Source organism: Pseudomonas sp. MWU15-20650, from assembly GCF_023242475.1.
Taxonomy (GTDB): domain Bacteria; phylum Pseudomonadota; class Gammaproteobacteria; order Pseudomonadales; family Pseudomonadaceae; genus Aquipseudomonas.
The window spans coordinates 1-54,664 of the sequence record NZ_JALJFG010000040.1; the positions used below are offsets into that span (position 1 = coordinate 1).

Below are 54,664 nucleotides of genomic sequence, written 5' to 3' on the forward strand. Positions count from 1 at the left end.
GGTTGGCAGGTAAAAGAAGTCGGCGTTATCCGCCGGGAAACCTAGGAGGTTTCGTCAAAGCTTTGGCTAATTGGAGGGGCGATCGTAGGAGTCGGATTACAGGTTGAACAGCCCTACAGCTTCAACTGCCCAATCGCCTTGCTCAACTCCCCGGCCAAGGTCGCCAGTTCATTGCTGGTCGTTGCTGAAGCAACGGTTTGTTGCACGGTGTTTTCGGTCACATCGCGAATACTCACCACTGCGCGGTTCATCTCTTCGGCCACATGGCTTTGCTGCTCGGCGGCCACGGCGATCTGAGTGTTGCTCTCGCGCATCTGCGCCACCGCGCCGGTGATTTGCGCGAGTGCGGCGCCGGCCTCCTGGGCCTGTTGTACGCAGTCATCGGCCTTGAACGAGCTTTCCTGCATGAAGTCCACCGCGTCGCGCGTGCCGGCTTGCAGCGCCGAGACCATGCGGGTGATTTCGTCGGTGGAGCTTTGTACGCGTTTGGCCAGGTTGCGCACTTCATCGGCGACCACGGCAAAACCACGGCCCATTTCGCCTGCGCGTGCGGCTTCGATGGCCGCGTTGAGGGCGAGCAGGTTGGTCTGTTCGGCAATGCTGTGGATCACCCCGACCACGCCGTTGATCTTCTGGCTGTCTTCGGCCAGTTTCTGAATCATTTCGGCGGTCTGTTGCACGCCGCTGGAGAGCCCGGCGATGGAGCGTTGTACCCGGGTGACCACTTCCTGGCCGCTGCCGGCAAGGGTGTCGGCGGTCTGGGACAAGTCGCGGGTGGCACCGGCGTGTTGGGCAATATGGTAGACGGTGGCCGTCATCTCGTTGATGGCGGTGGCGGCCTGGTCGGTTTCGCTTTGCTGGCCGAGCATGCCGTGCTGCACCTCGTTCATGCTAGTGGCCAGGCGTGCAGCACCGTCATCCAGTTGCCGGGCAGTGTGTGCCACGGTGTTGACCACTCGCTGGTAGCCGGCTTGCATGGCATTGAAGGCGCTCGCCATCTGACCGACTTCGTCCTTGCAGGCCAGGGGCACGCGAGCTGACAGGTCGCCGGTTTTCTCCACGTGCAGCATCACGTCCTTGAGGGTGTTGAGCTGGCTGAGCAGGAAGCGGATCAACAGCTGTGAAGCACCCAGCATTGCCAGCATCAGGATTGCCACAGCCACCGCGTAGTGGGCGAAGTGTTCACTGAACACTTGGCTAAGGCTCGGCCCGTAAGCCAGTACGGCGATCTGTTGGCCGTCGGCGCGCGCGTTCACTTCGGCACCCATCAGTGGGTTTTCGCCGAACAACGGCATGTGATTGAGTTCGACCCAGCCGCTGGCGTTGCTCAGGGCTGACAGGTCCAGGTCTGCCAGTTGTGGGGCTTGGCCGCGGGCAAACGTCAGCCACTGCTCCCCCTTGGGCAATGCCTTGTCCGCCGGCCAAGCCCCGAGTAATTGTGCCTGGGCCTGCGCCGCGGCCTGGATGACATGGCTGCGCGCCTGCTGTTCGAGCTGCACGGCGTACAGCACCAGTAGCAGGGTGGTAATGAAAGCGACCGCGTTGACGGCCCAGAATTTGTACTTCAGCGAGATATTGCTAAGCCAGGCACCCATGTAAGGTTTTCTCTGATAGCGGAAACGGTATTGGCAAGGTGCCATTATTGTGCCGCTACTCAGAAAGGTGTTTTTGACATGGGTCAATGCGCCGCATCAACCACCTGAATCAACCTATTTGGGGCAAGCCGAAAAAAGCGCGGGCGCAGGCGGTGCTGTGTATAGCCAGGTCCTCGACGGTTTCATTGCGATGAAGGGCGACCTCGCGCAACACTTCGGTTAAGTAAGCAGGTTCATTGCGGCCGTTCTTCGGCTTGGGTCGCAGGGTGCGCGGTAGCAGGTAAGGGGCATCGCTTTCCAGCATCAGCCGGCCCCGGGGAATCTCCTTTACCAGTGAATGCAGATGCGTTCCACGACGTTCGTCGCAGATCCAACCGGTAATGCCAATGTGCAGGTCGAGATCGAGGTAGCTGAACAGCGCCTGCTGCTCGCCTGTGAAGCAGTGCACAACGGCAGCGGGCAGATGGTCGCGGTAGTCCTTGAGGATCTCCAGCAGGCGCTGGCTGGCGTCGCGTTCGTGGAGGAACACCGGCAGTTTCAGCTCGACGGCCAGGGCCAGGTGTTCTTCGAGGACTTTTTCCTGCTGTGGGCGAGGGGAAAAATCCCGGTTGAAGTCCAGCCCGCATTCGCCCACGGCGCGTACCCGGCTTTCCCCGAGCAGGCCACGTAAACGCTGGGTGCTGTCGCTGTTCCAGTCGCTGGCGGAGTGGGGGTGGATGCCGGCAGTACTGAACAGGCGCTGGCCGTCCTCATCCAGTTTTACGCACAGTTCCAGGGCCTGTTCGCTGCCCTCGATACTGGTGCCGGTGAGCACCAATTGTTCCACGCCGGCGGCGTAGGCGCGCTCGAGAACGGCCTGGTGCCTCTCGTCGAAACTGGGGTTAGTCAGGTTGACGCCGATATCAATGAGTTGCATGGTGCTATCTCCGCCTGCGGTCGGAAAGCATATCAGAGCTGTAGATTTATAAGAAAAACCAAGAACTACAACGCGTTATAGCTGTCTTTGAACGTCGCAAGCGACATTGTGGTGGGCCCGTTGCCTTTCACCATGGCGCCGTTGCGCGCTTTGCCAGCGCTTAAAGCGCTCTGTTTCTGACCTCCAGCACTTCGTTTTTCGCGAAGGCGCTGGCCAGTATTCTTTCCGGAGAGCGGATGATCCGACCCTCGGCGTTGCTAATGTTATGCCTGACGTTACTGCTGCCCATGGCGGCGGTGGCGCGTCTGGACGGGCCGCTGGAAGTCACCAAGCCCGGCAAGGTGCGTGACCTCGCGCAAATTCGTTCCAGTCGCACCCTGCGTGTGCTGGTCAACCAGAGCCGTAACAGTTCCGGTGAGGTGCAGGGCCAGGCCATTGGTGTCGAGTACCATCGGTTGCGTGCTTTTGAGCAGTATCTCAACGGCCATGCCCGTGATGGCGAAGAAATCACCCTCAAGATCATTCCCAAGGCCAAGGACCAGTTGCTGGGCGCGCTGGCGCGTGGCGAAGGTGACGTGGTGGCCCCCGGCGAACTGCTGGATATGAAGGGCGCGCACAAGATCAGTACCAGCGATCCGATTGCCAGTGATGTGCCGCTGTGGCTGGTGGGCGTCAAGGGCGAGCGGCGGTTTACCAAGCTTGAGCAACTCTCCGGGCGCACCTTGGCACTGACGACAGGCAGTGCCGCAGCGGATGCGATCAACCAGGTCAACCAGAAGCTGGCCCTGCACAAGCAACCCCCGGTCAAGGTCGAGTGGGTTGACCCGACACTGGCCGTGGAAGATGTACTGGAGATGGTCCAGGCGGAGATTTTTCACCTGACGATCGTTGAAAAACCTATCGCCGAGCGTTGGTCGAAGGTCCTGCCCAAGTTGCGTTTTGACAAGCAGGTGGCAATCAGCGAGCCGGGTGATGAATACTGGTTCGTACGCCAGGATGCCTCGATGCTGCGGGCCAGCATTGACCGTTTCCTCAAGACCTACCGAACGCCCTCCGACCAGGATGTGGCGTTCCAGCGTATCTATCGACGCCTCTACCAAGTGCGCAACCCGCTGGCTCGCGCCGACCGCCAGCGTTTGGAAAAACTGCGCCCGGTCCTGCAAAAACATGCGCGTGAGCAAGGCATGGACTGGTTGAACCTGGCTGCATTGGCGTTCAAGGAGTCAGCCCTGGACCCGGGTGCACGCAACAGTGGCGGGCCTACTGGCCTGATGCAGATCACACCGTCGGCGGCGCAGCGTGTGGGTGTCAACAATATCGAGAACCTCGACAGTAACGTACAAGCGGGCGCACGTTACTTGGCGATGATCCGTCGCAAGTTTTTCGCCAGCCCCAAGCTCAATGAGCGCGAACGCATGGCCTTTGTGCTGGCGGCGTACAACATGGGGCCGGAGCGGGTTCAGGGTATGCGCACCGAGGCCAGGCGCAGGGGGCTCAATCCCAACCAGTGGTTCTTCCAGGTTGAGCGCATTGCCATGGAGCAGGTGGGGATGGGCGGCGTCAGCTATGTTAATAGCGTCAACAAGTATTACCTGGCATTCGAGCGGGAACGAGGATCCCTGGAACCGTCAGCGGCGAAAATTGCCTCACGGAAATAATCGATTTAATTGATGTGTATAAGGCATATTTTCGGCTTTTATCATTATCTAATCTGATTAATATAGCGGCCAAGTCACCCCTACTTTGAAAAGGATTAACCTCATGAGCCCACTGATCTCTCGCATCCTGTCCACCCGCGCCGGCTACGGCCTGACTGTTCTGCGTATCTTCGTCGGTATCATTTTCGCTGCTCACGGTTCGCAAAAGCTCTTCGGCTGGTTCGGCGGCGGCGGTCTGGCGGGCACTGCGCAGTGGATGGAAAGCATCGGCCTGGCGCCGGGTACCTTGATGGCCGTGTTGTCGGGCGGTACGGAGTTCTTCGCTGGCCTGGCCCTGATCATCGGTTTGCTGGCGCGTCCTGCGGCATTGGGGCTGACCTTCCTGTCGTTGGTAGCCATCTTCTCGGTGCACATCCATAACGGCCTGTTCATGGCCAACAACGGTTATGAGTTCGCATTGGCCTTGCTGGGCGGTGCGCTGGCAGTCTTGTTCGAAGGCGCCGGCAAACTGTCTGCCGACCGTGTGATTAGCACCCGCTGATCCCTGCGCAACCCCTGACGCTCGCCCCTGAAAAGACCCGCCATGAGCGGGTCTTTTCGTTGCTCGGTTTTCTTGACACGCCCCCATCGGCTTCTCTAGGATGCTGCTCATGCGCCGATTTAAACAGCTAATTGCGGGGCGCCACCGGGACTCAATGCAGCCCGACAGAAGTACGTTCTCTCATGCAGAGGACACTTCGAAATACCGCTAAAGCGCTGGTTCGGTGTTGCCTCTCACCTGCCCGCAGACTTTTGAGGCAGAGACACGACACGATGAATGCACTACGCCCTCTCATACGCCTGGCCCCGATTACTGCGGACCTGACTCAACGCAATCCAAAAATCCTCCTGGGTGGCAAGCACCAGCCGACGCTATTGCGTTACCTGGATGGCTGGCCACGTCGTACCGGCCGGCCGTCGGCATTCCTGATCCAGTTTGTTGAAGACGGCGATTCCCTTGCCCGTTTTGCCAGCAACAGTTTCGACCTCGCGGTGATCCAGGCACCCAGCGCCGGCGATGCCGATGAGGTGATTCGCCAGCTGACGCGGATTGCCCGGCAAGGGCTGATAGCACGCCGCTGAGCGGTCAGTGGTAGATGCCTACCGTGGGCGATCGACGCCGGCGCTGGTATAGACACAGTACCCAGGCAATCAAGCACAGCAGCAGCGGCACTGTTGCGATCATCAACAGTTTCAGGTTTCGTTCGAAGCGCAGCAGCGGGGCGTACGCTTGGGTCTTGAGCGCCTGCAACTCCATGGGAAGACGCAGGCGTTCCTTGTTGAGTGCTTGCAACTGGGTATTGGTATCCACCGCCTGGGTGCCGAGGCTTGCCAGCTGTGGGGTCAGCTGTTGCCATGCCTGTTCTGTGCGCTCAAGTCGCCGCTCCAGCTCACCGGCTCTTTCCTGATAAGCCTTTTCGGCGGCCTCGCGCATGGCGTCGAGCACGTGCAGGCGGGTGGGGTTCAAGGCACGCGGGCGAATGCTCCTGAGCGTCTCGGCCGCTGACAGGTTATCCAATGTGTTCAATACAAACTGTGCGTTGCTGTTGGGGCCGGTGTTGTTGATGGCATCCGAGAGCAAGTCAGTATCGGCTATGACCACCACCTCGATCTGTTCGGCCTTTTGCAAACCGGGCGGCTTCCCCTTGAGGCCGTCTGGAAATGCCGAATAGGCAGGCCCTTGTAGACGGGCGGCGATGACATGGTGTTGCCCTGAGTTGGACGTTTCATCGACGAGCGAGTCGAACGCCGTTGCCGACGCAAAACGCTCTGTGTCCAGCAGCGCTGACTGTCGGGAACTCTGTAGTAGTGGAGTGAACAGCGTACGGCTTTTGAGGGGTTGGGAGAGTGCACCGCTACTCGAGACGGTCACGTTGTTCAGGTTCCAGGTACTGATATCGTCCGTGCTCATTGCCTGTCGTGGCAGCTCTAGTCTCGCCGGGTGCAGAACCGTGGGCATTTCAGGGCCAAGGGGGCTCGACGAGGCATAAAGATTATCGACCAGTAGCTTGTCCGTCGACATGTGTATGCCCCATGCGCCAAGCACCCTATCCAGGATGGCGTCTGTCGAGGCGAGGTTCGCACTCATCTCACTGACGGGGTCGATAAAGATCATCAGCTTGGAGCCTTTCAATACAGCCTGTTCAATGGCGTACAGCGTCTGCTCGGGCAGGCCGCGAGGCTGCACGACCATCAGCGTGCCTATCGATGGGGGCACCTGAGCAATGTTCAATGCCAGGCTCACCAGGTTGAAATGCTCGCGTATCTGCGTCAACAGTTGTGAGGCAGGCTCATCCAGCGGCAGCCCAGATAGAAGGCCGACAGTGGGGCGCTCGGGGTGCATTAACGAGTAGATCAGATGGCTGATTTCATACTCAAGCAATGGCTCGTTGTCGGGGCTGAACCTTTCGATGCGTTGTGTGCCATGGCCGGCGCGCGTGCCGATGAGGCCAAGGAATCCTTGGCTGTCATCGAGCCCGAACAAGCTGGCTTTGTACGCATCTTCGGAAAATGGAGTGGGGTCAATAATGTGCAGGTTGATCATGCCTTCGGCCGCTCTTTCGAACGCCTTGAGCACGTCATCCACGCGTTGGCCGTAGCGTCTCAATGTCCGGCTCTTTTGAGGGGCATTGATCGAGTTGAAGTAATACAGGTCCACAGGGTTTTCGAGGGTTGCAAGCCATTGCTGCGTCGGTGGCGATAACGTGTGGATTTTTTCTTGTGAAAAGTCCCAGTGGATATCGGGCAGTTTTTTCACCCAGACCAGATTGAATGCCAGAAACAGTAATGATATGACAATCAGTGTCATACCTGTACGAAGAGCGGATCGCATCAGCAGCTTTCCTTCTCAGCTGTTTTTATAGTTGAGCGTAACGGTCGTCGCAGAAAGAAAAGCGATGATCATGCTGATGAAGTAGAGGCTGTCATGAAGCGTCAGTTTACCGTTGTCCATCATGCTGAAACGTGAAATAGGGTCAAGGGAGGTCAAACTGTCGATAATCCAGATGGGGGTCTGATGTTCAAGTGCGTCCAATACTGAAATAAGCCCACTGACCGTCAGCAGCAAGCCCAGTGTCAATAGGAAAATGACAATACGTTGGCGTGCAATTGCACATATAAAACTTCCGACAGACAGGTAGCTTCCCGCCAGTAACCAACTGGCGAGTAGCTGTGAAGTGATAATGATGTTGTCGGTTGTACCCAGATAGTTGGCGGCGATCACGATGGGGAAATTCAAGACTAAGGCAACAGCACATACCACCCACGCCGCCATGAACTTTCCGATGATCCATTCCATCGAGGTGACGGGCAAGGATTTCATCGTTTCGGAAAAGCTGCTGCTATTTTCATCGGCCCACAATTGCGTTGCCAATGTGGGTATCAGCAGCAGATAAAGCCAGGAGTGCAGCTCGAAGAAAGCTTGCAAGCCACTGTTGTTTTGCTCCATCCAGTGGTGGGTGTACAACCCCTGCGCAGCACACAGCAGCAGGAAAACCGCCACGCTCAGGTAGGTTCCGGGTGCAGAGGCATAACTGGCGAGTTGGCGTTTGAAAATGATGGGCAACAGCCTCACGGGGATACCTCCAGGCTCAGATGGTGAACGACATCGTTCAGGCGACCTGGCTCCAGGTTCAGTGACGTTATGCTCCATCCGCGTTGGGTGATGAGCGCGTTGATCGAGGGGAGGATAGAGTGCCCAGGCATAGCCAGAACCGTTACGGTGCCCGGCGCGTGATGGTCTTCTTCGATGCCTGCAACGCCGGGTAATACGGCAAGTGCCAGCAAGTCCAGCGGCGTGTCTGCGGCCACTGTCACGGCCTGGAAATGGCGAGAGCTGCGCTGCAACTCAGGCAGCGAAGCATCGGCTATCAGGTGACCGCCTGCGATGATCGCGGCACGGGTGCAGATGTCAGCCAACGGGTGGTAATGGCGGGAGGCTATGATGACTGTCATTTCCTCGGTCAAGGACTGGATAAGTGCCTTGAACTTGAGCCGTTGCTCCGGCGCGAGCCCCTCTACGGGTTCGTCCAGCAGCAGCAGGGAGGGGGAATGCAGGATGGCTTGGGCCATCGAAACTCGGCGTTTGAGCCCAAGGGAGAGCGCGTTGACGGGGCAATTGAGTACGGGTAGCAGGTCCAGGCGCGAGGCCGTCATCCCCACTTGACTGCGCTTTTCGGCGCCACGGAATCCTCGAAGATCGGCAACAAAGTTGAGGATGCCTTTGACGGACATCGTGGGGTGGTTGAGGCCGTCTTGGAGTTGGTAACCCATGGCTTTTCTGGCTTGAATTGAATGGGTCTGGGTATTGAAACCTTGGATGTTGATTTGTCCGGAGGTCGGCTTTATCGAGCCGGCAATCAAATTCAGTATTGTTGTCTTGCCTGCGCCACTCTCGCCAAATAGGCCCACGCACTCCTGGGGTCTGGCGCTGAATGAAAAGTTGGTAATTATATTTTTTCTGCCCAGTTTTTTTGTCAAGTTGCTTATCTCGATCATGTGTTTACCGAATAAGGTTGGCTGGGCGTCGGCGTTGGCGAAGGGGTATGCGTAAGCTTTAAAAAGGGTACGTTCAATACTTGCGTTTGGGAACGTTGAGTTCGACTAATAAGAAAAATCCTACGTTTTACTCGATAACTCACTGAAACAATTGTTTTGTTTTAGAGGCTCGTTAGTGTTCGGATGTTTATCTGATGTTTATCTGATGTTTATATAGAGTTTTCTATTTTATTATGAGGCCTGATTACCATGATGCTTCTACGTACCCTTGTTCTTGAACGCAGCGGTGCGGATGCGCCCGTCAACGGTGCACTGCTCTGTGGGTTTGCTGTCGATCAAACGGGCTCCAATTTTCTGGTGTATAGCCTGGATGAAGAGACTGAGCCTGGTCACTCCAGGGTCTATATCGCCGTACTGCGTAAAAAGCTCGAACGGTACTTCCTGGCAGGCGTTGACTCGAAAGAGGATCTGCAAGCCGCGATGCAAGTCTTCAAGCAAATCCTCGTGGCCGCCGCGTCAGGCACCAAGGCAAGCGCAGGTGCCGATCCCCAGGTTCCCTTTCATTTCATTGATTTGAAGGGCTGCAGGTTGCCGCCTGCCAGGCCCGAGGATCATCACTCGCTCATCATCAAGAAAGCATTGGTCATGAAGGTGATTACCTTGGGCATGTCGGCCCCCACGTTGCCCCCCATCGAAAGCAATGCGGTGATCGTGCCGTCCATTCGTTTTTCATCGCAAATGGTTACGCCGCCCCGAAGCTCGAGCTCATCGAAGGCGGCTCCGGCGCTGCTGGATGACGGCGCCGTTGATGAGCCGCCTAAGCCTTTGGCAGAGCCGCCAGAAGTCATGGCTGAGGCCCGCATGGCTCCTGCGCTGCTTGAGCAAAGCGAGGCCTCGCCAGCCAGACTGCCTGCCCGAACGGAGCATGCATCGTTGCTTGAGATGGATAGCACGTTGACCAATCTTGCCAAGGTCGCCCAAGAGTTGGCGCAAAAAAAATCTGCGCTCCTCGAGCAGGAAGCAATGCTTGAGCAGTGGCAGGTTCGATTGCAGCATCAGCAAAGTCAGGTGGAGGAAAGGAGCCATGAACTGGAGCAGCGTCATGCGCAACTACAGCGTCAGGAGTCGGAAGTCAGGCAAAGGACAGAACGACTGGCGACGATGAGGTCTCAGCTGTCGGGCATGCGGCAACACCTGCAGGGTGCCCTCCTGGAGTTGGATCAAGTTCTGGATGGCCAGGAGTAAGCCGATGGGCTCGCCGGCCTGGCTACTTTCCAGGGTTCATTTATCATCAGTCCCAGCCAGCCGACGCCAGGGCATGATCCCGTGGCGTATCGGCACCATTGGACATTGCCTGGGGATGCAAGCGTTTGAGTACCAAGCTGATTACCAAAGAAGGTCATGAAGCGCTGAAAAAAGAGCTGGATTACCTATGGCGTGAAAAACGACCGGACACAACTCGCAAAGTGACGTGGGCTGCCTCCCTGGGAGATCGCAGCGAAAACGCGGATTACCAGTACAACAAGAAGCTGCTGCGTGAGATTGACCGGCGGGTACGCTACTTGCGCAAACGCCTGGAAGACATGCGCGTGGTCGAATACATGCCCGAGCAGGAGGGCAAGGTGTTTTTTGGCGCATGGGTGGATATCGAAAACGAGCAGGGTGAGACCAAGCGCTTTCGTATCGTGGGGTATGACGAGATCTACGACCGCATGGATTACATTTCGATCGACTCACCCATGGCGCGCGCGCTGCTGCGCAAGGAGGTGGATGATGAGGCAATCGTGCAGACGCCCAGCGGTGAAGTGTGTTGGTGGATCACGGCGATCGAATATGTGAAGTCGTCATGATGGCCCGCTTGTAGTGCGCGAGCCATCAACGTTTCAACCCTCGCGCAATACAGTCAGCGGGCTGGCATTCAATGCGCGGCGCGTCCCGAATACCCCGGCGCCGCCGATCAGTACCGCCCCGATCACAGGCAGCAGCAACAGCCAAGGGTGGGGATGCCAGGCCAGATCAAAGGCATAGCGATACAGCACCCAGGTCACCAGTTCTGTGCCCAGTGCCGCGAGCAAGCCGCTGACTGCGCCCAGCAGGCCGAATTCGATGCGCCGAGCCTTGACCAGCAACGCGCGCTCGGCACCCAACGCCCGCAGCAGCGCACCTTGGCGGATTCGCTCATCCAGGGTGGCCTGCAGGCCGGAGAACAACACCGCCATTCCCGCCGCCAGTACAAACAGAAGTACGTATTCGACCGCCAGGGTTACTTGGGCAAGGATGCTGCGCAGTTGCTCCAGCAGGGCTTCGACCTGCAGGATGGTAACGGCCGGGAAGGCCCGCGACAGGTCGACGATCTGCTGGTCATGCCCGGGCGCCAGGTAGAAGCTGGTCAGGTAGGTCGCCGGCAGATCCTTCAAGGTACCTGGCTGGAAAATCATGAAGAAGTTGGGCTGGAAGTTATCCCAGTTGATGGTCCGAAGGCTGGTCACCCGTGCTTCGCGATTTTCCCCGCCTACCGTGAACACCAGGTGATCGTTGAGCTTGAGCTTCAGGCTTTCAGCCACCTTGGCTTCTACCGATACGCCAGGAATGTCATCGCCGGGTTGCGCTGACCACCAGGTGCCAGCGGTCAGGACGTTACCCGGTGGCAAGTCGGCAGCCCAGGTCAGGCTCAAGTCACGTTGCACGGCGCGGTCGCCGCTGGAGTCCTTGCTGACAATGGCCTGCACGGGGTCGCCATTGATGCTGATCAATCGCCCCGGCACCACCGGATAGAGCGGCGCCGATTGCGCCTGTACGTCCAGCAGTCGGGCACTGAAGGTGTCTTTGTCGGCCGGCAGGATGTTCAGCGCGAAGTAGTTGGGTGCGTCCTTGGGTAACTGGTTTTGCCAGGTATCCAGCAGCTCGCCACGCAGTAGGGCGATCAACCCCATGGACAGCAGGATCAAGCCGAACGCCAGGGATTGGCCTGCCGCGGCCAGTGGGTGGCGCAGCAATTGGCCCAGGCCCAGGCGCCAAGGCAGGGAGGCGCGTGCCAGTAACCGTCGCAGGCTTTGCAGTAACAGCAAAAGCATGCCGCCGAGGATCAACGCCGCCACCACGCCGCCGCCCAGCAAGGCGAAGGTCAATACCAGATCGAGGCTCAGGCGCCACATGATCAGGCCCAAGGCAAAGAGCGCTGCGCCGTAGACCATCCACGTGCTCGAGGGGATAGGCAACAGGTCGCGACGCAGTACCCGCAGCGGTGGTACTCGGCCCAGTGCGGCCAAGGGGGGAAGGGCGAAGCCGGCAAGAGCGACCAGCCCGGTACCGATGCCCGCGACGGCGGGTAGCAACCCGCCGGGTGGCACATCCGCTGGCAGCAGGTCGTGCAGGAAGTAGAACAGGCCAAACTGCGCCAACCAGCCGAGCAAGGCACCGGTCAGGCTTGCCAGCAAGCCCAGCACACCCAGTTGCAGGCTGAACAGCAGCATGGCTTCGCGTCGCGACAAGCCCAGGCAACGTAGCAACGCGCTGGCATCGAAGCGTCGACTGGCAAAGCGGTTGGCCGACAGCGCCACGGCTACGCCGGCCAGGAGCACCGCCACCAGGCTGGCCATGTTCAGGTAGCGCTCGGCCTTGCCCAGGGCGCCGCCGATCTGCTGGTTGCCATCGCGCGAGTCCTGGAGGCGCTGGTTGGCGGCGAGGCCCGGCTTGACCAGGGCGCGATAGGTTTGCAGCGCCGTGCTGCCTTGTGGCGCGCGCCACAGCTCGCGGTAACTCACGCGGCTGCCAGGCTGGACCACGCCGGTGGCGTCCAGGTCGGCCAGGTTGATCATTACCCTGGGCGTGAGGCTATAGAAGTTGCCGGCGCGGTCGGGCTCATACGTCAGCAGGCGCGCCAGGCGCAGCGTTTTCATGCCGACATCGATGCTGTCGCCGACTTTCAGGTCCAACGCCGTCAGCAGTCGCGCTTCCACCCAGGCTTCGCCAGGTTTGGGGCCGCCTCCTGGGGTTTCAGTGCCGAAGGGCTCGGCGCTGCTTTTCAGCTCGCCGCGCAAAGGGTACTGCTCATTGACGGCCTTGATGCTGGACAGCTGGATACCCTTATCCGTGGCGATGACGCTGGAGAACTCCACGATACGTGCGTGATCCAGGCCCAGCTCGGTCCCGGACTTGATTTGCTCGGCGCGGGCCGGTGAGCTGCCTTCGAGTACCAGGTCGGCGCCGAGGAACTCGGTGGCGCGCAACATCATCGCGCCATTGAGGCGAGCCCCGAAGTAACCGATGGCGGTGCTGGCGGCCACGGCCACCAGCAGGGCAAAGAACAACACGCGCAGTTCACCTGCGCGGGCATCGCGCAGTAATTGGCGCATGGCAAGGCTGAACAGGCGCAACAGCGGCAGGCGTGCCATCAAGGCTCCAGGGGCTCGACCATCAGGCCGGCTTCAAGGCGGATCAGGCGCCGGCAACGGTGGGCCAGGCGCTCGTCGTGCGTGACCAGTACCAGGGTCGTGCCGCTCTCTTTATTGAGTTCGAACAACAGGTCGCTGATGCGCTCGCCGGTATGGCTGTCGAGGTTGCCGGTGGGTTCATCGGCAAACAGCACGTCCGGTTCGGCGGCAAACGCGCGGGCAATGGCCACCCGTTGCTGCTCGCCACCGGAAAGCTGGCGTGGCGAGTGGGTCAGGCGCTGGCCCAGGCCGACGCGCTCCAGCAGGTATCTGGCGCGCTCGCGGGCGTCTTTGCGGCCGTCCAGCTCCAGCGGCAGCATGACGTTTTCCAAGGCGTTGAGGCTGTCGAGCAGTTGGAAGGATTGGAAGACGAAGCCTACGTGTTCGGCTCGGATGCGTGCGCGCTGGTCTTCGTCGAGGGGGCTCAGGGCTTGCCCGGCCAGGGTGACTTCGCCGCTGCTGGGCAGGTCGAGGCCCGCCAGCAGGCCCAGAAGGGTGGATTTGCCGGAGCCGGAGCTGCCGACGATAGCCAGGCTATCGCCCTTGTTCAGTTCCAGGCTCAGTTCGTGCAGGATAGTCAGTTCACCTTCCGCGCTGGGAACCACTTTGCTTAGGTTTCGCGCGGTGAGAATGCTTGCGCCCATGGAGAATCCGATGCGAATGTGGTTTTTGAGTGCTGGCCTGGCCTTGATGTGCATGGCCCAGAACGCAGCGGCGGGTACAGTCCTGATCGTTGGCGATAGTATCAGTGCCGGTTTCGGCCTGGATACCAGCAAAGGGTGGGTCGCGCTGCTGGAACAACGGCTCAAGCAAGAAGGTTTTGACGACAAAGTGGTCAATGCTTCCATCAGTGGCGATACCAGTGCCGGAGGTCTCGCGCGGCTACCCACGGCGCTTGCAGAGCATAAGCCTGGGGTCGTGATCATCGAGTTGGGAGGCAATGATGGCTTGCGTGGGCAGCCGCCCGCGCAATTGAAACAAAATCTTGCGTCGATGATCGACCAGTCCAAGGCCGGTGGTGCCAAGGTGCTGTTGTTGGGCATGCAATTGCCACCTAATTACGGCCCGAAATACACCACGGCGTTTGCCGAGGTCTACGGTGCTTTGGCCAAGGAAAAAAGTGTCCCGCTGGTACCGTTTTTCCTTGAGGGCGTGGGGGGGCATCCCGAGCTGATGCAGGCCGATCAGCTTCACCCGGCGGTCGGCGCCCAAGGCAAGTTGCTGGAAAATGTCTGGCCAACGTTAAAACCGTTGTTATGACGCTTTTCTACCGACAGGCTTTCGGCTAAGGTGGCGCCCCCCCGATCTGGAGCCCTCGATGTCGCGCCCTGCCTGGTCCCTGTTTAACTACCAACTGATCGAGCCAGACGAGCAGCTGGATCTGTTCGCCTGCCAGGAAGTCCGGGTGCATTTGGTGGCGCGTCAATTGGAGTTGGGGGGCTCGATCGACCGCACCCTCTGCGGTACTTTGCTGCCGGCGCAACCCCGCTGGTCGTCAGTGGATCGCTCAATCTTCCAGGACCAGCGGCTGTGCCCGTTGTGCCGGGCGATTCTCGAGTCGCAAAAGCGCGGCACGCCGCCGATCTGGCCGGAGCTGCGTTTCGAGCTGTAGTCGAGCCCGCTTGATGCTAGACGCGGGCTTCACGTATACAATCAGTTTTTCCCTACCTGTCGTTCTGCGAAGGATTTTCCGGATGTTGTCGCGCCTTTCCGTCGTCACCTGCTGCCTGTCTCTCGCTGCACTTTGTGCGGCCGGTTCGGCGGCAGCCTTGCAGTTGCCCCTGCCGCCGCCAGGCGAGGACATTGTCGGTCAGGTCCAGGTGATCAAGGCCAAATACGAAGACACCTTTGCCGACCTGGGTACCACCTATGACCTGGGCTATTCGGAAATGGTCGCGGCCAACCCTGGCGTCGATGCCTGGTTACCGGGCGCGGGTACCGAGATTGTGTTGCCGACACGCTTTATCCTGCCGCCCGGGCCACGGGAAGGCATCGTGATCAATTTGGCGGAGTACCGGCTCTACTACTATCCCAAGGGCCAGAATGTGGTCTATACCTTCCCGCTGGGAATTGGTCGCGAGGGCTGGGGCTCGCCGATTGCCCACACCAGTATCGTCGCCAAGACGCCAAACCCGACCTGGACGCCTCCGGCGTCGATCAAGGCCGAACACGCCGCCAACGGTGATCCGCTGCCTAACGTGGTGCCTGCCGGGCCGGATAACCCTCTGGGACCGTTCAAGTTCACCTTGGGCACGCCGGGTTATTTGATCCACGGCTCCAACATGAAATTTGGTATCGGCACGCGTACAAGCCACGGTTGTTTCCGCATGTTCAATAACAACGTGCTGGAAATGGCGGGCATGGTGCCGGTCGGTACGTCGGTGCGCATCATCAACGATGCCTACAAGTTCGGCAGCAGTGGTGGCAAGGTCTACCTGGAAGCGCATACACCGTTGAATGATGATGGCACGCCGTCGGTGGTCGACAAGCACACCGCGGTGATCAACGCCTTGCTCAAGCGTGAAGACTTGGCCAATAACCTGCGGGTGAACTGGGACCAGGTGCGTGACGTCGTTGCCGCCGAAGATGGTTTGCCCACTGAAATTGGCGTACCTGGCGCAGCGCCCGTCGCCAGTGTTCCGGTTGACCTGCAGCAATAAGCGCCTGTTCGACCAGAAGCCCGCCACGGCCTTGCGCTGCGGCGGGCTTTTATTGCCTGGGGTTCAAGGCTGAATCCCGCGCAATAAAAAAGCCGACCCAAGAATGGATCGGCTTGATAACAACCCCGAAGGATTATTACTTGCGGCTTGCTTTTTCAAGCATGCGCAGAGCGCGCTCGTTAGCTTCGTCAGCAGTCTGTTGTGCTTTTTGAGCAGCAGCCAGAGCTTCATCAGCTTTACGGTAGGCTTCGTCTGCACGAGCCTGGGAGCGAGCTGCTGCGTCTTCAGTTGCAGTCAGACGAGCTTCGGTTTCTTTGGAGACGCTGCTGCAACCGGTAGCCAGAACTGCGGCCAGAGCCAGAGCAGAGAATTTCAGAACGTTGTTCATCGTGTTCCCCTTCAAGGACTTTCTATTAAATGGCTACTTACCCAGAGTGAGCTGATAGCCGGCGTACATACTACCCATTACTTGTAGTAAGTAAACTGACGTAGCGCAAGAAGCAAAAAAAATTCTTGTGCTGAATCTATTTTGGCTAATCTTTTGGAGAATTGTATAAAAACCAGCCAGTTTTTTTCACCTCGATGGGTATTGGATCCAGGCTGAAAGGGCCAGCCCGCATGTGTTAAGCCTTGTAAATAGATGAAAAAGTATATATCGAGGCTGACACTTTCGTTCAGGTTGCCTTTACCACGGCAGGCATCTTTTGCTCATCTAGAGGTGACTTTAAGAGCGGCGGTTCGTCTCAAGATTCAACTGCCGGCAATGTTCAGGCTATCGGTCACCGGTTGATCGAGGCCCTTTCTATATCCACCAGCGGCAGGGGATGATGAGTGCGCCTTGAGCAATCGCAGGATTGGTGCCTACTATTCCCTACGTGCTGGGTGTGAGCGCTCAAGGTTTTCTCGTTGTCGAAACCGGCACGGGGTGGCGTAGATGTTCCTTCGCCGGAAAAACATCGGTAAGGTAGGGGTCGAAATCCAAGACCCGCGAGGAGTAGTGATGAGCGAGGCGTTGTCCATCCACCATGACCAGGCTGGTCATCAGTTCGAGACCAATGTGGACGGTCATCGTGCCTATCTGACCTATATGGACCTCGGGAAGCAGACCCTGGATATCTATCGCACGTTCGTGCCCAACGCGCTGCGGGGCCGTGGCATTGCGGCTGCGTTGACCGAGGAAGCGCTGAAGTTCGCTGAAGAGGCCGGCTACACGGTGATCCCGTCATGCTCCTATGTCGAACGCTACATGGAGCGCCATCAGCGTCATGCGGCAAAGCTGTAAACCCTACATTGCACCATAAAAAAACGCCGGGCTTAGCCCGGCGTTCTTGTGTCTGCGGCTCAGGTACGCTTGCGTTTGGGCAATACGTCCTTGAGCTTGGCATGCATGCTGCGCAAGGTATTTTCGGTAGCAGACCAGTCGATGCACGCATCGGTGATCGACACGCCGTACTGCAAGTCGGCCAAGTCCTTTGGAATCGCCTGGCAGCCCCAGTTCAAATGGCTCTCGACCATCAAACCGATGATCGACTGGTTGCCTTCGAGGATCTGGTTGGCGACGTTTTCCATCACCAACGGCTGCAAGGCCGGATCTTTGTTGGAGTTGGCGTGGCTGCAGTCGACCATGATGTTCGGCTTGATCTTGGCCTTGTTCAGCGCCTGTTCGCAGAGTGCGACGCTGACTGAATCATAGTTGGGCTTGCCATTGCCGCCGCGCAGCACCACGTGACCGTAGGCGTTGCCCTTGGTGGTGACGATGGAGACGCCGCCTTCCTGGTTGATGCCCAGGAAGCGGTGAGGGCTGGAGACCGATTGCAGCGCGTTGATCGCCACGGTCAGGCCGCCGTCGGTGCCGTTCTTGAAGCCTACGGCCGAAGACAGGCCGGACGCCATTTCGCGGTGGGTCTGGGATTCGGTGGTGCGCGCGCCGATAGCCGACCAGCTGATCAGGTCCTGCAGGTACTGAGGGGAGATCGGGTCAAGGGCTTCGGTGGCGGTGGGCAAGCCCATTTCAGCCAGGTCCAGCAGCAGTTTGCGACCGATGTGCAGGCCATCCTGGATCTTGAACGAGTCGTCCAGGTACGGGTCGTTGATCAAGCCTTTCCAACCGACGGTGGTGCGCGGTTTCTCGAAGTAAACGCGCATCACCAGGTACAAGGTGTCGGACACTTCAGCCGCCAGTACCTTGAGGCGCTCGGCGTATTCGTGGGCGGCCTTGAGGTCGTGGATCGAGCACGGGCCGATCACCACGAAGAGGCGGTGGTCGGTGCCGTCGAGAATGTCACGGATGACTTCGCGGCCCTTGGTGACGGTCTGCAGGGCAGCGTCGCTCAGAGGGATTTCGCGCTTGAGCTGATCAGGTGTGATCAGGGTCTCGTTGGATTCGACGTTAAGGTCATTGATCGGTAAATCAGCCATCGTGTTACTCGTCAGGGTCACGGGTGCCGGCCGCCAGCCATCCCCGTGCGGCGGAGCACAGCATGATTTGAATGCAGGGGGGAGGAACCTTAGCGCGTAACACGGGCCCGCGACAATGGGCAAAGCCCGCTTTAATCCAGTGCTGACTGCACAACGGCCTCATGGGAGAACTCGCCCGCATGGCGGGAGACCCACTCGCGGGCCATGGCTTCGAGTTGCTGGGGCGTTGGCTCGGCGTCTTCATGCAGGCGGCAGTAGCGTTCCATCTGGCACACTTGTTCGCCCATTCGCGCACCGAACAAGGCGTGTTCATCGGTAAAAGAGATGCCGATGCGATAGCCATTTTCAACTCTGTGGCACCAGGCCACATAGCCCGGATAACGGGCGCTGGTACCCAGGGACGGGATACGCAGATCAACCGCCGTGCCCTGGCGCCAGGCGCGCGGCCAATTGCAGGCGACGCCACCCAGGCCGATAGTGTGCAGGCGTTGGCGTGGGAGAGCAGGAGAGGGGCGTGGGATTAACTCGACAGCGACATCATCAGGGTGAGGTAAAAAACGACCCATGTACACGGACTCCGAGCACCGTCCAATTGACGGCAGTGGCAGCAGTATAGTGAAGGAACTGGAATTGACCGACCTGGATATTGACCAGCAATTGCTGGGATTGCCAGGTATTTCGCTGGTTGTGTTTACCAGTGTCGGGTGTTCGAGTTGCCGCTGGGCACGCCAGCAATTGCCGCGCTGGCATTTGCCGGTGGACCGCGTGTGCTGGGTAGACGCCGGGCATAACGGCGGCGCGGTCGAGCGCTACCAGATCTTTCATTTGCCCGCGTTGTTCCTCGTATGCGAGGGTCAATTCCTTGGGCAATTACAGGCACGCCTTACCGTGCCCGACCTGGTCGAATGCGTAAACCAGGCGCTCACCCGTACACCAGAGGATTTGCCATGACAGCAGTTGCCCCCCAGCCACCCCGTATTGGCATTATCGGCACCGGTGCCATCGGTGGTTTCTATGGATTGATGCTGGCGCGTGCCGGTTTCGATGTACATTTCCTGTTGCGCAGCGAATACGCAGCGGTCAGCGAGCACGGCCTGCGCCTTAACAGCACGGTGCATGGTCAACTGCACCTGCATCCTGTACAGGCTTATGCCCGCGCCGCCGACATGCCGCCGTGCGACTGGTTGTTGGTGAGTACCAAATCTACAGGCAATGTGGACCTGGCGCCGACCATCGCCCAGGTTGCGGCGCCGGATGCCAAGGTGGTACTGCTGCAAAACGGCCTTGATGTGGAGGACAGCTTGCGTGAACACCTGCCGCCGTCGCTGCACCTGCTGGGTGGCCTGTGCTACATCGGCGTACACCGCTCTGCCCCGGGCGTTGTTGAGCATCAAGCGCTGGGCCGAGTCAATCTGGGGTATCACAGTGGGGCTGCCGCCAACGATGAAGCGCAACAGAAGGCGATTGTCGAAGCGGGCGCCGGGCTGTTTCACCAAGCCGGCATTGAGTCCCAGGCCATGGCCAACGTGCATCAGGCTCGCTGGCATAAACTGGTGTGGAACGTCCCGTACAACGGCCTCTCTGTCTTGCTGGGCACGGGCACCACGGCCATGATGGCGGATGAGTCCAGTCGTGAGCTGATCCAGGCGTTGATGGCCGAAGTGGTGCAGGGTGCGCATGCCTGCGGCCATGAAATCCCTGCCAGCTACGCCGAGCAGATGTTCGCCATGACCGAAACCATGGACGACTACCTGCCCAGCATGTACCACGACCACGTGCATAAGCGCCCGTTGGAACTGGCGGCTATTTACGCTCGGCCATTAGCCGCTGCCAAAGCGGCCGGTTGCCAATTACCGCGTATGCAGGCGCTGTACCAGGCATTAAGCTTTATTGATCGGCACAACCGCTGATTGGGGGAACACCATGGCGAAGGGATTGGGCGACAAGCTGGTGCTGGCGATTTCCTCACGGGCGCTGTTTGACCTGAGCGATAGCCACAAGGTCTACCTGGCCGAAGGTGTGGAGGCGTACCGCAAATACCAGATCGAACACGAGGAAGAAACCCTCGAGCCAGGCGACGCCTTCCCACTGGTCAAGAAGCTGTTGAGCCTCAACGCCAGCCTGGGCCGTGCCCGGGTGGAGGTTGTGCTGGTGTCGCGCAACAGTGCCGACACCGGCCTGAGGGTGTTCAACTCGATCCAGCATTACGGGCTGGATATTTCCCGCGCCGCTTTCGTAGGCGGGCGTAGTCCCTATCCGTATTTGGCCGCTTTTGGTTGCCATCTGTTTCTTTCGACCCATGCTGACGATGTGCGCAGCGCTCTCGACGCAGGTTTTGCTGCGGCGACGATTCTGTCGGGCGGCGCACGCCGCGCGTCGAGTGAGGAATTGCGGATCGCCTTCGACGGTGATGCCGTGCTGTTTTCCGACGAGTCGGAGCGCGTGTACCAGGCGGGTGGGTTGGAAGCCTTCCAGGCCAGTGAGCGTGAGTCGGCGCGTCAACCTTTGCACGGTGGTCCGTTCAAGGGTTTCCTGGCGGCCCTCAACCGGCTGCAGCGTGAGTTTGCGGACGAGGCGTGCCCGATTCGCACTGCGTTGGTCACTGCCCGCTCGGCGCCGTCCCATGAGCGGGTCATCCGTACGTTGCGCGAGTGGGATATCCGCCTGGATGAGTCATTGTTCCTGGGTGGCCTGGAAAAATCTGCGTTCCTGGAGGCGTTTGCCGCCGATGTGTTTTTCGATGACCAGGCCGGCCATTGTGAAAAAGCCAGGGAGGTGGTGGCCACCGGGCATGTGCCCCATGGCATCAGTAATGAGTTGAAAATCCAGACCGAGAGCTAACTGCTAAGCTGATTCAATCTCCGCCATCCTGGCAGTCCAGGAGGTTCTATGATTCGTTCGATGCTGTACGCCACGGACCTGGGTCTGTATGCGCCGTATGTGATGCAACATGCACTGGCGCTGGCGCGAACGTTCAAGGCGGACCTGTATGTGATCCATGTGGTCGAGCCCATGGGGTTGTTCGCCGAATCGGTATTGCAGAGCTACCTTGATGAAAAGGCCCTGAGTGAATGGCAGAGCCAGGGGTTGACCACAGTAATGGCGACGATTGAGCAACGGGTGTTGGACAGTTTTCGCGAGGAGTTGGGGGACGGGGAGCAAGACTTGAAGCTGATTCGCTCGGTACGGGTGATCCAGGGGGACCCGTGCGAGGTGATTCTCGACCAGTTGCGTAAACTTTCTGTCGACCTGTTGATCGTAGGTAGTCATAGCCAGGCAACTGGTGTGGCGATTCCCCTTGGGCGTACCGCCGCGCGGGTGTTGCAGCTGTCTCCGGTGCCGGTCTACCTGGTCCCGTCGCTACAGCGTCGTCGCAGTGATGATATTTGATCGGTAGAAAACGATAAAAAGTTCTAGATTTATCCGTCTAACCTTTAATATAGTTATATACCGTCGCTGATACCCGTGGCGTCTATCTGCTTTGAGGGATTGATATGAAGCTTCAACAACTGCGCTACATCTGGGAAGTGGCGCACCACGATCTCAACGTTTCCGCTACTGCTCAAAGCCTGTACACCTCGCAACCCGGTATCAGCAAGCAAATCCGCCTGCTCGAAGATGAGCTGGGCGTTGAAGTGTTTGCGCGCAGTGGCAAGCACCTGACCCGTGTCACCCCGGCTGGCGAGCGCATTATCACCACCGCTGGCGAGATCCTGCGTAAAGTCGAGAGCATCAAGCAGATCGCCCAGGAGTTCTCCAACGAGAAGAAAGGGACCCTGTCGATCGCTACCACCCACACGCAGGCACGTTATGCCTTGCCGCCGGTGATTCGCGACTTCATCAAGCAATACCCGGACGTGGCCCTGCACATGCATCAGGGCTCGCCGATGCAGATCGCCGAAATGGCCGCTGATGGCACCGTCGACTTTGCGATCGCCACCGAAGCCTTGGAGTTGTTCGGTGACCTGGTGATGATGCCGTGCTACCGCTGGAACCGCTGCGTGGTCGTGCCCCAGGGGCACCCGTTGGCCAAGCTGCCGAAGCTGACCCTCGAGGCCCTGGCGGAATACCCGATCGTGACTTACGTGTTCGGTTTTACCGGCCGCTCCAAGCTCGACGAAGCCTTCAGCCATCGTGGCCTTACGCCAAAAGTGGTGTTCACCGCTGCCGATGCCGACGTGATCAAGACCTACGTTCGCCTCGGCCTGGGCGTGGGGATCGTCGCCAAGATGGCGGTCGACACCCATCTCGACAAAGACCTGGTGGTGCTGGATGCCAGTGAATTGTTCGAATCCAGCGTGACCAAGATCGGTTTCCGCCGTGGCACCTTCCTGCGTGGCTTCATGTGCGATTTCATCGAGAAATTCGCGCCGCACCTGACCCGCGAAGTCATGGCCAAGGCGATCCAGTGCCATAACAAGCAAGAGCTGGAAGAGTTGTTCGACGGCGTTGAATTGCCCGTCCACTGACCGCTCCTACAGGGGTCGTAGGTTAGCTGGCCTCGGTAACCGTAAAGTGTTGCCGGGCGCCCGCTACCAGAATCTCCACCTCATCACCTTCAACTTTGCCCAGCAGGCTTTTGCCCAGGGGCGAGCGCGGGGTGATGACGGTCACTGGTTGCCCCACCACGTCGACTTTCAAACCCGCCGCATCCGGCGCCAGGAACAGCCATTGCTGGCGGCCGTTCTCGTCTTCCAGGCCCAGCAGCGTGCCGATCTCAATGCCCCGCTGATCATCGAACGTACGCAGTTGCAAGTTCTGGCATAGCGTCAGTGACTGCTTGATTTCCTCGACCCGCTTAGCCTGTCCGGCCGCCAGATAAGACGCTTCCAGGCCCAGGGTGTCGTATTTGTTTTCGGCGATGTTTTCTTCGTGGGTCGCAGTCTCGTAGGCGGTCTGCGCGGCGCGCTGGGCGATGTCGAGGTCGACGGTGAGTTTTTCCAGGATCAACTGGAGGACGGCGTGCTTATTCATGGTGGTGTCGGGTCATCACTCGCAGAATTGCAGGACATTGGTCCGGGTCTTCTCGTTAGGGGCGTTCTGGTCCTGTTGCAGCCAGAACTGGCATGTGGGGTTGGACAGGTTGCGCGTGTTATTGCGAGCCTGATCCAGACTCTGTTGCTGCGCCTGCTTTTGCAGGTTCTGTTGGTACTGTTCGAACATGCGGTTTGGCGGCTCTGGCACGACAGCGGCCGGTTTGCCCACTTGCTGGACCACCTGCGCGACAGGTACCCAACTCTGCGGGAACACATAGCGAGAGACCAGCCAGGTGGTCAACGCAATGGCGATAAAGCCCAGCCACACGCCTACGGCAATGGCGATACAGAGCTTGAGCAGCGACAACGGACGATCAGACATGATGGCCTCCTGGCAGGTATTGACGGCGTGGCAGTGATTGTCGCACAGCCGCTGTGCAGAATAATCGCGATCAAGCCTTCTGCATCAACGCATTTATGCGGACAATCGACCCTTTGAACGTTGGAGCCCGGAATGAACGCCCGCTGGGATATTTTTTGCAGTGTCGTCGACAACTATGGCGACATCGGCGTGACCTGGCGTCTGGCCCGGCAATTGGTGGTGGAGCACGGCTGTGAAGTGCGTTTGTGGGTCGATGACCTGCGGGCCTTCGAGCGCATGTGCCCGCAGATTGATGTGCAACGGGACCAGCAATGGCAAGAGGGTGTCGAAGTGCGCCACTGGCCGGTCGAGTGGTCAGGTGCACACTCGGCGGATGTCGTGATTGCTGCATTCGCCTGCCAGTTACCGCCTGAATATATGGAAAGGATGGCTGAGCGCGAGCGCCCGCCGCTGTGGATGAACCTGGATTACCTCAGTGCTGAAGACTGGGTGGTGGGTTGTCATCGTTTGCCTTCGGTGAAATTCAAGGGCGTGCAGAAGTACTTTTTCTTTCCCGGCTTTCGTCCGGGCACCGGTGGGCTGCTGCGTGAAGCGGGTCTGTTGGAGCAGCGTCAGGCTTTTCAGAAGGACGCTTTTGCGCAGCAACAATTCCTGCAAACCCTGGGTGTATTTCCCGCGCCGGGTGTGCGCCTGATGTCGTTGTTTGCCTATGAAAACCCCGGGCTGGCCGGTTGGCTGGACGTGCTGGCGGTCGATGGGTGTGCGACCCACCTGCTGGTGCCGGAAGGGCGCATCCTTGGCGATGTGCAACGCTGGCTCGGGGTGGAGAGCTTGTCGGCAGGGGATATCCAGGTGCGCGAGGCGCTGACTGTGCAGGTCATTCCATTCGTTCGTCAGGAGCAATATGACCCACTGCTGTGGTGTTGCGCGTTCAACGCCGTGCGTGGCGAAGACTCGTTCGTGCGCGCGCAGTGGGCCGGGCGACCGTTGTTGTGGCACATTTATCGCCAGGACGAGGACATCCACCTGGATAAACTCGATGCCTTCCTGCAGCTCTACACCGCCGCGCTATCGCCTGCCGCCAAAGTGGCAGTGGTTGCACTTTGGCAAGCCTGGAACGCTGATGGCGATATGGCTCAGTCTTGGAAAATGCTGCTGGAACACTGGCCTGAAGTGAACCAGCACGCCGAAAACTGGTGTCTGGAACAAGGCTTGCAGGCCGATCTTGCGACGGCGCTGGTACAGTTTTATGAAAGTTGGATATGATACGCCACCTTGATTTTTGTAAACCCCATCCAAATTTCGGATATACGCAATGAAAACTGGTAAAGAACTGAAACCCGGTATGGTAATCCGTATCGACAACGATCCTTGGTTGGTTCAGAAAGCTGAGTTCACCAAGTCGGGCCGTAACAGCGCGATCATGAAGACCAAGCTGAAGAACCTGCTGACCGGTTACAAGACTGAAACCGTTTACAGCGCCGACGACAAGCTGGACGACGTGATCCTCGACCGCAAAGAAGCGACCCTGTCCTTCATCAGCGGCGACTCCTACACGTTCATGGACACCACCGACTACACCATGTACGAGCTGAACGCTGAAGATATCGAAGCCGTTCTGCCGTTCATCGAAGAAGGCATGACCGACGTCTGCGAAGCCATTTTCTTCGAAGAGCGCCTGGTTTCCGTAGAGCTGCCGACCACTATCGTGCGTAAGGTTGACTACACCGAAGGTTCCGCTCGCGGTGACACTTCGGGCAAGGTCATGAAATCTGCCAAACTGGCTAACGGTACCGAACTGCAAGTGGCCGATTTCATCGAAATCGGCGACATGATCGAGATCGACACCCGCGAAGGTGGTTCGTACAAAGGTCGCGCCAAGAAGTAATTCTGGCCCCACCGATACGAAAAAAACCCGACATTGAGTCGGGTTTTTTTATGGGCGTCTGTTTATCAGACGGCTACATGCAGGCGTACATCAACATTGCCGCGGGTGGCATTGGAATACGGGCAGACTTGGTGGGCAGCGTCGACCAGGCTTTGCGCATCATCCAGGGAAAGGCCCGGCAGGCTGATGTGCAGGTCGATGTCGAGGCCAAAGCCACCGGGAATCTGGCCGATGCCAACATGGGCAGTGATCGAGGCATCATCCGGGATTTTGCGTTTGCTCTGGCTGGCGACGAATTTCAAGGCACCGATAAAGCAGGCGGAGTAGCCGGCGGCAAACAGTTGTTCAGGGTTGGTGGCTTGGCCGCCGGCACCGCCCAATTCCTTGGGGGTGGAGAGCTTGACGTCGAGGATGTGGTCGCTGGAGACAGCACGACCATCACGGCCGCCGGTGGCGGTGGCTACTGCGGTATAGAGCGTTTGCATGGGGCGTTCCTCTTTGGCTTTTAGCGCTAATTGTTTGCGCGCTAAGTAGTTGGTGAGGCCAGCTTATAGCGCTAATGTTTAGCGCGCAATATAAATTTTTAAACAGTTTTTCAAACTGTTTAAAAATCATTGTGGGAAGGGTTCTACACAACTCTGGGGACAGCGCTGAACCTGTGGCGAGCGGGCGAGCCCCTTCCACATTTTTTAGTGCGTTATTGCCTTTAGATTGCGTTCTGCAGGTTGCCGCGTAGCGTAATCAAATCCGCCTGCAGCTTGAGCAACTGCTCCACCTCCAGGCCACTGGCGCCCAGTATGCAGTGTGGGATGCCCTTGGCTTTACCCTGCAAGGCCCGGCCACGATCGCTCAGTTCCACGACCACCACGCGCTCATCTTCGCGGCTGCGGGTCCGGCTCAACAGGCCCTCGGCCTCCAGGCGCTTGAGCAGTGGGGTGAGAGAGCCCGGGTCCGTCAGCAGGCGGCTGCTGATTTCGCCAACGGTCAAACCATCCTCTTCCCACAGCACCATCATGGCCAGGTATTGCGGGTAGGTCAGGCCGAGGGCTTGGAGCAGGGGCTTGTAGACCTTGGTCATTAGCAGCGAAGTGGAGTGCAGGGCGAAACACAGCTGGTTGTCCAGCATCAGGGATTTGCAGGGATCAGGGTTTTTGCTCATGGCAGTGCCTCGAAAAAGCGTGTCTGGGCTGGAATCTAGCGGGCAAATCTTTAATGCGCTAGGTAATTCTGCCTGGGGATCAGACCAAGCCGCTTTGCAGGGCCAGATCCCACGGTGGCACCGGGCTGAAACGGGATTTCAGGTACTCCAGCAGCAACCGGCTACGGGCATTGGCCTGTTGTTCCAAGCGCAGTGCATAAATCCCACTGGTTTCCGGGCTGGGCAAACCGTTTTCGCAAAACAGCGGCAGCAGTTCACCGCGCACCAGGTATTCACTGGCCAGCCAGGTGGGTAAGTGGGCGATACCCAGCCCGGCCAGGGCGCCACAGAGCAAGGCTTCGGCGTTGTTGGCACTCAGGCGGATGCGTCGTGGGCGATAGGTTGCACGGCGCCCGTCCAGCTCGAAGCGCCAAGCGAACATCGGCGCCAAGCCGTCCCAGTCGAGGCCGTCATGTTCGCTCAGTTCTCGAGGATGGGTCGGTGTGCCACGTTCTTTGAGGTAGGCCGGGCTGGCGCAGGCGATGCGCACAATACTCGCCAGTGGCGTGGCAATCAGGCGGGTATCGACGATATGCCCGGCGCGCAGCACCAGGTCGACTTTACCCAGGTGCGCGCCCTGCATATCGACGAAGCTGTCGATCAGGTGCAGGTGCACATCGAGCCCAGGGTACACATTCAAAAAGTCCGCAATCACTGGTGCCAGGTGGCGTCGACCAAACGCCGCTGGTGCGTCCACGCGAATCAAGCCTTCCGGTGCATGGCTCAGGGACACTGCTTCAGCCCGTGCCAGTTGCAGCTCGCTGACAATCCGTCGCGCACGCTCGGCGAAGGCCAGGCCTGCCGGTGTAGGCACCACCGCATGCGTGCTGCGTTGGAACAAGCGGCTGCCCACTGAGCTTTCCAGGCTATCGATACGCCGCGCCACCGCCGAAGGGGTCAGTGGATGGCGCCGTGCGGCGGCGGAAAAGCTGCCGGTTTCCAGCACGTCGAGGAACAGGCTCAGTTGGTCGGTCAGGGTATTGGGGTTCATAGGGCAACGCTTGTGCGAGATTGGCATAGCCATTGTGCGTTGCTGTGCGTTTCCACGCCAGAGTCGACTGCGTAGCATGCAAGGCCCGGGATTGTGGAGTGGCATGTGGTGTTGGATTTAGTGATGTATCTGTTATTGGGCGCAGCCTTGGGTACGGTCGGGGGACTGTTCGGCATTGGTGGCGGGCTGATCGCCATCCCCGTGCTTGGGGTGTTGTTTGGCCTGGATCAGCAAATCGCCCAAGGCACCGCCCTGGTGATGGTGGTGCCCAATGTGATGCTCGCGCTGTGGCGTTATCACCAGCGCAATCGCATTGAATTGCGCCATGCCCTGCCATTGGGCGTGATGGGTTTTTGCTTTGCTTGGCTGGGGTCCATCTGGGCGGTGGGGCTGGATGCAGGTGCCATGCGTATTGGCTTTATCGCCTTTTTGCTGGCGTTGTCGGCTTACAACCTGTTGCGTATGTTTACCCGCAATGCACCGCCGACAGCTCAGATGCGTTATTCCTGGCCTTGGCTTGGGGTGTTGGGCGCGGCGTCCGGCGCCATGGGCGGTTTGTTCGGGGTCGGCGGCGCGGTAGTTGCCACGCCGGTGCTCACCAGTGTCTTCGGGACGAGCCAAGTGGTCGCGCAAGGCTTGTCGCTGGCCTTGGCACTGCCCAGCACCGGCGTCACGCTAGTGACCTATGCCTGGCACCACGAAGTGGACTGGATGATCGGCCTGCCCCTGGCGCTCGGTGGCCTGCTCAGTATCAGTTGGGGGGTAAAAGTGGCCCATGCGTTGCCGGAGCGTGTATTGCGCGGCCTGTTCTGCGCATTCCTGGGGGTGTGTGCGGTGATGCTGACCTTTAAAGTTTGAAGCCTTCGAGGATGTACTCCGCCAGGCATTCGGTGATCGGCGAAGTCATGGCGGGGTTACGCAGCAGGCGCAGGGTCATGGATGGCAACGGCGGAAACCCTTCGTCACTGCCCAAAATGCGCAGGTCTTCGGTCACCAGGCTTTCCATGCTGACCATGACCGCCAAGCCTGAGCTCACCACGGCCTGGATCGCCGCCACGTTGGAGCTGTGATACGCCAGTCGATAGTCCCGCCCGGCGGCGTCCAGCGCTGTACGCGTCCACTGTGTGCAAAAACTGTCGACGCCAGAGATCGCCAGGGGCAGGGTCTCGTGCTCATCTACGCAGAAGCACGGTGACGCTACCCACACCATGCGCTCGGTGCGCAATAACTCGCCGATTTCGTTGCCAGGCTCGCGGCTGATCACTGTCAGCGCCAGGTCTCGTCGCTGCATCAACACCGTTGACGCTTCACAGTGCATCTCGATCTGGATCAACGGATACGCTTTGGAAAAGTGCTTGAGAATCCCCGGCAGGAAGCGCATCACGTAATCGTCCGGCGTGCCGATACGCACCAGCCCCACCATATGAGGCTCGCGCAAGGTGTTGAACACCTCGCTGTGCAGTTTCAGGATGCGCCGCGCGTACCCCAGTAATACCTGGCCTTCGGGCGTCAGTCGTACCTGTCGCCCGTCACGCTCGAAGAGCTTGCGCTGCAGTACGTCCTCCTCCAGTCGTTTCATCTGCATGCTTACCGCCGATTGCGTGCGGTTGACCATTTCCCCGGCGCGGGTAAAGCCGCCCTGGTCGGCAATGGCGACGAAGGTGCGCAGCACTTCTGTGTCGATGCTCGGGTAGCCCGCCAATTGATCAATCTCCGAGATGTATTGCATAAGAAACATTCGTTGGATTGATCATAGTGCCAGGCACACACTCTCGTCATCCCCACTGGAGGGCGAAAAGATGAAAGGTCAAAAAGGGTATGTGTTGATGGCGAAGTGGCCGTTTTCCGGGCTGTTTCATACGCTTGCACGTTGGCAGGCGCTGCGTCAGGAGCGCCAGTTGCTGGCGACCTTGAGCGACGACGCCCTCAAGGACATCGGACTCAATCGCGCCGATGTAGAGCAAGAGCGTCACCGGCATTTCTGGCAAGACCCGCTGCGAAAATAAGCCAGGATGCAGTAGGGTAGTGGGCGCGCCTCTATGGAGAGTCCGATGCCCACCGACCTGTCTTTCTCACTCAAGCAAGCTCGACGCATGGCGCTGGCAGCCCAGGGGTTTTCCGGGCGCCAGGCGCCGGCACAGATAACGGCCGCGCACCTCAACCGAATGATCGCGCGCTTGGGTGTTGTGCAGATCGATTCGGTCAATGCGCTGGTGCGTTCTCATTACCTGCCGTTGTTTTCCCGTCTGGGCAACTACTCCCCGTCGATACTCGAGCAGGCAGCCTGGAGCCAGGGCCGGCGGCGTTCGCTGTTCGAATATTGGGGGCATGAGGCATCGTTGCTGCCCATGGCGCTGTACCCGCTGATGCGCTGGCGCATGGAGCGGGCCAGGCAGGGGCGGGGTATCTATTCGCAGATGGCGCGCTTTGGTCGTGAACAGCAGGCCACTATCCAGCGCGTGCTGCATGCCGTCGAGCAACAGGGCGCGCTGGGTGCCGGCAGCCTCTCTACCCGTGAGGAGCGCGCCGGGCCATGGTGGGACTGGAGTGATGAAAAGCACGCGCTGGAATGGCTGTTTGCCGCGGGTTTGGTCACCGTCGCCGGTCGTCGAGGGTTTGAGCGTCTCTATGATTTGCCGGAACGCGTCATCCCCGATGACATCCTTCAAGGCGCCTCATTGACTGAAGCCCAAGCTCAGCGTGGCCTGTTGCTGCACAGCGCCAGCGCATTGGGCGTGGGCACCGAGAAAGACCTGCGCGATTATTTCCGCCTCGACCCCGCCGACAGCCGCAGCCGTCTGGCCGAACTGGTCGAGGAGGGGCAGTTGCGGGTGTGTCAGGTGCAAGGTTGGAAGCAACTGGCGTACTGCCTGCCGGAGCCGAAAGTACCGCGCAAGGCAGCGGCCAGCGCATTGCTGTCGCCGTTCGATTCGCTGATATGGGAGCGCGGCCGCACCGAGCGATTGTTCGATTTCCGCTATCGGCTGGAGATTTACACCCCACAGCACAAGCGGGTGTACGGCTACTACGTGCTGCCGTTTCTGCACAACGAGCGGATCGCCGCGCGGGTCGACCTGCGCGCCGAGCGTGCCAATGGGCGCCTGGCCGTGCATGCGGTGCATGAAGAAGAGCCGGGGCTGGATGAAGAGGGCATGGTGGCGCTGGCGTTGAACCTGCGACAAATGGCCGATTGGCTGGGGCTGGAGCAGGTCCAGCTCAATTGCCGGCGGCCGAGCGCAGACCGGGTGCGAGCGGCATTGCTCAATCTGGGTATTGGCCTTTAGCGCGCCATCGGGAGCCAGCCCCCTCCCACAAGGGCATGCATGCTCCCGATGGCGTCAGCCATGCCAACTAAAATCTCAGCGCTTGACCTGCTTCAAAGTCTCGGCAATCAGGAACGCCAGCTCCAGCGACTGGTCAGCGTTCATTCGTGGGTCGCAATGGGTGTGATAACGGTCTGACAAACCGTCTTCGGTGATCGGCCGTGCGCCGCCGATGCACTCGGTGACATTCTGCCCGGTCATCTCGATATGGATCCCGCCCGCATAGCTGCCTTCTGCGTGGTGCACCTGGAAGAACTCCTTCACCTCACCCAGGATCTGCGCGAAGTCGCGGGTCTTATAGCCGCTGCTGGCCTTGATGGTGTTGCCATGCATCGGGTCGGAGCTCCACAGTACCTGCTTGCCCTCGCGCTGCACGGCGCGGATCAGGTTGGGCAAGTGGTCGCCGACCTTGCCTGCGCCCATGCGTGCGATCAGGTTGAGGCGGCCGGGGTCGTTGTCCGGGTTGAGGATGTCGATCAAGCGAATCAGGTCGTCGGGGTTCATGCTCGGGCCAACCTTGACCCCAATCGGGTTGTTCACCCCGCGCAGGAATTCGACATGGGCGCCATCCAACTGGCGGGTACGGTCGCCGATCCACAGCATATGGGCCGAGCAGTCGTAGTAGTCGTTGGTCAGGCTGTCACGACGCACGAAGGCTTGTTCGTAGTTGAGCAGTAGCGCTTCGTGGGCGGTGAAGAAGCTGGTTTCGCGCAGTTGCGGCGAGCTGTCCATGCCGCAGGCGCGCATGAAGGCCAGGGTCTCGTCGATGCGATCAGCCAGTTGGCTGTATTTTTCAGCCAGCGCGGAGTTGGCGATAAAATCCAGGTTCCACTTGTGCACCTGGTGCAGGTCGGCAAAACCACCCTGGGCAAAGGCGCGCAGCAAGTTGAGGGTGGCCGTGGACTGGTGGTAGGACTGCAACAGGCGTTCCGGGTCCGGCACACGGCTTTTTTCGTCGAAACCGATACCGTTGACGATATCGCCGCGGTAGGCGGGCAGGGTGATGCCGTCGATGGTTTCATCATTGGACGAGCGCGGCTTGGCGAATTGGCCGGCCATGCGCCCGACTTTCACCACCGGGCAACCGGCGGCGAACGTCATGACGATCGCCATCTGCAGCAGTACTTTGAAGGTGTCGCGGATTTTCGCGGCGGAAAACTCGGCGAAGCTCTCGGCGCAATCGCCACCTTGCAACAGAAAGGCGCGACCCTGGGTCACTTCGGCAAACTGACGGCGCAATTCGCGGGCTTCCCCCGCAAACACCAGTGGCGGGTAGCTGGCCAGGCTCTGTTCCACTTGCAACAAGTGCGCAGCGTCCGGGTACTGGGGTTGTTGCTGGATAGGCAGGGCGCGCCAGCTGTCGGGGCTCCAGGGTTGGCTCATCATGAACTCGTTTGGTTAGTTGACGTTACCGCCAATGTTATCAGCAATTAGTGCGTGACCTGCTGCTGCCGCTTGGCCGACAATCGCGCCTTTGCTGTGCGGCAACCCCCTTAGGAGTAGTGATGAGCGAGGAGCGTGTCGAGCGCCTGCTGGCCGAAGTCCATGATGATTTCGGCATGATCCGTGTGCTTGAAGTGGCTGATTACCGGTTTCTCGAGTTTGGCGACGCCATCGAGCAGAGCTGCGTGTTCACCGCTGACCCGAGCTGGCTGGAGTACGATTACACCCGTGCGATGTTGATTGGTGCGTTGTGCCATGAACAGCCGGAGAGTGCGCTGTTCCTGGGGCTTGGGGCTGGGACGCTGACCCAGGCTTGCCTCAAGTTCCTGGCGCTTGAAGACGTCGAAGCCATCGAGTTGCGTCCCGATGTGCCGCGCCTGGCGATCGAGTACCTGGGGCTGGACGATGACCCGCGCCTGTATATCCGCGTGGGGGATGCCCTGCAACTGCTCGACAGCGCCGAATCGGCCGACCTGATTTTTGTCGACCTGTATACCGATGTCGGCCCGGGCGTCGGGCATCTGGCCTGGACGTTCCTGGAAAATTGCCAGAAGAAGCTCAACCCGGGCGGCTGGCTGGTGATCAACCAGTGGGCTACCGATGACGGTAAACCCCTGGGGGCGGCATTGTTGCGTGGCTTGTACCACCGACATTACTGGGAGTTGCCGGTGAAGGAGGGCAATGTGATCCTGCTGGTGCCTTCGGACCTGGATCAGGCATTGGACCTCGACGCCCTGTCGGCACGCGCCGAAGCACTGGCGCCGCGACTGGGCTACTCATTGCAGTCGTTGATCAAGGCGATTCGACCGGCGACTTAAGTTGCCTGCTCAAGCCCCCTCCCACCGTTGAAATGCGTTCCAAATGTGGGAGGGGGCTTGCTCCCGATGAGGCCATCACGGTTGATACTCAAATGCCCTTGAACACCCCCGGCCGCTTCTCGACCATTGCCCGCACACCCTCTTTGGCATCTTCACTGTTAAGCAGTTTGTCCACCATCGGCGCTAACGCGGCGGCTGCGACGGCTTCGCCTTCCGTGCGCGCCTGGCGGGCCGACATCAACGTCGCCTGCACGCCAAGCGGCGCCTGGCGTGCGATGCGATTAGCCAACTCGATGGCGCGGGGCAGCAGGTCTTCACTGGCCATCACTTCTTGCACCAACCCCAGGCGCAGGGCCTCGTGTGCATCGAACTCATCGCCGGTCAGCAGCCAGCGCATGGCGTTGCCCCAACCGGCGATCTGATGAAAGCGCAACGTCGCGCCGCCAAACGGGAAGATTCCACGCTGCACTTCCATCTGTGCAAAGCGTGTGTTGCTTGCGCAGAGGTTGATGTCCGCGGCCAGCATCAGCTCGATACCGATGGTCAGGCAATAGCCTTGGGCGGCGACAATCACCGGTTTGCTCACGCGCGGGCCGGCAAACACGCCCCAGGGATCGCAGCCCCCGAGCGGCGGCTGCCAGCCTCCCGCCATCACGCCGCTGACATTGGCCAGGTCCAGCCCGGCCGTGAAGTGGTCGCCGTGGGCAAACACCACGGCCACCCGTGCATCATCGTTTCGATCAAATTCGCCATAGGCCAGGCTCAGTTCATTGAGCAAATCCAGGTCAAAGGCATTGCGCTTGTCTACCCGGTCCAGGCCCAACAACAGGACATGGCCCTGGAGTGCACGGCTGACACGGCTGCGGCTGGCTTGACTCATCGGGTGTGTCCTCGGGTGGGGGTTAAGGTTTCAGACCAAAGGTCTCTGTGAAGAGGGTGAACCGTTTAAGCGTCATGACCAGCAGGGCCGGGCCTTTGAAAAATAGACCCTGGCGCACCTCTCTGCAAAGGCATTGATGCAGCGCGGTTTATCGGTGCTTTGCGATAAAAAAAGCTCCCTTTTTCAGGTATTTCCGGTATAGTGCGCGCCGGCCTTTAACCGGGCCGCGTTTAGGTAGCGCAATTCCCCGAAGTCAGCTTCGGCTGCACGTCCGCACAGCGGACTCTTCCTTGACGAATCTTTTTCATTCATTCGTTTTCGCAAATCCCCGCCGACAAAGCAGCCAGGGCGACTCTTGAGTCTCAACACGGCATGCGCAGCTTTGGAGCATGGGTCTTTGCGGATGCACTTAGAGGCAGACCCATGACCCAGGAAACCGGCGGCTTCGCCGCTTTTAATCTTAACCCGAATATTCTTGCAGCCGTCGCAGCGACTGGCTACGAAGAGCCTTCGGCGATTCAGCAGCAATCGATCCCGATCATCATGGCCGGCCAGGACATGATTGGCCAGGCGCAAACCGGTACCGGTAAAACCGCCGCGTTCGCCCTGCCTATCCTGCACTGCATCGATCCTGCCAAGCGCGAGCCGCAAGCCCTGATCCTGGCGCCAACCCGTGAGTTGGCGCTGCAAGTAGCAACCGCTTTCGAAACCTACGCCAAGCAAATGCCAGGTGTAACCGTTGTGGCCGTTTACGGCGGCGCGCCTATGGGCCCACAACTGAAAGCCATCCGTAACGGCGCACAAATCGTTGTCGCCACTCCGGGCCGTCTGTGCGACCACCTGCGTCGTGACGAGAAAGTCCTGTCGACCGTGAACCACCTGGTTCTCGACGAAGCTGACGAAATGCTCAAGCTGGGCTTCATGGACGACCTGGAAGTTATCTTCAAGGCACTGCCACCGACCCGTCAGACTGTACTGTTCTCGGCCACCTTGCCACAGTCGATCCGTGCCATTGCCGAACGCCATCTGCGCGATCCGCAACACGTGAAGATCCAGACCAAGACTCAGACCGTTACCGCGATCGAACAGGCTCACCTGTTGGTTCACGCTGACCAGAAGACCTCGGCTGTATTGAGCCTGCTGGAAGTTGAAGACTTCGACGCCCTGATCATGTTCGTGCGCACCAAGCAAGCGACCCTGGACCTGGCCAGTGCCCTGGAAGCCAAAGGCTACAAAGCCGCTGCGCTGAACGGCGACATCGCCCAGAACCAGCGTGAGCGCGTGATCGACTCCCTCAAGGATGGCCGTCTGGACATCGTTGTGGCGACCGACGTTGCTGCGCGTGGCCTTGACGTTCCACGTATCACCCACGTGTTCAACGTTGACATGCCGTACGATCCAGAGTCCTACGTTCACCGTATCGGCCGTACTGGCCGTGCCGGTCGCGAAGGTCGTGCCCTGCTGTTGGTGACTCCACGTGAGCGCCGCATGCTGCAAGTGATCGAGCGTGTAACCGGTCAGAAGGTTGCCGAAGTTCGCCTGCCGGATGCCCAGGCCGTTCTCGATGCCCGCATCAAGAAACTGACCAACAGCCTGTCGCCACTGGTGGCTGACGCTGAATCGACCCACGGCGACCTGCTGGACCGCCTGACCGCCGATATCGGTTGCACCCCACGTGCCCTGGCTGCAGCCCTGCTGCGCAAAGCTACCAACGGTCAGGCCTTGACCCTGGCAGCCATCGAGAAAGAACGTCCACTGGTTCCGAACAGCGCGCCACGCGGTGATCGTCCAGAGCGTTCCGGCGACCGTCCAGACCGTGGTGATCGTGAGCGTCGTGCTCCGGTTCCATTGGCTGAAGGTCGTGCTCGTTGCCGTACCGCGCTGGGTGCGCGTGATGGTATCGCTGCCAAGAACCTGCTCGGCGCTATCCTCAACGAGGGTGGCCTGGCACGTGAAGCCATCGGTCGCATCCAGGTGCGTGACAGCTTCTCCCTGGTGGAGCTGCCGGAAGACGGTCTGGAAAAACTGCTGGCCAAGCTGAAAGACACTCGCGTTGCCGGTAAGCAGCTCAAGCTGCGTCGCTACCGCGAAGATTGATCTGCCCACGGGCTGATTGATCGCACATAAAAAATCCCCGACTGGTTCGGGGATTTTTTTTGCCTGCTGCTGTTGCTCACCGAGATGTCAGTCGAACCGGTAGATATCCATGCCCAGTGCGCCCAGGGTGAAGCCTTGGTGCGCCACGCTGAAGTGGTCGCCGGCGCCTCGAGCGAAGTACAGCGGCAGTAAATGTTCATCACTGGGATGGCTGCGCACGGCATTCGGTGCCTGGCGGCGATAGTCATGCAAGGCGGTTTCATCATTGGCCGCCAGCTTGTCCACCACCCAATCGCGGAAGTCTCGCGCCCATGGCTCGATGCTTTCGGGGCCGGCGTGCCAGTTCAGCTCGCCGAGGTTATGGGTGATGCTGCCCGAGCCGATCAACAGCACGCCCTGCGCGCGCAAGCCGGCCAAGGCATGCCCGACGCGGGTTTGCAGGGCAGGGCCCATGTGGCTGGGCAGGGAGACTTGCACCACGGGGATGTCCGCCGCTGGGTACATCAGCGACAGCGGTACCCAGGTGCCATGGTCGAACGGGCGCTGCTCATCGATGCGCGCATCCAAGCCGTCGGCATGCAGCCGTTCGACGATCTCATTGGCCAACTGTGGATTGCCCGGTGCCGGGTATTGCACGGCAAACAGCTCGCGAGGGAAGCCGCCGAAGTCGTGCCAGGTCTCGGGAGCGACGCCGCCGCTGACCAGCAACGCTTGGCTTTCCCAGTGCGCCGACACCACCACAATCGCCTTCGGGCGTGGCAGCTCCGCGGCCAGGCGCTGCAAGGCCGGGCCACTGGCGCCGGGTTGCAGGGCAAGCATGGGCGAGCCGTGGGAGATAAACAGGCTGGGGAGCATGGGAACGGTCCTAAGGGTTAATATGGATCCATCTTCAATCAGATCACTGATCTAAATCTAATATAAGTTTTAGCGTCTTTTGATCGAATTTTCAGGGTGAATTATGGAGCCTAAGTTTTGGCGAGAGCGCTGGGCGCGCAATCAGATCGGCTTTCACCTGCCCGGCGTTAACCCCTACTTGCAGCGGCATTGGCCAGGACTGGCGTTGGCTGATGGCGCGAAAGTGCTGGTGCCGTTGTGTGGCAAAAGCCTGGATTTGATGTGGCTGGCGAGTCACGGGTACCACGTGATGGGGGTGGAACTGTCGGAGCGGGCGGTGGGTGCCTTCTTCGGCGAGCAGGGGCTGACCCCGCAGGTCAGCCAAAGAGGCGCTTTCAAGGTGTATCACGCGGGCTTGATCGAAGTGTGGTGCGGTGATGTCTTTGCCCTGGATGCTGGCGCTGTGGCTGATTGCAGCGCGCTGTATGACCGTGCGGCGTTGATCGCTTTGCCGCCGTTAATGCGGGCGCAATACGCCGAGCATCTCAATACCCTTCTGGCTCCTGGCTGCAAGGGGTTGCTGATCACGCTCGACTACGACCAGGCACTGAAAGCCGGCCCACCGTTTGCGGTGACCGATGCAGAGGCCCGGTTACTGCTCGGGCCCCACTGGGCCCTGGAGATCTTGGAGGAGCAAGACATCCTCGGCGAGAGCCGGAAGTTTGTACAAGACGGCGTTACCCGTCTTGAAGAGCGCGTTTACCGGCTGGCCAAAGCGTAGATCGCGGCCACAAAAAAGGGGCGATTCAATCGCCCCTTTCGTATTGCCAGGTTATCAGCCCCGACGACGCAGTGCTTCAATCCGCTCTTCCAGCGGTGGGTGGCTCATGAACAGGCGAGCCAGGCCCTGCTTGATACCGCCGTTGATACCAAATGCCGTCAGGCTGTCCGGCATATGCACCGGCAGGCCCTGCTCGGAACGCAGGTGCTGCAGCGCTGCAATCATCGCCCCGGTACCGGCCAGGCGAGCACCTGCTTCGTCTGCGCGGAACTCACGTTTGCGTGAGAACCACATGGTGATCGCGCTGGCGAGGAAGCCCAGTACCAGTTCAGCGAAAATGGTTGCCACGTAGTAGGCAATGCCTCGGCCTTCTTCGTTCTTGAAGATCACCTTGTCGACAAAGTTGCCGATGATCCGCGCGAAGAACATCACGAAGGTGTTCACCACGCCTTGTACCAGCGCCAGGGTCACCATGTCACCGTTGGCCACGTGGCCGATCTCGTGGGCCAGTACCGCCTTGACTTCGTCATAGGAGAAGCGTTCGAGCATGCCTTGGCTGACGGCAACGAGTGCGTCGTTCTTGTTCCAGCCGGTGGCAAAGGCGTTGGCTTCATACGCCGGGAAGATACCGACTTCGGGCATCTTGATACCCGCTTCACGGGACAATTGCTCGACGGTCTGCAGCAGCCATTGCTCATGCCGGGTACGTGGCTGAGTGATGACCTGGGTGCTGGTGCTCATCTTTGCCATCCACTTGGAGATGAACAGCGAGAACAGCGAGCCGGCAAAACCAAAGACCGCACAGAAAACCAACAGCTGATTGAGGTTCAGGTCAACCCCGTTGGCCGCCATGAACCCGTTGAAGCCGAAAAGGCTCAGGGTGATGCTGGCAATCAGCACGACCGCCAGGTTGGTGGCCAAGAACAGCAGGATGCGCATCATGGTTGTAAGGTTCTCCTCATGCTTAATATGTCGCGTACTGCGGGGTATATAAGGTGCGGCATGGGGTGATTCAACCGAGCGACTATTTCAAACTGTGTCCTACAGCCTGAATGTAGAGCCTTGAAGGGATTTTCCGACCTTTAATGTCGGTCGTGATCTGCCCACGGTTGCCTCGCCGCCCCATGATTATAGGGGGCAGGCCACAGGCAGAGGTCAAATGAAATACAACGGCCGGCCAATGACAAAGAAGTGTTGCCAGATAATCGCTGTACGACCCAAGGAGGTCGTACAGCGTCAAATACGTTACTGGCGATAGGACTTCAGGAAGTTACCGATGCGACCGATGGCCATCTCCAGGTCGTCCACTCGCGGCAATGTCACCACGCGGAAGTGATCCGGCCACGGCCAGTTGAACGCAGTGCCCTGGACCACCAGCAGTTTTTCCGACAGCAGCAGGTCGAGCACGAACTTCTCGTCGTTGAGGATCGGGCAGACTTTCGGGTCGATCCGCGGGAAGGCATACAGCGCGCCCATCGGTTTCACGCAACTGACACCCGGGATGGCGTTGAGCAACTCCCAGGTACGGTTACGCTGCTCCAGCAAGCGACCTTGGGGCAATATCAGGTCGTTGATGCTCTGGTAGCCGCCGAGCGCGGTCTGGATCGCATGCTGGCTCGGCACGTTGGCACACAGGCGCATATTGGCCAGCATGTCGATGCCTTCGATGTAGCTCTGGGCGTTGTGCTTGGGGCCGGAGATGGCGATCCAGCCGGAGCGGAAACCCGCCACGCGGTAGGACTTGGACAGGCCGTTGAAGGTCAGGCACAACAGGTCTGGTGCCAGGGATGCGGTGCAGATGTGTACGGCGTCATCGTAGAGGATCTTGTCGTAGATCTCGTCGGAGAACACCACCAGGTTGTGCTGGCGTGCCAGTTCGAGCATGCCCAGCAGCACTTCCCTGGAATACACCGCGCCGGTGGGGTTGTTCGGGTTGATGATCACCAGGGCCTTGGTGTTCGGGGTGATCTTGGCCTTGATGTCGGCCAGGTCCGGAAACCAGTCGGCGCCTTCGTCGCACAGGTAGTGCACCGGGTGGCCACCGGCCAGGGTCACGGCGGCGGTCCACAACGGATAGTCCGGCGCGGGTACCAGCACTTCGTCGCCATTATTGAGCAGCGCCTGCATCGACATCACGATCAGTTCGGACACGCCGTTGCCCAGGTAGATGTCCTCAATGCCGACACCTTCCACCTGCTTCTGCTGGTAGTACTGCATCACGGCCTTGCGCGCACTGAACAGGCCCTTGGAGTCGCTGTAGCCTTGGGCCGTCGGCAGGTTGCGGATCACGTCCTGGAGGATTTCGTCCGGCGCTTCGAAACCAAAGGGCGCCGGGTTACCAATGTTCAGCTTGAGGATGCGATGACCTTCCTCTTCCAGGCGCTTGGCGTGCTTGAGCACTGGGCCGCGAATGTCGTAGCAGACGTTGGCGAGCTTGTTCGATTTGCTGACCTGCATGGCGATGTGATCCTGAAAATGAACGATCCAGACGGCGTAGGCACTACCGTACTGTGAATCCTGCGAGGTCTGCACCCATAAATACGTTTGAATGCCGAAAGCGCGGGTGCCAGACTGGTGTTTTGAAGAGGCGCAATCATACGTGCCACCTGATCCATGGAAAAGACACAGATCAGGGTTTTTCAGTTGCCGAGGTGTACCGATGGAAAAGTTGCAGAAAACCGTTGAAGAATGGAAGGCAATGCTCGATCCGGAGCAGTACAACGTGTGCCGTCTCAAGGGCACCGAGCGACCTTTCAGCGGCAAGTACAACGGCACCAAGACGGACGGCGTGTACCACTGCATTTGTTGCAACGAGCCGCTGTTCGATTCCAGCACCAAGTTTGATTCCGGTTGCGGCTGGCCCAGTTTCTATGCGCCCATTGCCGACAGCGCGATGGTCGAGATCCGTGACGTCAGCCACGGCATGATCCGTACTGAAGTCACCTGCGCCAAGTGCGACGCGCACCTGGGGCATGTCTTCCCGGATGGCCCTCCACCGACGGGCCTGCGTTACTGTATCAATTCGGTGTGCCTGGACCTGGTGCCACGCTGACTCCCTGGCCGCCCCCGCGAGCCGTGCGGGGGCGATCTATAACGGGGTATCACCTTGATCAATCAAATTGCACACAATTGAATTGACCGCTATGTTTTCTCTTCTTACCCCTTCATTTGAGGCACTGCCATGAGCGACAACTTGCTGAGCATCCCTTGCACCACCATCAAGGGTGAGCAAAAGACCTTGGCCGATTTCGCCGGCAAGGCCATTTTGGTGGTCAACACCGCCAGTAAGTGTGGCTTCACCCCACAGTACAAGGGCCTGGAGCAACTCTGGCAGCAGTACAAGGACCAGGGCCTGGTGGTGCTGGGCTTTCCCTGCAACCAGTTCGGCAAGCAGGAACCGGGCAACGAAGGTGCGATATCCGAGTTCTGTGAGCTGAATTTCGGCGTCAGCTTTCCGCTGTTCAAGAAAATCGATGTCAATGGCAGCGAGGCTCATCCGCTGTTTGTACAGCTGAAAAAACAGGCGCCAGGGTTGCTGGGGTCCAAGGGTATCAAGTGGAATTTCACCAAGTTTCTCATTGGCCGTGACGGCAAGCAGGTCAAGCGTTTTGCACCGACGACCAAGCCGCAGGACCTGACCCGAGAGATCGAAGCCCTGCTCAAATGACCGACGCATCGCCCGTGTCCCTGGCCCTGGACAACCAGTTGTGTTTCAAGCTTTACGCGGCGTCCCGTGCCATGACCCGCGCCTATAAGCCGATGCTTGATCAATTGGGCCTGACCTATCCGCAATATGTGGTGATGCTGGTGCTGTGGGAGTGGCACGACACCCCGGCGCCGCAGCCTACGGTCAAGGCCCTGGGGGAGCGCCTGATGCTGGATTCGGGCACGCTGACGCCGCTGCTCAAGCGCCTGGAGCAACTGGCCTTGGTGAAGCGCCGGCGCAGTGTCCGCGATGAGCGCGAAGTGCACTTGAGCTTGAGCGACGCTGGCGCCTACCTGCGGGATCAGGCTCACGGCCTGAAAACCCGCCTGCTGTGCGACAGTGGTGTGGACCTGAATCAGGCCGATGCCTTGCGCGATGGCCTCGATCAGTTGCTGGCGCAGATCAGAGGCTTGTCGTCGTAGGCACCCACAGGTCCAGCAGGGCATTGAGTTCTTCGCGGCGAAACGGCTTGGCCAGGTAATCACTCATCCCCGCCGCCCGGCAACGTTCGCGCTCTTCGGACAGCGCGTTGGCGGTCAAGGCGACGATGGGCAGGTCCGGCCAGCGCCCGCTGCGGCGAATTTGCCGGCTCGCTTCGTAGCCATCCATCACCGGCATGTTGCAATCCATCAGGACCATGTCGAAGCGCTGGTCCTCGAGGAGCTTGAGCGCTTCGCCACCATGGGCCGCCACAATCACCTCACATCCAAGCTTGCTGAGCATCCCCTTGGCCACCAGTTGATTGACCGGGTTGTCCTCCACCAGCAGGATGCGTGCCCGGTGAGCGAGGGGCGGGGCTTCCATCTGGATGGGGTCGAGGATCAGTTGCGCATCGCTGCGCAGGTTACGTTGCAGGATCTGGTACAGCGCATTACGGCTCAATGGGCGTGCTTGTTGCTGGAGCGGCGCCAGGGCTGCCACCTCTTCGCTGGGCATGAAATTGCCATAGGCGGTGATCAGCAGGATCGGCGCGGTAATCGCTGGGCGCAGACGGAACAGGCATTCCGGGCAATCGGTAATCAACAGGTCGGGAGTCAACCCGCTCAAGTCATCGTCCTGGGAATAGCAGCGTGGCGTCAGCCCCCAATAGGGCAGCAGGCGGGTGAGCAGTTCCGTCAAGCCGCCGCCGGCGCTGGTGATGGCAATGACTTCTCCGGTGAGCGGAGTGTACCGAGTGGCCGGCAAATGGGGGGGCAGCGGCAGCTCGGCGCAGAATTGGCTGCCAAAGCCCACCTCCGAACTGATACTCAAACGACCTTTCATGGCTTCGCACAGGTTGCGAGTCAACGCCAGCCCCAGGCCTGTGCCGCCAAATTGCCGGGTGATGCCGGCGCCGGCCTGGGTGAACGGCTGGAAAATCTTTACCTGCGCTTCCTGGGCAATCCCGATGCCCGTGTCACACACTTCAATGTTGACCAGACCTTCGTGGGCACTCAGGCGCACGTCGACGCGGCCGAAACGCGTGAACTTCAAGGCATTGGAGAGCAAGTTGCTGACGATTTGCCGCACGCGTGTCGGGTCGCCAATGACCTGGGCGGGAAACTGCGGGTCGATCAGGCAGGTCAGCTCCACACTCGGCGCGGCGTTCTGCGACAGCAAGTTGGCGGTGTCTTCCACCAGTGAGCCCAGGTCGAACGGGATACGCTCCAGCTCCAATTGGCCGGCGTCGAACTTGGACAGGTCGAGGATATCGTTGAGTAACTCGACCAGCACCTTGCCCGAGTCATGGGCGATGGACAGTTGTTGGCGCTGCTCGGCGTTCAGCGGGCTGTCCAGCGACAGCGCGATCATCCCCAACAGCCCGTTGAGCGGCGTGCGAATTTCATGGCTCATATTGGCCAGGAACGCCGCCCGGGCCTGAGCCATGCCCAGCGCAGTCATTTTCGCGGCCTCCAGCTCATCGTTGGATTGGCTCAAGCGTTGGTTGCTCGCCTTGAGCTCCAGCGTGCGTGCGGAGACGATATTTTCCAGTTGGCCCAGGTATTCCGTGAGGCGATCCTCGGCGTGGCGCCGCTGCTGGATTTCGGTTTCCATGTTTTCGAATTGCTGGTTGGCGACGCTGACCAGCACGCCGATTTCGTCATGCTCATGCCCCGGTGGGCAATCCAGGCGGGCCTGTTTACGCGTACTCAATTCTCGAATGATGCGCACCAGGGGTTGGGTGAGCATCACATAGAACAGGCCCAGCAGGATCCCGGTCAGGAGCAGGCTGCGGGCAAATCCGTTGAGCAGGGTGATTTCGGCGCGACGTAGGAAACGGCTGCCAAAAGCATAGGTGTCCACATCAAGGAGCAGCACACCAAGGGACTCATTGGGCATATGGCTGAGGTACAGCCGGTCCTCGAACAGGCGGTTGGCGCCAAACAGAAAATCGCTGATGGGCCTGTAGTTACTTTCCTTGCGTGGCCGGTCGACGTCAGCCAGGACCACACCATTGTTGTCGATCAGCCGCGCGTGAGTGATGGCCGGGGAGCGCAGCAGGCCCAGGGTCAATTCCTGGGCAAGTTCGGCATCGATGTTGTAGGCGATCCGTGAGGCGGGGTTATGGCTGATTTCGATCAGCGAGCTGATTTCACGGTTGATGGATGCGTCTTCACTGGCATAATCAATGCCGATTTGGATCAGGCTGAGCAAGGTTCCCAAGACGAAACCGACCAGCACAGTCAATCTGGCTTGTTTATAAGACAAGCGGTGGGCGAACTTGATATCCATCGAGTGTTGAACCACTTCACGTTTCCCTTCGCCCGGCAAGCATAGCTGAACATCCACAAGCTCTGGCTTGCCCGGCATGAATCGTTTTTTTGACGCAGCCTTGTGCGGTCTGCCACAGGGTTGCCAATACGCCATCTTTTACAAGAACTTGCCAGAGGAATAGACATGGATTCGCGATTGAATGCCTTTCTTGAACGGGCCGATGCGGTACTGGCGCGCCTGGAACCCTTGTTACCTGCCCCTCGCCAATCTATCGACTGGAACCAGTGCCTGGCCGCGCGTTGGCAGCGCGAAGGCCGCAGCGGTTTTCTGTTGCCGCTGGACGTGAGCCTGGATATGCGCCTGTCGGACCTGATCGGCGTGGACAAGCAACGTGAACAACTGGCTCGCAACACCCAGCAGTTTCTCGATGGCCTGCCCGCCAACCATGCACTGTTATGGGGTTCGCGCGGTACTGGCAAGTCTTCCATGGTCCGCGCGTTGCTCGCCCAGCACGCCAAGGCCGGCCTGCGCTTGATCGAAATCGAGCGTGATCACCTGGCCGACCTGCCACGCGTGGTTGAGCAACTGATCAAGCTGCCGCAACGGTTCATCCTGTTTTGTGATGACTTGTCGTTTGAGGCCGGCGAAGGCGACTATCGCGTGCTCAAGAGTGTGCTGGACGGCTCCCTGGAGCAGGCGCCGGAAAACGTGTTGTTGTATGCCACCTCCAACCGTCGCCATCTGGTGCCGGAAAACCAGAGCGACAACGACAATTGGAAGCGCGTAGACGGCGAACTGCACCCGAGCGAGGCGGTTGAGGACAAGATTGCCTTGTCCGACCGATTCGGCTTGTGGCTGTCGTTCTACCCGTTTAGCCAGGAGCACTTCCTGGATGTGGTGGAGCACTGGATCGGTGAGTTGGCGAGCAAGGCCGGCTTGCAGTGGCAGCGCGATGAACAACTTGATGTCCTCGCGGTACGCTGGGCCACCGGGCGCGGTAACCGCAACGGCCGTTGTGCCTATCAGTTCGCTCGTTACTGGGTGGGTCTTAAATTGCTGGAGCGTCAACCATGATCGATTTACAACAGGCCGGTACCGGCCTTGATGGCTATGCCCTGCTGTGTGCGCAACTGGAGTCACTGTTGGCGGATGAGCGGGATTTTATTGCCAACAGTGCGCAGTTCTCTGCGTTCCTGTTCAACCAGTTGGATGACCTGAATTGGGCAGGCTTCTATCTCAATCGTAATGAGGAACTGGTGCTCGGGCCATTCCAGGGGCAGATCGCCTGTGTGCGAATCCCGTTCGGGCGTGGCGTATGCGGGGCGGCGGCTGCCTCACGGCAAACCCAGCGGGTGGAAGACGTGCATGCGTTCCCCGGGCATATCGCCTGTGACAGTGCCTCGAACAGTGAGCTGGTGGTGCCCTTGGTCAAGGACGGCCACTTGATTGGCGTCCTCGACCTCGACAGTCCGCAGTTGGCCCGTTTCACACCTCAGGACCAAACGGGTATCGAGCAACTGGCTGCGATCTTCTTGCGTTTGACCGATTGCTGAAGCAGCGAGGCAGGGGCGTGCCCCTGTCTCTCATTGGCCATCCAGGTCATGAAGTTGAGCTTGCAGTGTCCTTTCCAGTTCCAGCATGAGTTTTTCCAGGGCTTTGATACCGGCTTCGATCACCGACCTATCCTCATGGCGGGAACAGGCTTGCTCCAAAGCTTCGCATTGCCCGGTCAACGAGTGGGCTTGAACGATACGCGCGGCTCCCTTGATTTTGTGGGCTTGCTCAATGATCTCCGCAGGCGTTGCCTGCCCATTCAGCAGGTCAATAAGTACCTTGCGGTCGTGACGGCTACTGCTCAACAGTTCGTCCAGCAGGCGTCGACACAATTGCGGATCACCGCCGGTCAGCGCCTCCAGGCAGTCCATGTCCAGCCGTTGGCTCGTAGACCGAGGGGCGATTTGTGCCAGTTGCCGTTCCAGTACCGTAAGGCTGATGGGCTTGAACAGGCAGTCATCCATGCCAGCTTCCACGCACCGTTGCCTTTCTTCTGGCTGAGCATTGGCGGTAAAGCCCAGCACCACACAGGGCGCCAACTGTTCACGCTGTTCATACTCGCGGATGGAACGACTCAACTCGTAGCCATTCATGATGGGCATGTTGCAGTCTGCGATCACCAGGTCGAAATGCTCCTGGCGCCAGGCTTGGAAACCGGCAGCACCGTGCTCGGCGGCGGTGAATTGGTGGCCAAGGTAGCCCAGTTGTTGGCACATCAGCAGACGGTTCGCCGGGTGGTCATCTACCACCAGCACGTTCAGCACCGGTGTGGAGGCGGGTGCCACGGGCTTGTGTTCGCCTACGGCCTCGATCGGGTGCAGGCGGGGCATCCTCAGATTGACATGCACCTGGGTGCCTACCATGGGCACACTGCTCAGGCTTAACTGGCCGCCCATCATTGCGCAGAGGCTGCGGCAGATCACCAGACCCAACCCCGCACCGCTCCTGGCCAGTTGCCCGGAATTGTCCGCTTGGGCGAATGGTTCGAACAGGCGCAGTTGGTCGTCCCGATTAATGCCAATGCCGGTGTCTTCGACAACCAGTTTCAGCTCGATCTGTTCCGGCGCCTCAGTCGGCTGGAGCTCCACTTTAATCTTCACCTGCCCGCGTTCGGTGAACTTGATGGCGTTACTTACGAGGTTGGACAGTACTTGCTTGAAACGCAGCGGGTCTATCTGGACTTCGATGTCGTTCTGGTCGGGCTTGAACTCCAGCTGCAGGCTTAGGGTCTTCTGGCGAGCAAGACCATCGAATACACGTACCACGGACTCAATGACCTCCCGCAGGTTAACGCGTTCCGGAGCCAGGCTGAGACGGCCCGACTCAATGCGTGCGATGTCCAGAATATCGCCGATCAGCTCCAGCAGGTCCTTGGCCGAGTTGTACGCCACTTCAATGGCCGGGCGGTCCAGATGCCCTTGGTCGGCGCGCTTGAGCGTCAGTTCGAGCATGCCGATCACAGCGTTCATCGGCGTGCGGATCTCGTGGCTCATGGTGGCAAGAAACGTGCTTTTTGCGCGATTGGCCTCGTCGGCGCGCTCCTTGGCGGCGCGTAGTTCATCAAACAATTGGCGCCGGTCACTGATGTCGATCCAGCCCCCGATAATGCCTTGGACTTCGCCGGTGGAATCGCGATAGGGCAGGATCCAGTGGTAGATGGTCAGTTTCTTCTCGTGAATATGCAGGGTTCGATCCAGGATCAGCGGGTTGCCCTCGGCCACCACCCGCAGATAGTCAGCATGGTACTGCGCCGCCTCCGACGCCAGGGCCATGCTCATCTGGGTCACGCTTTTGCCAATCACGTCTTCTCGCCTGACGTCGAACACTTGCAGGTAGCTGTCGTTGCAGGTTTGCAGCAGACCGCTGCGGTCACGGACGTAGATCGGATGTGGGGTTTCATTGACCAGCGCGCGCATGAATTCGAACTGGTCGTTGAGGGCGCGCTCGGCCATTTTTCGCTGCTTGATCTGGCGACGCATGTAGGCGTTCCAGGCCAGGGAAATCAGTAGCAGCAACCCTGTGCCGATAATGATCCGTGCGATGAACTCGTGGTAGTTGCGCCAGTAACTGTCGGATGCGGCGGTGTAGCCACGCCAACGACTGTTGATCACCCCCATTTCATCCGGGGCGATACTGAGCAGCGCCTTATCAAGGATTGAACTCAGTTCGGTGGCGTGGCGCGAGGTTGCGAGGGTAAACGCTGCTGGGGTTGTTCCGATGCTGGAGCTGATCTGCAGCTTGTCCTGGAAGACCTGTGAAGACAGGACGTAGTTGGCGATCACCAGCGTGTTAACGGCGCCGTCCACTTGCCCCTGTGCGAGCAGTTCCGAGGCCCTGAAGGTATCGCTGGTTTCCACCAGGTGAACCTGTGGGAAGTCGCTGCGCAGGGTGGAGGTAAGGGGGTTGCCTTCGGTTATCGCCAAGCGTTTGCCCGCCATCTGCTCCATGTTCGAAGGGGCTCCGGGCTCTTTGCGTGTCAACAGTACGTAGGAATTTTCCAGGTAGGGACGGCTGAAATTGAGCTGTGTGTCTCGTGCATTGCTTGGAACAATGGCCCCGATGATGTCGACTTTCTGGGTAGTGACTTGCTCGATCATCGAATTGACATCCCGCCCGCGTTGGATCGAGAAGCGCAGGCCGGTGCGCAAGCGAATCAGCTCCAGGAGGTCGGCAGTGATACCGCGGAAGTTACCGTCGGCATCGAAGAACGTGAGCGGCGCAAACGTTTCGTTCACGATGACTTTCACCACGGGGTGCTCTCTGAGCCAGCGTTCTTCACGCTGGGTCAGTTGCAGCTTCTTATCGGTCAGCAGGATGTCGCTGCCGGCGCTCCAGCGCTTGGCAATGCTATCGCGTTCGTTGATGGGGACCGCTGCCAGTACCGAGTCGACGATGCTCAAGAGAATCCGGTCCTCCTGGCGCAGCGCAAAGCTGAACCCAAAAGCTTCATGCTTGCCGAAGTTGGCCATATGGATGTTTTTGAGGTAGCCCTTGTTAATCATGTAGTGGGTGGAAATGGTGTCACCGAGAAACACATCCGCCTGGTCGAATGCCACCGCATTCAAGGCATTTTGATAAGAGGGATAGCTGCGGATGATTGCCTTGGGGTACAGCCTCTGCACTTCATTGAGCGGCAGGTAATGGTAGACAAGGCTCAGGCGCAATCCTGCCAGGCCATCGTTGAGGCTGCGTGTTTCTCCCTCGCGCGTGACCAGTACGGGTTGGTCCACCGCGTAGGGGGCTGACAGAATGAGATTCGGGTTTGCGGCCTCAAAGCCATTGGAGGAACCCAGCACATCAATTTCACCGTTTTCCAGGGCCTGGATGGAAGCCTCCCGGGAAGCATAGCGTACGACCTTGACCGGCAATGAGAGCGCCTTGGCCAGCAGCCCTGCGTAATCAGCGGTGAGACCTTCATAATCATAGCCGCTTGAGGTGAGGTCGAAGGGTGGGTAGTCAGGTGCGGAGGTACCCAGCACCAGTTCGCGTTTGTGCTGTAGCCATTGGCGCTGAGCCTTGTCAAATTGAGTGTCCAGTTGAACGCTGCCCGCACGACTCAATAAGTTGAAATGCTCCGGTTTGGTGGGGTGCTCCGCGAGCACGACGGTGCTGAAGCACAAGCCGGCACTCAATATAATCAGATAGTCCTTTATACGCCTGGGCATCCGCTTTCTCACACTAGCGCGTTTCGTTTTGCCATCTCGATGAGTTCTACCAAGGATTTGGCCTTGAGTTTTTGCATGAGCCTCTTTTTATAAGTGCTGACGGTCTTGTTACTTAAAAACATACCTTTGGCTATTTCTTTGTTAGTTCGGCCTTGTGCAAAAAGTTGCAATACCATCAGCTCCCGGTCGTTGACTGTTTTAAATAGTTCGAGCTCCTGAAAGTCCACGCCCTCCGTTCCGTTGGCATTCAACGCTTGGCTGGGGAAGTAGTTGTAGCCGGACAGGACGGCGCGGATGGCGCTCAGTAACTCGCTCAGGTCACCCTCTTTGCACACATAGCCCTCAGCGCCCGAGCGCATGCACCGCGTGGCAAACAAGGTGGGGCACTGGGCCGTGAGTACCAGGGTTTTCATCGAGGTGTTCATGGCGTTGAACCGACAGAGCACTTCAAGGCCGTCAAGTTTAGGGATGCTGATGTCGAGAATGACCAGGTCTGGAAGGCATTCGCGGACCATTTGTATGGCGTCGCATCCATTGTCTGTTTCGCCGACGACTTTGTAACCTTCGTGTTCCAGTAACATCCGAATGGCAAGCCGTATAACAGGGTGGTCATCGATAATAAAAACTGAATTCATAGTCACATTCCATGCCGGTGCAAATAAAGCGGGCACATTAGCTCAGAAGATGAGTGAACAGCATGAAGCTCGGGGGGAGTAGATGCAAAACAGGAAAGTTCCTACGTGTAAAAAGTCTGCGCCCTACAAGTTGGACGGTAATCGTGACATCGGATGTCAGTGTTTGAAGGTAATTGCTGCAAGTGAGAGTGCCAGGGATTTTACGCCGGGGCTCACGTCGAATTTCTTTGGTGGGGATGTTTAGAGTCCTACAATTTATACGTTGAAAGTTGATGAGATCAAACGTTCAAGTTCATCTTTGTTCAGCGGCTTGGACAAATAGCCGAGTAGCGGAAGGTTTCGTTGTGAGGCTTGTGTCGTCAGCTTGATCAGATCCTCTGCCGGCAGCCCGCTCAGCAGGATCGCGCGGGTGACATAGCGTCGACGACTGGCGATTTCCACCAGCTCAAGCCCAGGTAGGTCAGGCAGGCACTGGTCGCATAGCATAAGGTCGAAGGGCTGTTCGGACTGGATCATCGTACGGATCGCCTGCTCGGCATTTTCCACTGGGGTCAGTTGGTCGAAGCCGTAGCTTTTGAGCAGGCATTGGGTGGCCAGGAGTTGAAAGGGATGATCCTCCACCAAAAGAATACGAAGGGTGTATCTGGACATAGAGAGCACACAGTGAGTCAGGCGCCGATGGAGGGCGTAGGAAGTGCCTCATCTGGTCCGCCAGGAGCGTGCGTGATTATTCTTCGGGCGTTTGTAAGAATTCGATCAGGCCGCTCTGTTCCCATCGTAGGGGAATTCCTTTCAGGGAACAGGCTGCTTCCTCGAGTCTTATTGAGGGCTGGAGCGCCCGGTCATCTCCCGTGCCATTTCGGTGGCGTAGCTGTCGGTCATGCCCGCGATAAAGTCGATCATACGCAGGAACGAGGCGTGCAGCGGCCAGGCTGGGTCCGGCGCGCTGTTGCCCAGCAAGTCGAGAATGCGCCGGTTCTTGAACGACGGCGTGCGCCCACCGTGTTGCTCCAATGCTGCGCCGCAAAATGCGTTCAGCAGGATCTCCAGCGTGGTATATGCGCCGATTTCGTGCAGTGTCTTGCGTTTGTCCTGGAAGATTTTTTTGCGCGCCATGTCCTTGGCATCCAGCACGCAGCGTTTGGCGGGGCCGTGCATGTGCTCAACCAGATCGCCCGGCAGCGTGCCCGCGAGCAGGGCGTCCTGCTGTTCGACAAACGCCTGCGCCGCGGCATTGGTCAGGTGCTCGATGGCCTTGCCGCGCAGGATCGCCAGCTTGCGGCGGCGGGAGTCCTGCGGGCCTAACTGCCGATACGTCTGTGGCAGGTCATCGCCTACCAGGTCGAGCAGCAGCGACTCGACCTCGGCGTACTCCAACAGCTCCATCTCCAGGCCATCTTCCAGGTCGATCAGCGCGTAGCAGATATCGTCGGCCGCCTCCATCAGGTACACGAGCGGGTGGCGGGCCCAGCGCTGCTCCTCGAGTTGAGGCAGGCCAAGCTTATGGGCAATCTGCTCGAGGATCGGCAGCTCGCTCTGGTAGCAGCCGAACTTGTGCTTCTTGTAGCCCAACGAGTCCGCATGACGGGCGGTCCAGGGGTATTTCAGGTAGGTGCCCAAGGTGGCGTAGGTCAGCCGTGTACCGCCGTCGAACTGATGATATTCAAGCTGGGTCAGTACCCGGAAACCCTGGGCATTGCCTTCGAAATTGAGGAAGTCATTACGTTCGGCGCTGCTCATGTCATCCAGCCAGCCGCGCCCGGCGGCCTGTTGGAACCAGTGGCGAATGGCATCTTCACCGGAGTGCCCGAACGGCGGGTTGCCAATGTCATGGGCCAGGCAGGCTGATTGCACGACCATGCCCAGGTCGCTTGGGTCGCACCAGTCGGGCAGGGCGCTGCGCAGGGTTTCGCCTACGCGCATGCCGAGGGAGCGACCGACACAGCTGACTTCCAGTGAGTGGGTCAGGCGCGTGTGGATATGATCGTTGCTCGATACCGGGTGCACTTGGGTCTTGCGGCCAAGGCGACGGAATGCGCCGGAGAAAATGATACGGTCGTGGTCTTTGTGAAACGGGCTGCGGCCCAGTTCTTCGGGGCTGTGCAGGGGCTTTCCAAGACGTTCGCGGGTCAGCAGGGTGGGCCAATCCAAGGCGGGTACTCTCCGTACGGTGAATGACACCCCCAGCTTCCCGGTTCCGTCCTGGCGGGGCAAGCAAAAAACTACAGGCCGGCCACGTCGATATCGATTAACAGTAAGCGCTGACCGTTATTGAAGAACTGTCCGGCTGCAATGCCAGCACTCGGTCGAGTTGGGAGTAGCCGGCGCCGCAATCGTCGATGGCAAGCAAGGTTGCCCCGGGCGTGTGAGGGCCAGCAAACAGTGAGCCTACGGGCCCAGGGCCTCGACCTCGACGATGCGCCCGGTGACGGTATCGATGAACGGCTGGAGGCCGGCGAGCAGTTGCCCGTCGATCACGGGGCCTTCTTAATTGAGCAGGCAAAAAAAGGCCCGGCCCTCTTTGACGAGGGCCGGGCCGACTCTGTTGGCAAGAGTGTAGCCAGCAGGCGTTCAGGGAGCCAGGGAACGCAGCTACCCTTTGCGCGACGTGCCTTGCATGGCCAGCTTGATCAGCGGGATCAGCCCGGCACCCAGCCGTACCAGGCGCGTCAGGCTGCTGATGCTGCCACCCTTGGCACCCTTGCCGGTAAAGAAGCCCATCAGGGTCACCGCCGCCACGCCCCACAGCGGCGCGTGCTTGATGCCCAGGCTGTCCTGCCAGTTATGCCGCAGGTCGCGCACTTTTTGCAGGGGCGCCATTAACTGATGGGATTCGTGGCGGATTTCCTGGCGGTGCATTTCCATGCGCAGGCGAATCAGCGCCTTGCGCATTTCACGGCGTGATGCGGTTTGCGGGATTTCAGTCAGGCTCATGGCAGCAGGCGCTCCCGGTCATTGGCCAGCTCTTCGAGGGTGGCATGGAACGGCGTGGACTCATCGAATATCGCCGCTTTCAAGCGTACCCCGCAAAACACTGCGGCCAGGGTATAGAACACGCACAGGCTGATGATTCCGGTGAGGCGGTAGGTGTCCCAGACCAGGATCATCACCAGCGCCGACAACCCCACCAGCAGCAGCAGGGCAAACACCAGTGCCAGGCCGGCAAATAACAGCAGGCTGACGGTGCGCGACTTCTGCTCCTGCAACTCGATGCCAAACAACTCGACGTGGCTGTGCAGCAAGCCTAAAACGGCTGCGCCCAGGCGTCGGGAGGTAGAACTTGTGCCCGTTGACGAGCCGGTTTCGCCGATAGACATAATGTTAGCGCCTTGTAGCCAGCAGACCGATCAGAAAGCCCACGCCGGCCGCGATCCCGACCGACTGCCATGGGTTGGCCTGCACATAGTCTTCCGTCGCCGTGACCGCCGCCTGGCCGCGTTCACGCAGGGAGTCTTCGGTCAGTTGCAGGGTCTCGCGAGCCTTGAGCAGGCTCTCATGGATCTTGGTGCGCAGCTCGTCGGCCTGGTCGCCGGCCAGGACGGCAGTGTCGTCCAGTAGTTTTTCGGTATCACTGACCAGGGTTTGAAAATCCGCCATCAGTATTTCTTGAGCAGTCTTTGCAGTTCTTCTGGCCATGGTTATCTCCGTGATGGGCTGATCGGTACGTGTGGTTTCGAGTCACCGGTTTCGGTGAAGGTTCAGTTCAATTGTCTGGTACAGCTTTTGCTTTGCCTTGGTGCGCAGCCTTTGGGGCCTGCGCTGAATCTGGGCGGTCGAGGCTTACACCTTCAAAAACCTTACCCTAAATAATTGAAACTCGCGGAAAAACCCTGTCGGGAACGACCTGTTGTGTTGATCGCTGCGCTAAAGCGGTTCACGCCCTCGGAAGCGGGGTGGAGCCGGTTGTGCCAATTTAGTGCGCGACACGCTGGTTTGAACCGCTTTGGTGCTTTTTGCCTTTAACGCAGGCCTGCCAACCTCCATGGAAAATTTGCAAAGTGCGGTGGACACCCTTGTTCACAGCTCCAACACCCTGTTCATTCTGATTGGCGCGGTCATGGTCCTGGCGATGCACGCCGGCTTTGCGTTCCTCGAAGTCGGCACCGTACGCCAAAAGAACCAAGTCAACGCCTTGTCGAAAATCCTCAGCGACTTCGCGATCTCCACCCTGGCCTATTTCTTTATAGGCTATTGGATCTCTTACGGCGTGAGCTTCATGCAACCGGCAGCCGTGATCAGTGCGGATCACGGCTACGGCCTGGTGAAGTTCTTCTTCCTGCTGACCTTTGCCGCGGCGATTCCGGCGATCATTTCCGGGGGGATTGCCGAGCGCGCCAAGTTCGCGCCGCAGTTGTGTGCGACGGCGCTGATCGTGGCGTTTATCTACCCGTTTTTCGAAGGCATGGTGTGGAACGGCAACTTCGGCCTGCAAGCCTGGCTGCTCGCCAGTTTTGGTGCCAGCTTCCATGACTTTGCCGGTTCGGTGGTGGTACATGCCATGGGCGGCTGGCTCGCACTGGCGGCCGTCTTGCTGCTGGGCCCGCGCAACGGGCGGTATCGGGAGGGGCGCCTGGTCGCGTTCG

Annotated in this window: 57 protein-coding genes and 1 pseudogene (1 of these 58 cut by a window edge); 28 read left to right on the forward strand and 30 right to left on the reverse strand. The window is 59.2% G+C overall.

Annotation, left to right across the window (positions count from 1 at the left end; translation table 11 throughout):
- Positions 1-113: 113 nt before the first annotated feature.
- Together M5B43_RS23420 and M5B43_RS23425 are read right to left on the reverse strand one after the other, a co-directional pair.
- Entirely contained in the window at positions 114-1,595 is a 1,482-nt protein-coding gene (locus M5B43_RS23420) for a methyl-accepting chemotaxis protein (RefSeq protein ID WP_248752294.1), read from the reverse strand.
- 109 nt (positions 1,596-1,704) lie between these two features.
- Positions 1,705-2,511 (reverse strand): TatD family hydrolase, encoded by an 807-nt coding sequence (locus M5B43_RS23425; RefSeq protein ID WP_248752295.1) that lies wholly within the window; start codon positions 2,509-2,511, stop codon positions 1,705-1,707.
- Between the two features lie 236 nt (positions 2,512-2,747).
- Here M5B43_RS23425 and M5B43_RS23430 point away from each other — a divergent pair, with 236 nt between their 5' ends.
- The 3 genes from M5B43_RS23430 to M5B43_RS23440 all read left to right on the forward strand — a co-directional run bounded on the left by M5B43_RS23430 (position 2,748) and on the right by M5B43_RS23440 (position 5,291).
- Positions 2,748-4,169: a transglycosylase SLT domain-containing protein gene (locus M5B43_RS23430; RefSeq protein WP_248752296.1), complete on the forward strand. Its 1,422-nt coding sequence runs from the start codon at positions 2,748-2,750 to the stop codon at positions 4,167-4,169.
- A 103-nt stretch (positions 4,170-4,272) separates the two neighbouring features.
- Positions 4,273-4,710, forward strand: a complete 438-nt coding sequence (locus tag M5B43_RS23435) for a DoxX family protein (RefSeq protein WP_248752297.1) — start codon at positions 4,273-4,275, stop codon at positions 4,708-4,710.
- Between the two features lie 272 nt (positions 4,711-4,982).
- The gene (locus M5B43_RS23440) at positions 4,983-5,291 is read left to right on the forward strand and encodes a hypothetical protein (protein ID WP_016975361.1); all 309 of its coding nucleotides are present in this window, start codon (positions 4,983-4,985) and stop codon (positions 5,289-5,291) included.
- 4 nt (positions 5,292-5,295) lie between these two features.
- Here M5B43_RS23440 and M5B43_RS23445 read toward each other — a convergent pair whose 3' ends face one another.
- The 3 genes from M5B43_RS23445 to M5B43_RS23455 are packed head-to-tail and all read right to left on the reverse strand — an operon-like array spanning position 5,296 to position 8,705.
- Positions 5,296-7,041: a Gldg family protein gene (locus M5B43_RS23445; RefSeq protein WP_248752298.1), complete on the reverse strand. Its 1,746-nt coding sequence runs from the start codon at positions 7,039-7,041 to the stop codon at positions 5,296-5,298.
- Between the two features lie 15 nt (positions 7,042-7,056).
- Positions 7,057-7,782, reverse strand: a complete 726-nt coding sequence (locus M5B43_RS23450; protein WP_248752299.1) for an ABC transporter permease — start codon at positions 7,780-7,782, stop codon at positions 7,057-7,059.
- Positions 7,779-8,705: an ABC transporter ATP-binding protein gene (locus M5B43_RS23455; protein ID WP_248752300.1), complete on the reverse strand. Its 927-nt coding sequence runs from the start codon at positions 8,703-8,705 to the stop codon at positions 7,779-7,781. Before M5B43_RS23455 ends, M5B43_RS23450 begins: the two co-directional genes overlap by 4 nt.
- A gap of 249 nt (positions 8,706-8,954) precedes the next feature.
- Here M5B43_RS23455 and M5B43_RS23460 point away from each other — a divergent pair, with 249 nt between their 5' ends.
- Together M5B43_RS23460 and greB are read left to right on the forward strand one after the other, a co-directional pair.
- The gene (locus tag M5B43_RS23460; RefSeq protein WP_248752301.1) at positions 8,955-9,950 is read left to right on the forward strand and encodes a hypothetical protein; all 996 of its coding nucleotides are present in this window, start codon (positions 8,955-8,957) and stop codon (positions 9,948-9,950) included.
- Positions 9,951-10,075: 125 nt separating this feature from the next.
- Positions 10,076-10,555: a transcription elongation factor GreB gene (gene greB, locus M5B43_RS23465; protein ID WP_248752302.1), complete on the forward strand. Its 480-nt coding sequence runs from the start codon at positions 10,076-10,078 to the stop codon at positions 10,553-10,555.
- A gap of 33 nt (positions 10,556-10,588) precedes the next feature.
- On the opposite strand, the gene M5B43_RS23470 is transcribed toward greB, so the two are convergent.
- A complete protein-coding gene (locus M5B43_RS23470) occupies positions 10,589-13,099 on the reverse strand; it encodes an ABC transporter permease (RefSeq protein WP_248752303.1) in 2,511 nt (836 codons plus the stop codon).
- Positions 13,099-13,782, reverse strand: a complete 684-nt coding sequence (locus M5B43_RS23475) for an ABC transporter ATP-binding protein (protein ID WP_248752304.1) — start codon at positions 13,780-13,782, stop codon at positions 13,099-13,101. The genes M5B43_RS23470 and M5B43_RS23475 overlap by 1 nt, the downstream gene beginning before the upstream one ends.
- A 10-nt stretch (positions 13,783-13,792) precedes the next feature.
- On the opposite strand from M5B43_RS23475, the gene M5B43_RS23480 reads away from it, so the two are divergent.
- The 3 genes from M5B43_RS23480 to M5B43_RS23490 all read left to right on the forward strand — a co-directional run bounded on the left by M5B43_RS23480 (position 13,793) and on the right by M5B43_RS23490 (position 15,798).
- The gene (locus M5B43_RS23480; RefSeq protein WP_248752305.1) at positions 13,793-14,398 is read left to right on the forward strand and encodes an arylesterase; all 606 of its coding nucleotides are present in this window, start codon (positions 13,793-13,795) and stop codon (positions 14,396-14,398) included.
- 58 nt (positions 14,399-14,456) lie between these two features.
- Positions 14,457-14,750, forward strand: coding sequence for a hypothetical protein (locus M5B43_RS23485; RefSeq protein ID WP_016972348.1), 294 nt, complete (start codon positions 14,457-14,459; stop codon positions 14,748-14,750).
- 82 nt (positions 14,751-14,832) lie between these two features.
- Complete coding sequence (locus M5B43_RS23490; RefSeq protein WP_248752306.1) at positions 14,833-15,798, forward strand: L,D-transpeptidase family protein; 966 nt, start codon at positions 14,833-14,835, stop codon at positions 15,796-15,798.
- A 136-nt stretch (positions 15,799-15,934) separates the two neighbouring features.
- On the opposite strand, the gene oprI is transcribed toward M5B43_RS23490, so the two are convergent.
- Positions 15,935-16,186 carry an outer membrane lipoprotei OprI gene (oprI, locus tag M5B43_RS23495; protein ID WP_003172710.1) on the reverse strand — a complete coding sequence of 84 codons (252 nt, stop codon included), beginning with the start codon at positions 16,184-16,186 and terminating at the stop codon, positions 15,935-15,937.
- Between the two features lie 612 nt (positions 16,187-16,798).
- On the opposite strand from oprI, the gene M5B43_RS23500 reads away from it, so the two are divergent.
- Positions 16,799-17,080, forward strand: a complete 282-nt coding sequence (locus M5B43_RS23500; protein ID WP_003189869.1) for a GNAT family N-acetyltransferase — start codon at positions 16,799-16,801, stop codon at positions 17,078-17,080.
- Positions 17,081-17,139: 59 nt separating this feature from the next.
- Here M5B43_RS23500 and M5B43_RS23505 read toward each other — a convergent pair whose 3' ends face one another.
- Positions 17,140-18,216 (reverse strand): 3-deoxy-7-phosphoheptulonate synthase, encoded by a 1,077-nt coding sequence (locus M5B43_RS23505; RefSeq protein ID WP_053130701.1) that lies wholly within the window; start codon positions 18,214-18,216, stop codon positions 17,140-17,142.
- A gap of 131 nt (positions 18,217-18,347) precedes the next feature.
- Positions 18,348-18,782, reverse strand: coding sequence for a PilZ domain-containing protein (locus M5B43_RS23510; protein WP_248752307.1), 435 nt, complete (start codon positions 18,780-18,782; stop codon positions 18,348-18,350).
- On the opposite strand from M5B43_RS23510, the gene M5B43_RS23515 reads away from it, so the two are divergent.
- From M5B43_RS23515 to cysB, 5 genes are all read left to right on the forward strand, one after another.
- On the forward strand, positions 18,781-19,167 hold the full coding sequence (locus tag M5B43_RS23515) for a thioredoxin (RefSeq protein ID WP_248752308.1): 387 nt from the start codon (positions 18,781-18,783) through the stop codon (positions 19,165-19,167). The two genes, M5B43_RS23510 and M5B43_RS23515, sit on opposite strands and share 2 nt — an antisense overlap.
- A complete protein-coding gene (locus M5B43_RS23520; protein WP_248752309.1) occupies positions 19,164-20,126 on the forward strand; it encodes a putative 2-dehydropantoate 2-reductase in 963 nt (320 codons plus the stop codon). The genes M5B43_RS23515 and M5B43_RS23520 overlap by 4 nt, the downstream gene beginning before the upstream one ends.
- A gap of 13 nt (positions 20,127-20,139) precedes the next feature.
- Positions 20,140-21,057, forward strand: a complete 918-nt coding sequence (locus M5B43_RS23525; RefSeq protein ID WP_248752310.1) for a 5'-nucleotidase — start codon at positions 20,140-20,142, stop codon at positions 21,055-21,057.
- Positions 21,058-21,105: 48 nt separating this feature from the next.
- On the forward strand, positions 21,106-21,606 hold the full coding sequence (locus M5B43_RS23530) for a universal stress protein (RefSeq protein WP_248752311.1): 501 nt from the start codon (positions 21,106-21,108) through the stop codon (positions 21,604-21,606).
- Between the two features lie 104 nt (positions 21,607-21,710).
- Complete coding sequence (gene cysB / locus M5B43_RS23535; protein WP_128591352.1) at positions 21,711-22,685, forward strand: HTH-type transcriptional regulator CysB; 975 nt, start codon at positions 21,711-21,713, stop codon at positions 22,683-22,685.
- A 22-nt stretch (positions 22,686-22,707) separates the two neighbouring features.
- Here the strand turns inward: cysB and M5B43_RS23540 are convergent, their stop codons facing one another.
- Together M5B43_RS23540 and M5B43_RS23545 are read right to left on the reverse strand one after the other, a co-directional pair.
- Positions 22,708-23,190 (reverse strand): GreA/GreB family elongation factor, encoded by a 483-nt coding sequence (locus M5B43_RS23540; protein ID WP_248752312.1) that lies wholly within the window; start codon positions 23,188-23,190, stop codon positions 22,708-22,710.
- A gap of 15 nt (positions 23,191-23,205) precedes the next feature.
- A complete protein-coding gene (locus M5B43_RS23545) occupies positions 23,206-23,574 on the reverse strand; it encodes a hypothetical protein (RefSeq protein ID WP_248752313.1) in 369 nt (122 codons plus the stop codon).
- Between the two features lie 132 nt (positions 23,575-23,706).
- Here M5B43_RS23545 and earP point away from each other — a divergent pair, with 132 nt between their 5' ends.
- Both earP and M5B43_RS23555 read left to right on the forward strand, forming a co-directional pair.
- Positions 23,707-24,840, forward strand: a complete 1,134-nt coding sequence (gene earP, locus M5B43_RS23550; protein WP_248752314.1) for an elongation factor P maturation arginine rhamnosyltransferase EarP — start codon at positions 23,707-23,709, stop codon at positions 24,838-24,840.
- 49 nt (positions 24,841-24,889) lie between these two features.
- Positions 24,890-25,462: an elongation factor P gene (locus M5B43_RS23555; RefSeq protein WP_248752315.1), complete on the forward strand. Its 573-nt coding sequence runs from the start codon at positions 24,890-24,892 to the stop codon at positions 25,460-25,462.
- A gap of 65 nt (positions 25,463-25,527) precedes the next feature.
- On the opposite strand, the gene M5B43_RS23560 is transcribed toward M5B43_RS23555, so the two are convergent.
- The 3 genes from M5B43_RS23560 to M5B43_RS23570 form a co-directional block, all read right to left on the reverse strand.
- Positions 25,528-25,947: an organic hydroperoxide resistance protein gene (locus M5B43_RS23560; RefSeq protein WP_248752316.1), complete on the reverse strand. Its 420-nt coding sequence runs from the start codon at positions 25,945-25,947 to the stop codon at positions 25,528-25,530.
- A 221-nt stretch (positions 25,948-26,168) separates the two neighbouring features.
- Positions 26,169-26,621 carry a MarR family transcriptional regulator gene (locus M5B43_RS23565; protein ID WP_248752317.1) on the reverse strand — a complete coding sequence of 151 codons (453 nt, stop codon included), beginning with the start codon at positions 26,619-26,621 and terminating at the stop codon, positions 26,169-26,171.
- Positions 26,622-26,700: 79 nt separating this feature from the next.
- Entirely contained in the window at positions 26,701-27,651 is a 951-nt protein-coding gene (locus M5B43_RS23570; protein WP_248752318.1) for a LysR family transcriptional regulator, read from the reverse strand.
- Between the two features lie 108 nt (positions 27,652-27,759).
- Between M5B43_RS23570 and M5B43_RS23575 the strand changes: the two genes are divergently transcribed.
- Positions 27,760-28,509, forward strand: coding sequence for a sulfite exporter TauE/SafE family protein (locus tag M5B43_RS23575; protein WP_248752319.1), 750 nt, complete (start codon positions 27,760-27,762; stop codon positions 28,507-28,509).
- Here the strand turns inward: M5B43_RS23575 and M5B43_RS23580 are convergent.
- A complete protein-coding gene (locus M5B43_RS23580) occupies positions 28,499-29,380 on the reverse strand; it encodes a LysR family transcriptional regulator (protein ID WP_248752320.1) in 882 nt (293 codons plus the stop codon). The genes M5B43_RS23575 and M5B43_RS23580 overlap by 11 nt on opposite strands.
- Positions 29,381-29,450: 70 nt before the next feature.
- Between M5B43_RS23580 and M5B43_RS23585 the strand changes: the two genes are divergently transcribed.
- Together M5B43_RS23585 and M5B43_RS23590 are read left to right on the forward strand one after the other, a co-directional pair.
- A complete protein-coding gene (locus tag M5B43_RS23585; RefSeq protein WP_248752321.1) occupies positions 29,451-29,657 on the forward strand; it encodes a DUF1127 domain-containing protein in 207 nt (68 codons plus the stop codon).
- A gap of 45 nt (positions 29,658-29,702) precedes the next feature.
- Positions 29,703-30,935 (forward strand): winged helix-turn-helix domain-containing protein, encoded by a 1,233-nt coding sequence (locus M5B43_RS23590; protein WP_248752322.1) that lies wholly within the window; start codon positions 29,703-29,705, stop codon positions 30,933-30,935.
- 75 nt (positions 30,936-31,010) lie between these two features.
- On the opposite strand, the gene M5B43_RS23595 is transcribed toward M5B43_RS23590, so the two are convergent.
- On the reverse strand, positions 31,011-32,357 hold the full coding sequence (locus tag M5B43_RS23595) for a class II 3-deoxy-7-phosphoheptulonate synthase (protein ID WP_248752323.1): 1,347 nt from the start codon (positions 32,355-32,357) through the stop codon (positions 31,011-31,013).
- Positions 32,358-32,479: 122 nt separating this feature from the next.
- Here M5B43_RS23595 and M5B43_RS23600 point away from each other — a divergent pair, with 122 nt between their 5' ends.
- A complete protein-coding gene (locus M5B43_RS23600; RefSeq protein ID WP_248752324.1) occupies positions 32,480-33,235 on the forward strand; it encodes a spermidine synthase in 756 nt (251 codons plus the stop codon).
- Positions 33,236-33,323: 88 nt separating this feature from the next.
- Here the strand turns inward: M5B43_RS23600 and M5B43_RS23605 are convergent, their stop codons facing one another.
- Entirely contained in the window at positions 33,324-34,115 is a 792-nt protein-coding gene (locus M5B43_RS23605; protein WP_248752325.1) for a crotonase/enoyl-CoA hydratase family protein, read from the reverse strand.
- 423 nt (positions 34,116-34,538) lie between these two features.
- Here M5B43_RS23605 and M5B43_RS23610 point away from each other — a divergent pair, with 423 nt between their 5' ends.
- The gene (locus M5B43_RS23610) at positions 34,539-36,212 is read left to right on the forward strand and encodes a DEAD/DEAH box helicase (RefSeq protein ID WP_248752326.1); all 1,674 of its coding nucleotides are present in this window, start codon (positions 34,539-34,541) and stop codon (positions 36,210-36,212) included.
- Between the two features lie 87 nt (positions 36,213-36,299).
- Here M5B43_RS23610 and M5B43_RS23615 read toward each other — a convergent pair whose 3' ends face one another.
- Complete coding sequence (locus tag M5B43_RS23615; RefSeq protein ID WP_248752327.1) at positions 36,300-37,067, reverse strand: class III extradiol ring-cleavage dioxygenase; 768 nt, start codon at positions 37,065-37,067, stop codon at positions 36,300-36,302.
- A gap of 103 nt (positions 37,068-37,170) precedes the next feature.
- On the opposite strand from M5B43_RS23615, the gene M5B43_RS23620 reads away from it, so the two are divergent.
- Positions 37,171-37,827, forward strand: coding sequence for a thiopurine S-methyltransferase (locus M5B43_RS23620; protein WP_248752328.1), 657 nt, complete (start codon positions 37,171-37,173; stop codon positions 37,825-37,827).
- 54 nt (positions 37,828-37,881) lie between these two features.
- On the opposite strand, the gene htpX is transcribed toward M5B43_RS23620, so the two are convergent.
- Together htpX and M5B43_RS23630 are read right to left on the reverse strand one after the other, a co-directional pair.
- Positions 37,882-38,769 (reverse strand): protease HtpX, encoded by an 888-nt coding sequence (htpX, locus tag M5B43_RS23625; RefSeq protein ID WP_248752329.1) that lies wholly within the window; start codon positions 38,767-38,769, stop codon positions 37,882-37,884.
- Between the two features lie 303 nt (positions 38,770-39,072).
- On the reverse strand, positions 39,073-40,284 hold the full coding sequence (locus tag M5B43_RS23630; protein WP_044273990.1) for a pyridoxal phosphate-dependent aminotransferase: 1,212 nt from the start codon (positions 40,282-40,284) through the stop codon (positions 39,073-39,075).
- Between the two features lie 202 nt (positions 40,285-40,486).
- Between M5B43_RS23630 and msrB the strand changes: the two genes are divergently transcribed.
- The 3 genes from msrB (at position 40,487) to M5B43_RS23645 (ending at position 41,955) form a co-directional block, all read left to right on the forward strand.
- Complete coding sequence (msrB, locus tag M5B43_RS23635) at positions 40,487-40,879, forward strand: peptide-methionine (R)-S-oxide reductase MsrB (protein WP_248752330.1); 393 nt, start codon at positions 40,487-40,489, stop codon at positions 40,877-40,879.
- Positions 40,880-41,008: 129 nt separating this feature from the next.
- A complete protein-coding gene (locus M5B43_RS23640) occupies positions 41,009-41,494 on the forward strand; it encodes a glutathione peroxidase (protein ID WP_248752331.1) in 486 nt (161 codons plus the stop codon).
- On the forward strand, positions 41,491-41,955 hold the full coding sequence (locus M5B43_RS23645) for a MarR family transcriptional regulator (protein ID WP_248752332.1): 465 nt from the start codon (positions 41,491-41,493) through the stop codon (positions 41,953-41,955). The genes M5B43_RS23640 and M5B43_RS23645 overlap by 4 nt, the downstream gene beginning before the upstream one ends.
- On the opposite strand, the gene M5B43_RS23650 is transcribed toward M5B43_RS23645, so the two are convergent.
- Positions 41,936-44,245 carry a response regulator gene (locus M5B43_RS23650; protein WP_248752333.1) on the reverse strand — a complete coding sequence of 770 codons (2,310 nt, stop codon included), beginning with the start codon at positions 44,243-44,245 and terminating at the stop codon, positions 41,936-41,938. The two genes, M5B43_RS23645 and M5B43_RS23650, sit on opposite strands and share 20 nt — an antisense overlap.
- 165 nt (positions 44,246-44,410) lie before the next feature.
- On the opposite strand from M5B43_RS23650, the gene M5B43_RS23655 reads away from it, so the two are divergent.
- Positions 44,411-45,301: an ATP-binding protein gene (locus tag M5B43_RS23655; RefSeq protein ID WP_248752334.1), complete on the forward strand. Its 891-nt coding sequence runs from the start codon at positions 44,411-44,413 to the stop codon at positions 45,299-45,301.
- Positions 45,298-45,780: a GAF domain-containing protein gene (locus tag M5B43_RS23660; protein ID WP_248752335.1), complete on the forward strand. Its 483-nt coding sequence runs from the start codon at positions 45,298-45,300 to the stop codon at positions 45,778-45,780. The genes M5B43_RS23655 and M5B43_RS23660 overlap by 4 nt, the downstream gene beginning before the upstream one ends.
- A 30-nt stretch (positions 45,781-45,810) precedes the next feature.
- Here the strand turns inward: M5B43_RS23660 and M5B43_RS23665 are convergent, their stop codons facing one another.
- The 8 genes and pseudogenes from M5B43_RS23665 to M5B43_RS23700 form a co-directional block, all read right to left on the reverse strand.
- Positions 45,811-49,446 (reverse strand): transporter substrate-binding domain-containing protein, encoded by a 3,636-nt coding sequence (locus tag M5B43_RS23665; protein ID WP_248752336.1) that lies wholly within the window; start codon positions 49,444-49,446, stop codon positions 45,811-45,813.
- A gap of 8 nt (positions 49,447-49,454) precedes the next feature.
- Positions 49,455-50,081, reverse strand: a complete 627-nt coding sequence (locus M5B43_RS23670) for a response regulator transcription factor (RefSeq protein ID WP_248752337.1) — start codon at positions 50,079-50,081, stop codon at positions 49,455-49,457.
- Between the two features lie 255 nt (positions 50,082-50,336).
- The gene (locus M5B43_RS23675; protein WP_248752338.1) at positions 50,337-50,732 is read right to left on the reverse strand and encodes a response regulator; all 396 of its coding nucleotides are present in this window, start codon (positions 50,730-50,732) and stop codon (positions 50,337-50,339) included.
- 168 nt (positions 50,733-50,900) lie between these two features.
- Entirely contained in the window at positions 50,901-52,232 is a 1,332-nt protein-coding gene (locus M5B43_RS23680) for a deoxyguanosinetriphosphate triphosphohydrolase (protein WP_248752339.1), read from the reverse strand.
- 130 nt (positions 52,233-52,362) lie between these two features.
- Positions 52,363-52,559 (reverse strand): annotated as a pseudogene (locus M5B43_RS23685) (hypothetical protein); the annotation flags it as partial.
- 114 nt (positions 52,560-52,673) lie between these two features.
- Positions 52,674-53,015, reverse strand: a complete 342-nt coding sequence (locus tag M5B43_RS23690) for a hypothetical protein (RefSeq protein ID WP_248752340.1) — start codon at positions 53,013-53,015, stop codon at positions 52,674-52,676.
- Positions 53,012-53,398: a phage holin family protein gene (locus tag M5B43_RS23695; protein WP_248752341.1), complete on the reverse strand. Its 387-nt coding sequence runs from the start codon at positions 53,396-53,398 to the stop codon at positions 53,012-53,014. Before M5B43_RS23695 ends, M5B43_RS23690 begins: the two co-directional genes overlap by 4 nt.
- Before the next feature lie 4 nt (positions 53,399-53,402).
- Complete coding sequence (locus M5B43_RS23700; protein WP_248752342.1) at positions 53,403-53,717, reverse strand: YqjD family protein; 315 nt, start codon at positions 53,715-53,717, stop codon at positions 53,403-53,405.
- 346 nt (positions 53,718-54,063) lie between these two features.
- Between M5B43_RS23700 and M5B43_RS23705 the strand changes: the two genes are divergently transcribed.
- Positions 54,064-54,664, forward strand: the 5' end (the start) of a protein-coding gene (locus M5B43_RS23705; RefSeq protein WP_248752343.1) for an ammonium transporter. The gene runs 608 nt beyond the window's last position; only the first 601 of its 1,209 coding nucleotides appear in the window; its start codon is at positions 54,064-54,066; the stop codon falls past the right edge of the window.

Excerpts from the sequence above, each read along its gene's own strand:
- M5B43_RS23530 (WP_248752311.1), top strand. The coding sequence starts at position 21,106 with ATGATTCGTTCGATGCTGTACGCCACGGACCTGGGTCTGTATGCGCCG.
- M5B43_RS23470 (WP_248752303.1), bottom strand. The coding sequence starts at position 13,099 with ATGGCACGCCTGCCGCTGTTGCGCCTGTTCAGCCTTGCCATGCGCCAA.
- msrB (WP_248752330.1), top strand. The coding sequence starts at position 40,487 with ATGGAAAAGTTGCAGAAAACCGTTGAAGAATGGAAGGCAATGCTCGAT.
- M5B43_RS23485 (WP_016972348.1), top strand. The coding sequence starts at position 14,457 with ATGTCGCGCCCTGCCTGGTCCCTGTTTAACTACCAACTGATCGAGCCA.
- M5B43_RS23585 (WP_248752321.1), top strand. The coding sequence starts at position 29,451 with ATGAAAGGTCAAAAAGGGTATGTGTTGATGGCGAAGTGGCCGTTTTCC.
- htpX (WP_248752329.1), bottom strand. The coding sequence starts at position 38,769 with ATGATGCGCATCCTGCTGTTCTTGGCCACCAACCTGGCGGTCGTGCTG.
- M5B43_RS23600 (WP_248752324.1), top strand. The coding sequence starts at position 32,480 with ATGAGCGAGGAGCGTGTCGAGCGCCTGCTGGCCGAAGTCCATGATGAT.
- M5B43_RS23520 (WP_248752309.1), top strand. The coding sequence starts at position 19,164 with ATGACAGCAGTTGCCCCCCAGCCACCCCGTATTGGCATTATCGGCACC.
- earP (WP_248752314.1), top strand. The coding sequence starts at position 23,707 with ATGAACGCCCGCTGGGATATTTTTTGCAGTGTCGTCGACAACTATGGC.
- M5B43_RS23555 (WP_248752315.1), top strand. The coding sequence starts at position 24,890 with ATGAAAACTGGTAAAGAACTGAAACCCGGTATGGTAATCCGTATCGAC.
- M5B43_RS23615 (WP_248752327.1), bottom strand. The coding sequence starts at position 37,067 with ATGCTCCCCAGCCTGTTTATCTCCCACGGCTCGCCCATGCTTGCCCTG.
- M5B43_RS23655 (WP_248752334.1), top strand. The coding sequence starts at position 44,411 with ATGGATTCGCGATTGAATGCCTTTCTTGAACGGGCCGATGCGGTACTG.
- M5B43_RS23440 (WP_016975361.1), top strand. The coding sequence starts at position 4,983 with ATGAATGCACTACGCCCTCTCATACGCCTGGCCCCGATTACTGCGGAC.
- M5B43_RS23490 (WP_248752306.1), top strand. The coding sequence starts at position 14,833 with ATGTTGTCGCGCCTTTCCGTCGTCACCTGCTGCCTGTCTCTCGCTGCA.
- M5B43_RS23595 (WP_248752323.1), bottom strand. The coding sequence starts at position 32,357 with ATGAGCCAACCCTGGAGCCCCGACAGCTGGCGCGCCCTGCCTATCCAG.
- M5B43_RS23610 (WP_248752326.1), top strand. The coding sequence starts at position 34,539 with ATGACCCAGGAAACCGGCGGCTTCGCCGCTTTTAATCTTAACCCGAAT.
- M5B43_RS23590 (WP_248752322.1), top strand. The coding sequence starts at position 29,703 with ATGCCCACCGACCTGTCTTTCTCACTCAAGCAAGCTCGACGCATGGCG.
- M5B43_RS23670 (WP_248752337.1), bottom strand. The coding sequence starts at position 50,081 with ATGAATTCAGTTTTTATTATCGATGACCACCCTGTTATACGGCTTGCC.
- M5B43_RS23645 (WP_248752332.1), top strand. The coding sequence starts at position 41,491 with ATGACCGACGCATCGCCCGTGTCCCTGGCCCTGGACAACCAGTTGTGT.
- M5B43_RS23650 (WP_248752333.1), bottom strand. The coding sequence starts at position 44,245 with ATGGATATCAAGTTCGCCCACCGCTTGTCTTATAAACAAGCCAGATTG.
- M5B43_RS23455 (WP_248752300.1), bottom strand. The coding sequence starts at position 8,705 with ATGATCGAGATAAGCAACTTGACAAAAAAACTGGGCAGAAAAAATATA.
- cysB (WP_128591352.1), top strand. The coding sequence starts at position 21,711 with ATGAAGCTTCAACAACTGCGCTACATCTGGGAAGTGGCGCACCACGAT.
- M5B43_RS23545 (WP_248752313.1), bottom strand. The coding sequence starts at position 23,574 with ATGTCTGATCGTCCGTTGTCGCTGCTCAAGCTCTGTATCGCCATTGCC.
- M5B43_RS23420 (WP_248752294.1), bottom strand. The coding sequence starts at position 1,595 with ATGGGTGCCTGGCTTAGCAATATCTCGCTGAAGTACAAATTCTGGGCC.
- M5B43_RS23460 (WP_248752301.1), top strand. The coding sequence starts at position 8,955 with ATGATGCTTCTACGTACCCTTGTTCTTGAACGCAGCGGTGCGGATGCG.
- M5B43_RS23690 (WP_248752340.1), bottom strand. The coding sequence starts at position 53,015 with ATGAGCCTGACTGAAATCCCGCAAACCGCATCACGCCGTGAAATGCGC.
- M5B43_RS23515 (WP_248752308.1), top strand. The coding sequence starts at position 18,781 with ATGTACACGGACTCCGAGCACCGTCCAATTGACGGCAGTGGCAGCAGT.
- M5B43_RS23640 (WP_248752331.1), top strand. The coding sequence starts at position 41,009 with ATGAGCGACAACTTGCTGAGCATCCCTTGCACCACCATCAAGGGTGAG.
- M5B43_RS23620 (WP_248752328.1), top strand. The coding sequence starts at position 37,171 with ATGGAGCCTAAGTTTTGGCGAGAGCGCTGGGCGCGCAATCAGATCGGC.
- M5B43_RS23700 (WP_248752342.1), bottom strand. The coding sequence starts at position 53,717 with ATGGCCAGAAGAACTGCAAAGACTGCTCAAGAAATACTGATGGCGGAT.
- M5B43_RS23500 (WP_003189869.1), top strand. The coding sequence starts at position 16,799 with ATGAGCGAGGCGTTGTCCATCCACCATGACCAGGCTGGTCATCAGTTC.
- M5B43_RS23430 (WP_248752296.1), top strand. The coding sequence starts at position 2,748 with ATGATCCGACCCTCGGCGTTGCTAATGTTATGCCTGACGTTACTGCTG.
- M5B43_RS23425 (WP_248752295.1), bottom strand. The coding sequence starts at position 2,511 with ATGCAACTCATTGATATCGGCGTCAACCTGACTAACCCCAGTTTCGAC.
- M5B43_RS23525 (WP_248752310.1), top strand. The coding sequence starts at position 20,140 with ATGGCGAAGGGATTGGGCGACAAGCTGGTGCTGGCGATTTCCTCACGG.
- M5B43_RS23560 (WP_248752316.1), bottom strand. The coding sequence starts at position 25,947 with ATGCAAACGCTCTATACCGCAGTAGCCACCGCCACCGGCGGCCGTGAT.
- M5B43_RS23540 (WP_248752312.1), bottom strand. The coding sequence starts at position 23,190 with ATGAATAAGCACGCCGTCCTCCAGTTGATCCTGGAAAAACTCACCGTC.
- M5B43_RS23665 (WP_248752336.1), bottom strand. The coding sequence starts at position 49,446 with ATGCCCAGGCGTATAAAGGACTATCTGATTATATTGAGTGCCGGCTTG.
- M5B43_RS23445 (WP_248752298.1), bottom strand. The coding sequence starts at position 7,041 with ATGCGATCCGCTCTTCGTACAGGTATGACACTGATTGTCATATCATTA.
- M5B43_RS23675 (WP_248752338.1), bottom strand. The coding sequence starts at position 50,732 with ATGTCCAGATACACCCTTCGTATTCTTTTGGTGGAGGATCATCCCTTT.
- M5B43_RS23695 (WP_248752341.1), bottom strand. The coding sequence starts at position 53,398 with ATGTCTATCGGCGAAACCGGCTCGTCAACGGGCACAAGTTCTACCTCC.
- M5B43_RS23565 (WP_248752317.1), bottom strand. The coding sequence starts at position 26,621 with ATGAGCAAAAACCCTGATCCCTGCAAATCCCTGATGCTGGACAACCAG.
- M5B43_RS23605 (WP_248752325.1), bottom strand. The coding sequence starts at position 34,115 with ATGAGTCAAGCCAGCCGCAGCCGTGTCAGCCGTGCACTCCAGGGCCAT.
- M5B43_RS23510 (WP_248752307.1), bottom strand. The coding sequence starts at position 18,782 with ATGGGTCGTTTTTTACCTCACCCTGATGATGTCGCTGTCGAGTTAATC.
- M5B43_RS23660 (WP_248752335.1), top strand. The coding sequence starts at position 45,298 with ATGATCGATTTACAACAGGCCGGTACCGGCCTTGATGGCTATGCCCTG.
- M5B43_RS23570 (WP_248752318.1), bottom strand. The coding sequence starts at position 27,651 with ATGAACCCCAATACCCTGACCGACCAACTGAGCCTGTTCCTCGACGTG.
- M5B43_RS23580 (WP_248752320.1), bottom strand. The coding sequence starts at position 29,380 with ATGCAATACATCTCGGAGATTGATCAATTGGCGGGCTACCCGAGCATC.
- M5B43_RS23480 (WP_248752305.1), top strand. The coding sequence starts at position 13,793 with ATGCGAATGTGGTTTTTGAGTGCTGGCCTGGCCTTGATGTGCATGGCC.
- M5B43_RS23475 (WP_248752304.1), bottom strand. The coding sequence starts at position 13,782 with ATGGGCGCAAGCATTCTCACCGCGCGAAACCTAAGCAAAGTGGTTCCC.
- oprI (WP_003172710.1), bottom strand. The coding sequence starts at position 16,186 with ATGAACAACGTTCTGAAATTCTCTGCTCTGGCTCTGGCCGCAGTTCTG.
- M5B43_RS23505 (WP_053130701.1), bottom strand. The coding sequence starts at position 18,216 with ATGGCTGATTTACCGATCAATGACCTTAACGTCGAATCCAACGAGACC.
- M5B43_RS23630 (WP_044273990.1), bottom strand. The coding sequence starts at position 40,284 with ATGCAGGTCAGCAAATCGAACAAGCTCGCCAACGTCTGCTACGACATT.
- M5B43_RS23435 (WP_248752297.1), top strand. The coding sequence starts at position 4,273 with ATGAGCCCACTGATCTCTCGCATCCTGTCCACCCGCGCCGGCTACGGC.